Origin of the sequence: Enterobacter sp. PP-008-ECC_S150, from assembly GCF_045257065.1 — a bacterium.
Lineage (GTDB): Bacteria > Pseudomonadota > Gammaproteobacteria > Enterobacterales > Enterobacteriaceae > Enterobacter > Enterobacter chengduensis.
The window spans coordinates 1-57,049 of the sequence record NZ_JBJHHG010000026.1; the positions used below are offsets into that span (position 1 = coordinate 1).

The 57,049-nt window shown below is 56.0% G+C and carries 54 protein-coding genes and 1 pseudogene (1 of these 55 cut by a window edge); 35 read left to right on the forward strand and 20 right to left on the reverse strand.

The window, feature by feature from the left end; translation table 11 throughout:
- Positions 1-48: 48 nt before the first annotated feature.
- Both ACJBF3_RS22150 and ACJBF3_RS22155 read right to left on the reverse strand, forming a co-directional pair.
- The gene (locus ACJBF3_RS22150) at positions 49-972 is read right to left on the reverse strand and encodes a hypothetical protein (RefSeq protein WP_406545281.1); all 924 of its coding nucleotides are present in this window, start codon (positions 970-972) and stop codon (positions 49-51) included.
- 192 nt (positions 973-1,164) lie between these two features.
- The gene (locus ACJBF3_RS22155; protein WP_045326602.1) at positions 1,165-1,836 is read right to left on the reverse strand and encodes an SOS response-associated peptidase; all 672 of its coding nucleotides are present in this window, start codon (positions 1,834-1,836) and stop codon (positions 1,165-1,167) included.
- A gap of 423 nt (positions 1,837-2,259) precedes the next feature.
- Between ACJBF3_RS22155 and ACJBF3_RS22160 the strand changes: the two genes are divergently transcribed.
- From ACJBF3_RS22160 to ACJBF3_RS22180, 5 genes are all read left to right on the forward strand, one after another.
- The gene (locus tag ACJBF3_RS22160) at positions 2,260-2,919 is read left to right on the forward strand and encodes a DUF1345 domain-containing protein (protein ID WP_045326601.1); all 660 of its coding nucleotides are present in this window, start codon (positions 2,260-2,262) and stop codon (positions 2,917-2,919) included.
- Between the two features lie 98 nt (positions 2,920-3,017).
- Complete coding sequence (locus ACJBF3_RS22165; RefSeq protein ID WP_045326600.1) at positions 3,018-3,362, forward strand: DUF1294 domain-containing protein; 345 nt, start codon at positions 3,018-3,020, stop codon at positions 3,360-3,362.
- A 134-nt stretch (positions 3,363-3,496) separates the two neighbouring features.
- Positions 3,497-3,946, forward strand: a complete 450-nt coding sequence (locus tag ACJBF3_RS22170) for a hypothetical protein (RefSeq protein WP_045326599.1) — start codon at positions 3,497-3,499, stop codon at positions 3,944-3,946.
- A gap of 261 nt (positions 3,947-4,207) precedes the next feature.
- Entirely contained in the window at positions 4,208-5,239 is a 1,032-nt protein-coding gene (locus ACJBF3_RS22175; protein ID WP_045326598.1) for a methyltransferase, read from the forward strand.
- 67 nt (positions 5,240-5,306) lie between these two features.
- Positions 5,307-5,504 carry a hypothetical protein gene (locus ACJBF3_RS22180; protein ID WP_023312007.1) on the forward strand — a complete coding sequence of 66 codons (198 nt, stop codon included), beginning with the start codon at positions 5,307-5,309 and terminating at the stop codon, positions 5,502-5,504.
- Positions 5,505-5,932: 428 nt separating this feature from the next.
- Here the strand turns inward: ACJBF3_RS22180 and ompC are convergent, their stop codons facing one another.
- Complete coding sequence (gene ompC / locus ACJBF3_RS22185; RefSeq protein ID WP_045326597.1) at positions 5,933-7,042, reverse strand: porin OmpC; 1,110 nt, start codon at positions 7,040-7,042, stop codon at positions 5,933-5,935.
- A 389-nt stretch (positions 7,043-7,431) separates the two neighbouring features.
- Positions 7,432-10,956, reverse strand: a complete 3,525-nt coding sequence (nifJ, locus tag ACJBF3_RS22190; protein WP_045326595.1) for a pyruvate:ferredoxin (flavodoxin) oxidoreductase — start codon at positions 10,954-10,956, stop codon at positions 7,432-7,434.
- Between the two features lie 272 nt (positions 10,957-11,228).
- Between nifJ and ACJBF3_RS22195 the strand changes: the two genes are divergently transcribed.
- Positions 11,229-11,495 carry a DUF333 domain-containing protein gene (locus ACJBF3_RS22195; RefSeq protein WP_032658293.1) on the forward strand — a complete coding sequence of 89 codons (267 nt, stop codon included), beginning with the start codon at positions 11,229-11,231 and terminating at the stop codon, positions 11,493-11,495.
- Here ACJBF3_RS22195 and hslJ read toward each other — a convergent pair whose 3' ends face one another.
- From hslJ to ACJBF3_RS22225, 6 genes are all read right to left on the reverse strand, one after another.
- Entirely contained in the window at positions 11,496-11,933 is a 438-nt protein-coding gene (hslJ, locus tag ACJBF3_RS22200) for a heat shock protein HslJ (RefSeq protein WP_045326593.1), read from the reverse strand.
- 130 nt (positions 11,934-12,063) lie between these two features.
- Entirely contained in the window at positions 12,064-12,192 is a 129-nt protein-coding gene (locus ACJBF3_RS22205; RefSeq protein WP_045326591.1) for a DUF2474 domain-containing protein, read from the reverse strand.
- Positions 12,192-13,202, reverse strand: coding sequence for a cytochrome d ubiquinol oxidase subunit II (cydB, locus tag ACJBF3_RS22210; RefSeq protein ID WP_045326589.1), 1,011 nt, complete (start codon positions 13,200-13,202; stop codon positions 12,192-12,194). The genes ACJBF3_RS22205 and cydB overlap by 1 nt, the downstream gene beginning before the upstream one ends.
- Positions 13,202-14,602, reverse strand: a complete 1,401-nt coding sequence (locus ACJBF3_RS22215) for a cytochrome ubiquinol oxidase subunit I (RefSeq protein WP_063924085.1) — start codon at positions 14,600-14,602, stop codon at positions 13,202-13,204. Before ACJBF3_RS22215 ends, cydB begins: the two co-directional genes overlap by 1 nt.
- A 120-nt stretch (positions 14,603-14,722) precedes the next feature.
- Entirely contained in the window at positions 14,723-15,217 is a 495-nt protein-coding gene (locus tag ACJBF3_RS22220; RefSeq protein WP_223239924.1) for a YbjP/YqhG family protein, read from the reverse strand.
- The gene (locus ACJBF3_RS22225) at positions 15,214-15,585 is read right to left on the reverse strand and encodes a hypothetical protein (RefSeq protein WP_045326584.1); all 372 of its coding nucleotides are present in this window, start codon (positions 15,583-15,585) and stop codon (positions 15,214-15,216) included. Before ACJBF3_RS22225 ends, ACJBF3_RS22220 begins: the two co-directional genes overlap by 4 nt.
- 459 nt (positions 15,586-16,044) lie before the next feature.
- Between ACJBF3_RS22225 and ACJBF3_RS22230 the strand changes: the two genes are divergently transcribed.
- The 9 genes from ACJBF3_RS22230 (at position 16,045) to ACJBF3_RS22270 (ending at position 24,563) form a co-directional block, all read left to right on the forward strand.
- Positions 16,045-16,233 carry a hypothetical protein gene (locus ACJBF3_RS22230; protein WP_045326581.1) on the forward strand — a complete coding sequence of 63 codons (189 nt, stop codon included), beginning with the start codon at positions 16,045-16,047 and terminating at the stop codon, positions 16,231-16,233.
- A gap of 82 nt (positions 16,234-16,315) precedes the next feature.
- Positions 16,316-17,725 (forward strand): PLP-dependent aminotransferase family protein, encoded by a 1,410-nt coding sequence (locus tag ACJBF3_RS22235; RefSeq protein ID WP_045326579.1) that lies wholly within the window; start codon positions 16,316-16,318, stop codon positions 17,723-17,725.
- A gap of 271 nt (positions 17,726-17,996) precedes the next feature.
- Entirely contained in the window at positions 17,997-19,142 is a 1,146-nt protein-coding gene (gene ydcS / locus ACJBF3_RS22240) for a putative ABC transporter substrate-binding protein YdcS (RefSeq protein WP_045326577.1), read from the forward strand.
- Between the two features lie 17 nt (positions 19,143-19,159).
- The gene (locus ACJBF3_RS22245) at positions 19,160-20,173 is read left to right on the forward strand and encodes an ABC transporter ATP-binding protein (protein ID WP_047717694.1); all 1,014 of its coding nucleotides are present in this window, start codon (positions 19,160-19,162) and stop codon (positions 20,171-20,173) included.
- A 1-nt stretch (position 20,174) separates the two neighbouring features.
- On the forward strand, positions 20,175-21,119 hold the full coding sequence (locus tag ACJBF3_RS22250; RefSeq protein WP_045326571.1) for an ABC transporter permease: 945 nt from the start codon (positions 20,175-20,177) through the stop codon (positions 21,117-21,119).
- On the forward strand, positions 21,109-21,915 hold the full coding sequence (locus ACJBF3_RS22255) for an ABC transporter permease (protein ID WP_045326569.1): 807 nt from the start codon (positions 21,109-21,111) through the stop codon (positions 21,913-21,915). The genes ACJBF3_RS22250 and ACJBF3_RS22255 overlap by 11 nt, the downstream gene beginning before the upstream one ends.
- Positions 21,916-21,939: 24 nt before the next feature.
- Entirely contained in the window at positions 21,940-23,364 is a 1,425-nt protein-coding gene (gene patD, locus ACJBF3_RS22260; protein WP_045326566.1) for an aminobutyraldehyde dehydrogenase, read from the forward strand.
- Between the two features lie 183 nt (positions 23,365-23,547).
- Entirely contained in the window at positions 23,548-23,721 is a 174-nt protein-coding gene (locus ACJBF3_RS22265; protein WP_032640836.1) for a GhoT/OrtT family toxin, read from the forward strand.
- 86 nt (positions 23,722-23,807) lie between these two features.
- Positions 23,808-24,563: an alpha/beta fold hydrolase gene (locus tag ACJBF3_RS22270; RefSeq protein WP_045326564.1), complete on the forward strand. Its 756-nt coding sequence runs from the start codon at positions 23,808-23,810 to the stop codon at positions 24,561-24,563.
- A 71-nt stretch (positions 24,564-24,634) separates the two neighbouring features.
- On the opposite strand, the gene ACJBF3_RS22275 is transcribed toward ACJBF3_RS22270, so the two are convergent.
- From ACJBF3_RS22275 to ACJBF3_RS22285, 3 genes are read right to left on the reverse strand one after another with little or no spacing between them, the layout of a single operon-like run.
- Complete coding sequence (locus ACJBF3_RS22275; RefSeq protein ID WP_045326561.1) at positions 24,635-26,812, reverse strand: virulence factor SrfC family protein; 2,178 nt, start codon at positions 26,810-26,812, stop codon at positions 24,635-24,637.
- Positions 26,809-29,790 (reverse strand): virulence factor SrfB, encoded by a 2,982-nt coding sequence (locus tag ACJBF3_RS22280; protein ID WP_045326560.1) that lies wholly within the window; start codon positions 29,788-29,790, stop codon positions 26,809-26,811. Before ACJBF3_RS22280 ends, ACJBF3_RS22275 begins: the two co-directional genes overlap by 4 nt.
- 4 nt (positions 29,791-29,794) lie before the next feature.
- A complete protein-coding gene (locus ACJBF3_RS22285; protein WP_045326558.1) occupies positions 29,795-31,135 on the reverse strand; it encodes an SrfA family protein in 1,341 nt (446 codons plus the stop codon).
- 283 nt (positions 31,136-31,418) lie between these two features.
- Between ACJBF3_RS22285 and ACJBF3_RS22290 the strand changes: the two genes are divergently transcribed.
- The gene (locus tag ACJBF3_RS22290) at positions 31,419-33,017 is read left to right on the forward strand and encodes an ABC transporter substrate-binding protein (RefSeq protein WP_045326556.1); all 1,599 of its coding nucleotides are present in this window, start codon (positions 31,419-31,421) and stop codon (positions 33,015-33,017) included.
- A gap of 100 nt (positions 33,018-33,117) precedes the next feature.
- On the forward strand, positions 33,118-33,351 hold the full coding sequence (locus ACJBF3_RS22295) for a YdcY family protein (protein WP_045326554.1): 234 nt from the start codon (positions 33,118-33,120) through the stop codon (positions 33,349-33,351).
- A 3-nt stretch (positions 33,352-33,354) separates the two neighbouring features.
- Here ACJBF3_RS22295 and ACJBF3_RS22300 read toward each other — a convergent pair whose 3' ends face one another.
- Together ACJBF3_RS22300 and ACJBF3_RS22305 are read right to left on the reverse strand one after the other, a co-directional pair.
- Complete coding sequence (locus tag ACJBF3_RS22300; RefSeq protein WP_045326553.1) at positions 33,355-33,804, reverse strand: DMT family transporter; 450 nt, start codon at positions 33,802-33,804, stop codon at positions 33,355-33,357.
- A complete protein-coding gene (locus ACJBF3_RS22305; protein WP_045326551.1) occupies positions 33,801-34,319 on the reverse strand; it encodes a GNAT family N-acetyltransferase in 519 nt (172 codons plus the stop codon). Before ACJBF3_RS22305 ends, ACJBF3_RS22300 begins: the two co-directional genes overlap by 4 nt.
- 145 nt (positions 34,320-34,464) lie before the next feature.
- Here ACJBF3_RS22305 and ACJBF3_RS22310 point away from each other — a divergent pair, with 145 nt between their 5' ends.
- The 3 genes from ACJBF3_RS22310 to ACJBF3_RS22320 all read left to right on the forward strand — a co-directional run bounded on the left by ACJBF3_RS22310 (position 34,465) and on the right by ACJBF3_RS22320 (position 37,069).
- On the forward strand, positions 34,465-35,040 hold the full coding sequence (locus ACJBF3_RS22310; RefSeq protein ID WP_008501301.1) for a helix-turn-helix domain-containing protein: 576 nt from the start codon (positions 34,465-34,467) through the stop codon (positions 35,038-35,040).
- A 65-nt stretch (positions 35,041-35,105) separates the two neighbouring features.
- On the forward strand, positions 35,106-36,146 hold the full coding sequence (locus ACJBF3_RS22315) for an NADP-dependent oxidoreductase (protein ID WP_045326549.1): 1,041 nt from the start codon (positions 35,106-35,108) through the stop codon (positions 36,144-36,146).
- Positions 36,147-36,400: 254 nt separating this feature from the next.
- Positions 36,401-37,069, forward strand: coding sequence for a GntR family transcriptional regulator (locus tag ACJBF3_RS22320; RefSeq protein WP_045326548.1), 669 nt, complete (start codon positions 36,401-36,403; stop codon positions 37,067-37,069).
- Between the two features lie 119 nt (positions 37,070-37,188).
- On the opposite strand, the gene pqqU is transcribed toward ACJBF3_RS22320, so the two are convergent.
- Positions 37,189-39,303, reverse strand: a complete 2,115-nt coding sequence (gene pqqU / locus ACJBF3_RS22325) for a TonB-dependent receptor PqqU (protein ID WP_045326546.1) — start codon at positions 39,301-39,303, stop codon at positions 37,189-37,191.
- Between the two features lie 239 nt (positions 39,304-39,542).
- Here pqqU and ACJBF3_RS22330 point away from each other — a divergent pair, with 239 nt between their 5' ends.
- Complete coding sequence (locus tag ACJBF3_RS22330) at positions 39,543-40,604, forward strand: YncE family protein (RefSeq protein ID WP_045326544.1); 1,062 nt, start codon at positions 39,543-39,545, stop codon at positions 40,602-40,604.
- A gap of 94 nt (positions 40,605-40,698) precedes the next feature.
- Here ACJBF3_RS22330 and ansP read toward each other — a convergent pair whose 3' ends face one another.
- Positions 40,699-42,195 carry an L-asparagine permease gene (gene ansP, locus ACJBF3_RS22335; RefSeq protein WP_045326542.1) on the reverse strand — a complete coding sequence of 499 codons (1,497 nt, stop codon included), beginning with the start codon at positions 42,193-42,195 and terminating at the stop codon, positions 40,699-40,701.
- A 304-nt stretch (positions 42,196-42,499) separates the two neighbouring features.
- Complete coding sequence (locus tag ACJBF3_RS22340) at positions 42,500-43,414, reverse strand: LysR family transcriptional regulator (RefSeq protein WP_045326541.1); 915 nt, start codon at positions 43,412-43,414, stop codon at positions 42,500-42,502.
- Positions 43,415-43,522: 108 nt separating this feature from the next.
- Between ACJBF3_RS22340 and ACJBF3_RS22345 the strand changes: the two genes are divergently transcribed.
- Positions 43,523-43,921, forward strand: a complete 399-nt coding sequence (locus tag ACJBF3_RS22345) for a cupin domain-containing protein (RefSeq protein WP_045326539.1) — start codon at positions 43,523-43,525, stop codon at positions 43,919-43,921.
- On the opposite strand, the gene ACJBF3_RS22350 is transcribed toward ACJBF3_RS22345, so the two are convergent.
- Positions 43,918-44,181, reverse strand: coding sequence for a hypothetical protein (locus ACJBF3_RS22350; protein WP_223239925.1), 264 nt, complete (start codon positions 44,179-44,181; stop codon positions 43,918-43,920). The genes ACJBF3_RS22345 and ACJBF3_RS22350 overlap by 4 nt on opposite strands.
- 399 nt (positions 44,182-44,580) lie before the next feature.
- On the opposite strand from ACJBF3_RS22350, the gene ACJBF3_RS22355 reads away from it, so the two are divergent.
- From ACJBF3_RS22355 to ACJBF3_RS22410, 12 genes and pseudogenes are all read left to right on the forward strand, one after another.
- The gene (locus ACJBF3_RS22355; RefSeq protein WP_045326534.1) at positions 44,581-45,120 is read left to right on the forward strand and encodes a shikimate kinase; all 540 of its coding nucleotides are present in this window, start codon (positions 44,581-44,583) and stop codon (positions 45,118-45,120) included.
- 110 nt (positions 45,121-45,230) lie between these two features.
- The gene (locus ACJBF3_RS22360; RefSeq protein WP_045326532.1) at positions 45,231-46,232 is read left to right on the forward strand and encodes an LLM class flavin-dependent oxidoreductase; all 1,002 of its coding nucleotides are present in this window, start codon (positions 45,231-45,233) and stop codon (positions 46,230-46,232) included.
- Positions 46,229-47,350: an amidohydrolase gene (locus ACJBF3_RS22365; protein ID WP_045326529.1), complete on the forward strand. Its 1,122-nt coding sequence runs from the start codon at positions 46,229-46,231 to the stop codon at positions 47,348-47,350. The genes ACJBF3_RS22360 and ACJBF3_RS22365 overlap by 4 nt, the downstream gene beginning before the upstream one ends.
- A 16-nt stretch (positions 47,351-47,366) precedes the next feature.
- A pseudogene (locus ACJBF3_RS22370) lies at positions 47,367-49,630 on the forward strand (NtaA/DmoA family FMN-dependent monooxygenase).
- 9 nt (positions 49,631-49,639) lie between these two features.
- Positions 49,640-50,149: a GNAT family N-acetyltransferase gene (locus tag ACJBF3_RS22375; protein WP_045326525.1), complete on the forward strand. Its 510-nt coding sequence runs from the start codon at positions 49,640-49,642 to the stop codon at positions 50,147-50,149.
- A 9-nt stretch (positions 50,150-50,158) separates the two neighbouring features.
- Complete coding sequence (locus ACJBF3_RS22380) at positions 50,159-51,085, forward strand: amino acid ABC transporter permease (protein WP_045326524.1); 927 nt, start codon at positions 50,159-50,161, stop codon at positions 51,083-51,085.
- Positions 51,069-51,842 carry an amino acid ABC transporter ATP-binding protein gene (locus ACJBF3_RS22385; protein WP_045326522.1) on the forward strand — a complete coding sequence of 258 codons (774 nt, stop codon included), beginning with the start codon at positions 51,069-51,071 and terminating at the stop codon, positions 51,840-51,842. Before ACJBF3_RS22380 ends, ACJBF3_RS22385 begins: the two co-directional genes overlap by 17 nt.
- Positions 51,843-51,851: 9 nt before the next feature.
- On the forward strand, positions 51,852-52,739 hold the full coding sequence (locus tag ACJBF3_RS22390) for an ABC transporter substrate-binding protein (RefSeq protein ID WP_045326519.1): 888 nt from the start codon (positions 51,852-51,854) through the stop codon (positions 52,737-52,739).
- Positions 52,740-52,780: 41 nt separating this feature from the next.
- Complete coding sequence (locus ACJBF3_RS22395; protein WP_045326518.1) at positions 52,781-53,398, forward strand: glutathione S-transferase family protein; 618 nt, start codon at positions 52,781-52,783, stop codon at positions 53,396-53,398.
- Positions 53,399-53,435: 37 nt separating this feature from the next.
- A complete protein-coding gene (gene pptA / locus ACJBF3_RS22400; protein WP_045326516.1) occupies positions 53,436-53,666 on the forward strand; it encodes a tautomerase PptA in 231 nt (76 codons plus the stop codon).
- Positions 53,667-53,856: 190 nt separating this feature from the next.
- Positions 53,857-54,858, forward strand: a complete 1,002-nt coding sequence (locus ACJBF3_RS22405) for a Kdo(2)-lipid IV(A) acyltransferase (protein ID WP_047723370.1) — start codon at positions 53,857-53,859, stop codon at positions 54,856-54,858.
- Positions 54,859-55,026: 168 nt separating this feature from the next.
- On the forward strand, positions 55,027-55,668 hold the full coding sequence (locus tag ACJBF3_RS22410; RefSeq protein ID WP_045326512.1) for a helix-turn-helix domain-containing protein: 642 nt from the start codon (positions 55,027-55,029) through the stop codon (positions 55,666-55,668).
- Here the strand turns inward: ACJBF3_RS22410 and ACJBF3_RS22415 are convergent.
- The gene (locus tag ACJBF3_RS22415) at positions 55,661-55,960 is read right to left on the reverse strand and encodes a helix-turn-helix transcriptional regulator (RefSeq protein WP_045326510.1); all 300 of its coding nucleotides are present in this window, start codon (positions 55,958-55,960) and stop codon (positions 55,661-55,663) included. The two genes, ACJBF3_RS22410 and ACJBF3_RS22415, sit on opposite strands and share 8 nt — an antisense overlap.
- 160 nt (positions 55,961-56,120) lie before the next feature.
- On the opposite strand from ACJBF3_RS22415, the gene fusA reads away from it, so the two are divergent.
- Positions 56,121-57,049: the 5' end (the start) of an elongation factor G gene (fusA, locus tag ACJBF3_RS22420; RefSeq protein WP_045326508.1), read on the forward strand. Its footprint extends 1,174 nt past the window's final position; only the first 929 of its 2,103 coding nucleotides appear in the window; its start codon is at positions 56,121-56,123; the stop codon falls past the right edge of the window.

The window sequence follows — 57,049 nt, forward strand, 5'->3', positions numbered from 1 at the left end:
TCGATGTGTTTGCGGGAAAAAAATCGGCCCAGATCCGCGAAATTTTAATCAGCGAGTCAGCTTGGGAAGAAATGACCTGCTTATTCGCACCTTCCCTAATCGTTTTGCCAATTCATCATCATAATAAACATATTTTACTTTTCCTAAAGTCTCATTATTGAAATCCTTGTCATTTACTAGTGATTCGAAACTTTCATATCCAAATAGAGACGATATGATTGAGCTTAAAGCATTAAGGGAAAGATGAATTCCATCTTGACTTAGGCTGCTTTCAACTGCCTGCATGAGATGATATGCAGATGGAAACCTGTTGGTTGCAAGAGTGGCTCTTGCTTTAGCAGAGTCGCTTTCAAATTTTATCTTTTCCAACTCGGCTTGTTTAATTTTTTTGTCTAGATCTATTTTAGATATATACTCTTTATTTAATGCTTCTTGTGCTAACGCCTCCTGCTCCTTGGCCATTGATTTAGCTTCTAAAGTTTTTTGTTGTAATCTTGAGGTTCTTTCATTTAAATGCTCCAATACGACATTTCTTTTATTGATATCTTGCTGGACTAATTGTTCTAGAAATTGTTTGTTAGGGTTTGACTTTAATTTTTCTTTGTTCAGGTTTTTTTGATGATTAATTTTTATTAATTCAATGTCAACTGCTTGTTTATGAAGGCTTTCGTTAGCCCAATGCTGAAGGAAGTTAATAAAAAATGAGAACCAAGGAAAAATAAATAAGTAGAATGCCGCAATGCAGAATGGAATTGTAAATAGTTGATTCCATCCGAGTAAAGGTGTCTCGGAAATGTAGTTATAAAATAAATTTATTCGTTCTGAGGCTTTACCATTTCCCCAGAAAAGTAAAGATAGCTGTCTCCAGTTGCATATCAACCAAGCGCAGAAGAATGTCCCAATAAATGGATCATTTATTTTTGTCTTTGCATTGCCAGCTATTGATGTAAATATATCATCTAAGAATTTCATTGTTCCAAGCTATAGTGAGTATCTGTAGGGATTAATCTAACAGAAAAAGCAATAACATAACAATAAAACTATACATTCATTATTGCTAAGTGGAAATCAACATATGTTAACGAATGGTAGAGGTCAAACTCGTGCGGAATAATTGTTGACTTATTGATCGTTTTGCATTAAGGCAAGAGGTTGAAATCTGTATTAACTAATTATGTCAATCAATTCTTTTCCTTGCGATTTAACATTCCCTATATTACGTGACACCGCATGCCAAACAAAGTTCTCTGCCGGCACAGCGCCGTCGGCGGCTATCTCCTCAGCTTCTTTCCCGCCTATAACCTGTCGCATCCATTCGCGCGCCGCTTCTGGTGACAGAACAAGTGGCCGACGGTCGTGAATATCAACTAGGCCTTTATCAGCTGCAGACGTAACTATCAGGAAACCTTCCGCTTCATCGCCGCGCTCAAATGGAGTGCTGCCGATCGCTGCCATAAATATTGGCTGGCCGTCGGCACGGTGAATGAAGTAGGGCTGTTTCTTGTCGCCTTCCTTCTTCCATTCAAACCATCCATCCGCAAAACAGATTGCCCGGCCATGCTGCCAGAGAGGTTTAAACATTCGGCTGGTAGCCGCCGTCTCGACGCGCGCGTTAATTAGTGGACGTTTATCCCACCACCCGGGTCCATAGCCCCAGAACACCGGATCGAGGTGCAGCTGTTCGTCGCGTTCACTCAATAGCAGTACTTTGGTTCCTGGCGCCACGTTGTAACGACCAATCGGTTCTGGATCGTATGCAATGTCTCGATCACGTTCATCGGTCAGATAAGCCAGATATTCTTCACGCGTTTGAGCTTGTGCAAAACGTCCACACATAGAAACCTCGAAACAGATGTCAGACTTAAAGTATAGGGCATGGAGAAGAAGGGGGGCGCACTGGCTGAAGTTAGGGGCAAATTTAGGGGCAAAAATGCGAAATAGGGGCAAAAAAAGGGCACTAAAAATGTAGGTCTGGGTAGCTTTAGGGAGAAGTTATTATGCTATAACTAATTGAAAAATTGCAGAAAATAAATGATATCAATAAGTTGGAGAAATCAGCGTAGCTTATTCAGGTTGTATTGCTCTTTTTAATTAATTTCTTGATTCTGTTGCATTTGTACTACCTTCGGAGCCAATAGGGGCAAAATTCGTCTGCCGCGTATGGTACGGATTCCGGTGGCAAATGCCAGCACGTTTTACAGCGACGCTAAAAGTGGATCTATAGTTAAGCTATCCTCCCTTCGCTAATAAACGCATATCATGCTCTTTTCTTTCAGAACTTACTTTCACGGGCGCTTTCGTTTACTAATAGCGATTTTGGCCGGGTTCATCTGTTTTTTAGTGCTTCCTCCCGAACTGGGGTATCTGCAGCGGTTGCTGATTGGCTGGAACGTGCTGGCGTGGCTGTATCTGTTCTTTATGTGGTTTCGAATGTTACGGACGGATGTACAGGATATTCCGCATATTGCCAGAATTCAGGATGAGAGCGCGGGGCTGGTGCTGGGCATGGTGATTCTCGGCTGCCTGGCCAGCATCCTGGCTATTCTGATTGAGCTGACCTCTCTAAAGCACCTCACCGGAACACCGCGCGTGCTGCATCTGCTGCTGACGGGCGCCACGCTGGTGGTTTCCTGGGCCTTACTGCCCACCTCATTTGCCATGCATTACGCTCACCACCATTACCTGCATCGAAGTAAAGACGTCACCCCGATGATCTTTCCGGAAAAACCGGATGAGCCGGGCTACTGGGATTTCATCTATTTTTCCTTCACCATCGCCGTCGCGTCACAGACCGCCGATGTGGCGACCGGGACCACCGACATGCGGCAAATCGCGTTGCTTCAGTCAGTGATTTCATTTGTTTTCAATCTGGCGATCCTGGGTCTGTCGGTGAACGTCGGTGCCGGGCTGCTGAACTGAATTTAAATGTTCAGTTGTCAGTATTCGCTGCGTGATAGATTGGCAAGTTGCGTATAATGCGACGTCGAAAACCGCTAAACACTCTCGTGGCGAATACTATGACCCTTAATCGCTTTTGTTATTTATTCCCGATCGCGGCTGCAATCGGCAGCCTTTTTACCCCGAACCCTTTGGTGACGTGGGTTTTGCTGATCAATGTGCTGACGATAGTCATGTATGGCGCAGATAAAATGGCGGCGCGCAAAGGGATGCGTAGGGTCCCGGAAGCCACGCTGCTGCTGTTTGGCGCGTTGGGCGGCTGGCCTGGTGCCATCGCGGGCCAACAGCTCTTTCGCCATAAAACCCAAAAGCAGCCCTTTAAAACTTACTTTTTTTTAAGCATTGTCGTCAGCATCGCCGCAATGGCGGCGGTTTACCACTTCACGCCGGTTTCTTCTTTATGAGCGTATTGCCATCCGGTTAACGAAAGGCACCTATATCAGCCATAACTGCCAATAGTAGTAGGGCAATTCTTAAGGTGTTGCTGTTTTTTGCACAATCTGAATAATACGTGCAACAACACGGACGACAACATCCCATGAAAATAAAACCTATTACGCTGGCAGTGCTGGTTGTCTTTTCTGTACCCTCCTGGGCTGCTTTTCAGGAGCGGGAATATAATACCTGGTATATCAAAAATGCGGTTCTTTATGACATGACGCAGACCTCAGAAGGTTTTCCCGTCATGGTAAGCGTATCCCAGCCCGGAAGAAAATCCGCTAATCTGCTGGTGTCATATATTACTGAGGGCCGCTGTGGTGAGAATAACCCGTCGCTAAACGTGAATGGTAAAATCCTGCCTGCCCGATATGACTGCGTTCAGATAGGACAGAACAAAATTGAACACTTTTCAGTGGTGGATGCGGACAGCGTGAATGGTATGGTGACGCACCTGAAATCTGATTTTACGATTCTTCTGCAAAACGATATTAAAATTTGGGCGGCAAATATCAAAGTGCCGAAATATGGGTTGTCACCAAGATTCTAAATAGTAAATACCTGTCTTACGATAGGTATTTTTTTTTGCTATTTTGTAATCATTGATAAAATAATAATTTTTTCTTGTTATTAATCCATTTGTTGTGTAAGTGGCCCTGCTTATTTACGTATTTAAATAAACTGTATGCTAATCGGTACGACACCGCATAAATAAACCTTTCTTAATTTATGGATAAAGCTCACTGCCAGACATACGCTTTCTAGCGACCTTTTAGCTGTTTAACACACCTTTATGGATAAGGAGCAGTAAATGTCACAACGTAATAGTCTGGATTTACTAAGCCGTAAAGAAGGAATGTGTTTATTAGAGCAAAGCATGGGTTTTGTCTGGCATGCAGCACTCCGGGCTGTCGCGATATTAGGCGTTGCAGATCGCCTGGTTGAAGGAAGTAAATCCGTTAAGCAGCTGGCGAAGGAGCTTAATGTCGATGACAACGCTCTTCACCGCATCATGCGCTTATTATCATCGCGTGGGATCTTTAACGAAGTCTCCGAAGCGGAATACGGTCTTAGCCATTCTGCCCAATTCCTGCGTTCCGATCACGAATTTTCGCTGCGTGCGGCGGTGCTTATGTTAACAGACCAAACATTCTGGCAGCCAGCGGCAAAAATGGATGAAATAGTCCAGGGCAAACCTGTTTTTAATGAATTGTTTGGTAAGCCTTTTTACGACTACTGGCAGCATGACGATACGGTGAATGAAGTCAACATTTTTCATGCCGGTATGGCCTCTATGTCATCCGTAGAGAATGAAGTCATCGCAGATAGCTATTCGTTCCCTGAACACGCTGTCGTTGCGGACATCGCCGGTGGGCTGGGTAATTTATTGCTGGCCGTTTTACGTCGAAATCCGACCTTAACCGGTATCCTGTTTGATCAAAAAGACGTGCTTGCGCGCAATCGGCTGTCACGATTAAATGACGATAGTCGATGGAAGACCGTAGAGGGCAGCTTTTTTGCAGCCTGTCCAGCAGCGGATATTTATCTCCTCAAATATATTTTGATGGACTGGCCTGATGAGAAGGCGGTTCAGATACTTCAATGCTGCAGAAACGCGATGAAAGAAAACGCCCGGTTATTAATTTTTGAACCGCTTATCAAAAAGGAAAATAACGAGCAGGGCCGATTTGAAATTGACCTTTTTCTGTTAACGAGTTTTGACGGCGGGCGGGCAAGAACGGAGCCTGAGTATCAGGCCTTGTTTAAACACGCCAACCTGAAGCTGAACAAAATAATAGACACCCGTTCGTATCTGTCGATTTTAGAGGTCGTACCTGTTTGAATCTGTTCGTCATTCCGTTTTAGCGTATTCATGCTACGCTTTTTGTGTTGTACAAGGGAGCATGAATATGAAAAACAAAGACGAACAAACAGGACTGGTGGGGCTGGCGATTGGAGCAGCCGTTATTGGGCTGGTTTCAGCGCAAAAACCGATCCATCGCAATAGTATTGTCGATGAACTGGTCAGGCTCGGCAGGCAAAAAGGCGATGGAGTAGAAGACGAGGTTTTCGTAAAAGCGGCTGAGCTGGTGAGAAAAGGGGTATAGCGCATGGATAAAAGACGAGATGTGAAGTGCCATTGCGCCGCGGTGGCATTCACCGTTGAGCTCACGGGGGGCTTCAACCTGTGAAAAAACAGTGCGTCTAAGTGTTAATCCGCCACCGGCACTGCTGGTGGCTTTTTATTTTCCGGGAGTAAGGTTAACCGCCATCCAGGTGGTTCAACACAGCGCCGAGATGCCCGACAATATCAGCAAAATCAAAAATTAACGCCATCCAGATTAGCGCGAGAAGAGTAAGTACGGCAACGGATACACGACCAAACAACGCTGTTATCCTTAGTGATGTAAAGACTTTCAACTCATTTTAAACAGCTTTCTCTCAACTTACCCTCAACCATACGACTCCAGAACCCATTTTTTGTGACGAACCTCAAAAAATGGTGGAGCCCGCATCATCATGCGGGCTCTTACGATCAGAACTGGTAAACCAGTCCCAGTGCGACGACATCATCCGTACCGATGCCGTTGTTTTTGTAGAAGCTGTCATTTTCATCCAGCAGGTTGATTTTGTAATCAACGTAGGTGGACATGTTTTTATTGAAGTAGTAGGTCGCGCCTACGTCAGCGTACTTAACCAGATCCTGGTCGCTCTGGCCGTCACCCAGGTCCTTACCTTTAGACTGCAGGTAGGAAAGGGTCGGACGCAGGCCGAAGTCGAACTGATACTGTGCGGTCACCTCAACGTTCTGGGTTTTGTTCGCCACGGCGTCGGTGTGATTGCCGTACGGGGTCATATTGCGGGTTTCAGAATACATTGCCGCCAGATAGATATTGTTGGCGTCATATTTCAGGCCCGCAGTCCAGGCATCCGCTTTGTCACCGCCCGCAGTCGTATTCATCACCTGCTCGTTGGTGCGGTCAGAAGAGGTGTAGGCGGCACCCGCACTGATCCCCATGCCGAAGTCATAGGTGGTAGAGATGCCGAAACCATCGCCGTTCTCGTGACGCGTGTCGCGGCCGTTGTTAGTGCCTTCCTGATTGTTGCTGGCGTCTTCATTCTTGCCCTGATACTGCAGCGCAAAGTTCAGACCCTGCACCAGACCATAGAAGTCGGTGTTACGGTAGGTTGCCACGCCGTTGGCGCGACTGGTCATGAAGTTGTCGGCTTTGGTATAGGAATCTCCACCGAACTCAGGCAGCATATCGGTCCAGCCCTCCACGTCGTACAGCACGCCGTAGTTACGTCCGTAATCGAAGGAGCCGTAGTCGCCCACTTTCACGCCCGCGAAGGCCAGACGCGTCCAGGACTGGTTATCCGAACCTTCGGTATTATTGGCCTGAATGTTGTATTCCCACTGCGCGTAGCCGGTCATCATGTCGTTGATCTGGGTTTCGCCTTTGAAGCCCAGACGCATGTAGGTTTGATCCCCGTCAGCGCCTTTATCGTCGGAGAAATAGTGCAGACCATCTACTTTTCCGTACAGATCTAATTTATTGCCGTCTTTATTATAAATCTCTGCTGCATGCGTTGCGCCAGCCATTAACAGAGCCGGAATCATCAGGGCCAGTACTTTTCTTTGCATTGTGATATTCCTTTGCAGTTGTTTTTATTTAATTACCTGTTGAACTTTCAGAAAGAGAAAGTTGTCACATGCTAAATCACTCCCGTGTAAGAGCAATAAAATATTATTGTTACGAATTAAGTAAAATCTAAACTGAATAAATCAGCAGTAATGGTCATTGGTTTTATGAATGATTTAGGGGTAAGCATATTAAATTGAAATTATTAATCAGGCGTTAATTGCGATAGTCTTGATGGCGTTATATGCCTTTAAGATGATTCATCCATAATTAACGTGAATGCTATTAAGGAAACTAAATAGATTTTCATTGATTATTTGGATTTGCCCGGTGTGAATGCGCCGGGCTTTTTTTATGGCAAAAAAATGCCCGGACAAGTCGGGCAGATGAACTAGTCGCTGGTCGGTTTTTCGGCTTTACCCGCCATTTGTGCCAGGAAGTCATAGCGTTTTTGCAGGTCCGCAGCGGCATCTTTCCACAGCTGTTCGGCCACCTCCGGCTGCTGCGCGTTAAGGCGACGGAAGCGCTGTTCCTGCATTAACGTCTCGGCCAGGGCATCTGACGGCGGCCGCGAATCCAGCGCCAGCGGTAATTTACCCTCGTCTGCGCGACGCGGGTCGAACCGGTACAGCGGCCAGAAGCCGGTCGCGGTCAGCTGACGCATTTGATCGTGGCTGAGCGCCAGGTCGTAGCCATGCTCCTCGCAAGGGCTGTAGGCAATAATCAGCGATGGACCCGGGTACGTTTCCGCTTCCTGAATTGCTTTTACCGTCTGGTTAAGCTGGGCACCCAGCGAGATTTGCGCGACGTACACGTGGCCGTACATCATCATGCTCACGCCGAGATCTTTGCGTGCCTTGCGTTTACCGTGTTCCCCGAATTTTGTCACGGCGCCTAGCGGTGTGGCTTTTGACGCCTGGCCGCCGGTATTGGAATAACACTGCGTATCCAGAACCAGAATGTTGACGTTTTCGGTCAGGCTCAACACGTGATCCAGCCCGCCGAAGCCGATATCGTAAGCCCAGCCGTCACCGCCAATCAGCCAGATCGATTTTTCGACCAGGGCGTCAGCGTCGGTCAGCAGCTGTTCGGCTCCCGCTACGCCCTGAAGCGTGTGGCGCAGTTCAGCAACCTGCTCACGACGCACTTCCGGCGTCGCGTCTGCGTGAAGCGCGGCATTGAGTTCGGCAGGGAGCTGCCCGGCAAACTGTTCGAGCAGGCGCATCACGCGTGTGCGGTGCTGGTCAACGGTCAGGCGGAAGCCCAGGCCAAACTCGGCGTTGTCCTCGAACAGCGAGTTTGCCCACGCGGGACCGCGACCGTTGGCGTCAGTGGTGTACGGCGTGGAGGGCAGGTTACCGCCGTAGATAGATGAACAGCCGGTTGCGTTGGCAATCAACATCCGGTCACCGTACAGCTGGGTAAGCAGCTTGATATACGGCGTTTCACCGCAGCCGGAGCAGGCGCCAGAGTACTCAAACAGCGGCGTGATCAGCTGTGACGTGCGGATATCAATACGTTCCAGTTTGCTGCGGTCGATTTCCGGCAGATTCAGGAAGAAGTCATAATTGACCTTCTCCTCTTCAACGTGCTCCAGGCGCGACATCATATTGATGGCTTTAATGTCCGGGTTCTGCCTGTCTTTCGCCGGGCAGACCTCAACGCAGAGGTTACAGCCGGTGCAATCTTCCGGTGCGACCTGCAGAACGTATTTCTGCCCGCGCATATCGCGGGACTTCACGTCCAGAGAGTGCAGGCTGGACGGCGCGGATTCCATCTCCTCCGGCGACACCACTTTGGCGCGAATGGCCGAGTGCGGGCAGGCCGCGACGCAGTGGTTACACTGGGTGCACAGCTCCTCTTTCCAGACAGGAATCTCTTCGGCAATGTTGCGTTTTTCCCAACGGGTGGTGCCCATCGGCCACGTTCCATCCGGCGGCAGCGCCGAGACGGGCAGGGCGTCACCCAGGCCGGCCAGCATCGCCGCCGTTACCGTTTTCACGAAATCAGGCGCCGCATCGGACACGACCGGAGGGCGGTTCGGGCTGGCGGCATTCACCGGCTGCAGCGGCACCTCAAACAGCGATTCGCGCGCCAGCGCCAGAGCCTGCCAGTTCCGCTCGACCAGTTCCTGCCCCTTGCTGCTGTAGCTTTTGGCTATTGCGCCCTGCAGTTCCGCGAGCGCGCTGTCGCCCGGCAGGATATTCGTCAGATGGAAGAAGGCCATCTGCATCACGGTATTAATACGCGCAGCAAGGCCGCATTCGCGGGCAATTTTGGCGGCGTTGACGACATAGAACCGGGCTTTTTTCTGGTTCAGCACCGCCTGCACTTCCTGCGGCAGCCGTGACCAGACCTCATCCGCGCCGTACGGCGTATTCAGGAGGAAAATACCGCCGGGCTTCAGGCGCTCGGCCATCTGATATTTATCGATGAACTGCAGCTGGTGACAGCCAACAAAATCAGCCTGAGAAATAAGATACGCCGAGCGGATGGGCTGTTCGCTCACGCGCAGGTGGGAAACGGTCAGGCCGCCGGCTTTCTTGGAGTCATAAACGAAGTACCCCTGGGCGTACCACGGCGTAGAGTTACCGATGATTTTGATGTTGTTTTTGGTCGCGGAGACGCTGCCGTCGCTGCCCAGGCCGTAGAACAGCGCCTCAAGTTTGGCGGTCGAGGGCAGGGTGTTTTCCGGCAAGGCCAGGGACAGGTTGGTCACATCATCATAAATGCCGACGGTGAAGCGCGGCTTGGGCTTCGCTTCGCTGAGCTCGTTAAATACCGCCAGCACACAGTCCGGGCCAAACTCTTTGGAGGACAAACCGTAGCGCCCCCCGACGGTGCGCGGCAGCGTTTCGCGTTCGCCATTGTTAAAGGCTTCTGCCAGGGCGGTCATGACGTCCAGATAAAGCGGTTCCGCCTGCGCGCCGGGCTCTTTGGTACGATCGAGCACCGCCACCGCGCGCGCGCTTTCAGGCAGAACGGAAAGCAGATGTTTAGCCGAAAACGGGCGATAAAGACGCACTTTGAGCACGCCCACCTTTTCGCCGCGCGTCAGCAGCTCGTCAACCACCTCTTCACAGGTCCCAATGGCTGACCCCATCAGCACAATGACCCGATCCGCCTGCGGGTGGCCGTAGTATTCAAACGGTTTGTATTCACGGCCCGTTGCGGCGGCAAAGTCGTTCATCGCCTGTTCAACATGGTCGTACACCGCGTTGTACCACGGGTTCGTGGCCTCGCGAGACTGGAAATACGTATCCGGGTTCGCCGACGTTCCGCGAATAACCGGATGTTCCGGGTTAAGGGCGCGGGCGCGATGCGCGTCGATGTCCGCCTGCGGGAGCAGGTTCAGGATAGTCTCGTCAGCCAGCGGGACAATTTTATTGATTTCGTGAGAGGTGCGGAAACCATCAAAGAAGTGAATAAACGGCACGCGGCTTTTGAGCGTGGCGATATGCGAAATTAAGGCAAAGTCCTGGGCTTCCTGGACGCTGCTGGCGCACAGCATCGCGCAGCCGGTCTGGCGCACGGCCATCACGTCAGAGTGATCGCCAAAAATTGAGAGCGCATGGGTGGCAACGGTACGCGCAGCGACGTGCAGAACGAAGGGGGTCAGCTGACCGGCGAGCTTGTACAGCGTCGGGATCATTAACAACAATCCCTGAGAGGAGGTAAACGACGTGGAAAGCGCACCGGTCTGCAGCGCACCGTGTACCGTGGCGATCGCACCGGCCTCGGACTGCATTTCAACGACTCTTGGGACATCGCCCCAGACGTTTTTTAACCCGTTACCCGCCCAGGCGTCCGCCTGCTCAGCCATGGTTGAACTTGGCGTAATTGGGTAGATGGCGATAACTTCACTGGTGCGGAAGGCGACTGAGGCAACTGCACCATTACCGTCAATAGTTTGCATAGGACAACACCCTTACATTGCGCAAAAAAATAGGGGTCTGTTTTACGGCGACAAACCCTGAATATTATCTGTGTATTCTAGCAAACGGGGGATTTTACGATTTTCGCTTTTGTGTCCTCGGTATTCTCGCCATCAATGAGTAGATCAAACTTTTGGCGAAAAAATTGCGAGAAATTGTTTCTGAAGCGCATAAATACGCACTTCCGCTCTCGACGACACGGGATGTGATGCCTATTATGCATAGGTTTCGCATTAATCATGGGGGAGAGAGCATGCGCTCAGCATTTTTGGTAGGGTGTGCCGCATTATTGCTGTCGGCATGTAGCAGTGAACCAGTCCAGCAGGCTACGGCCGCTCACGTCGCGCCGGGAATGAAGGCGGCGATGTCCAGTTCAGGTCAGGCCAACTGCGCGATGATTGGCGGCTCGCTGTCCGTCGCCCGCCAGCTAGATGGTTCTGCTATTGGGATGTGCGCCTTGCCAAACGGCAAACGCTGCAGTGAACAGTCGCTTGCCGTGGGAAGCTGCGGTAACTATTGATTATTCTGCACGCTTAAACATCAGCGTTTTATCGGCTGTCGCCAGCGTCAACTGGTCTTCAGTCAGGTCGACCTGCGCCCCTTTGCGCAGCATGTCGCCGATGGCCTTATCCAGCTCGTTCAGCTGCGGTTCCGTGCAGAGCTTGCGCGTCATGGCCAGCGTTTTGACCTTAAGCTCGCCCTCGGACAATTTCCCCTGTCCGTTAAAGCGGTTACACATCTGGCCAGAAACGCTGATGTTGTTCACCAGGCTGATATCAGGCAGCGCGCTAAAACTGATTTCAGGTTGCGCTGTTCCGTTCTTCACGGCCTTACCGTTCACATTTTCCAGCACAAAGCGGTGGCTTTTAAGTTGCTCCGGCTGTACGGAGGCTTTACCCGGATTAACGCACCCGGTAAGGACAAGACTAATAACGCTTAACGCGATGAGCTTTTTCATTTTTCTTCTCAAACTATAAATACTGTGAATCTTTTTCCAGTGTAACGATACTCTGCCGGGCGTTAATGGGGTTTATCTGAAAGTGCGAGGGGGGAAGTACCGGGCAACGCAGCGGTTGCCCGGAATGACGTTAGTGCGATTTAAATCCTGCCGCCGTCATCAGCATGCGGAAGAGCATGCTGACCGCAGCCAGCGCCAGCACGCTGCCGCCCCAGATAATGGCCAGCCACAGCAATCTTTTCCAGACCGATTGTTGCATCAGTGATAACCCTCCCCATGCTTAACTTTGCCGCGAAATACGTAGTAGCTCCAGAAGGTGTAGACCAGAATAACGGGAATGATCAACAGTGCGCCCACCAGCATAAAGCCCTGGCTTTGCGTCGGTGCGGCGGCCTGCCACAGGGTGATCGACGGCGGAATAATATGCGGCCAGATGCTGATCCCAAGCCCGCTAAAGCCGAGGAAGATCAGCCCCAGCGTCAGGATAAACGGTCGGCTATGGCTGTCGGGATTATTCAGGCAGCGCCACTGGTACAGGCTAAACATCACCACCAGCGCCGGGACGGGCAGCAGATAAAACAGGTTTGGCAGCGTAAACCAGCGCGCAGCGATGGCCGGTTGCGCCAGCGGCGTCCAGAGGCTGATCGCCGCAACAAACGCCAGCAGCACGATTAAAAGCGTTTTCGACATTTCTCGCATCCGCTGTTGCAGCGCGTTTTCGCTTTTCATCACCAGCCAGGTCGAGCCTAACAGCGCATAGGCCACCACCAGACCCGCGCCGCAAAACAGGTTAAACGCGGTGAACCAGTCAAAGGGGCCGCCGCTGTAGGACCGTCCGGTAACGGCAAAGCCGTTGATGACGGCACCTACCGTCACGCCCTGTGTAAACGTCGCCAGAATCGAACCGCCTATAAACGCTTTATCCCAGAAGGGACGGTGCGCCGGGGTGGCCTTAAAGCGAAACTCAAACGCCACGCCGCGGAAAATAAGTCCGATCAGCATTAACGTCAGCGGAATGGTCAGGGCATCAACGATCACCGCATAGGCCAGCGGGAATGCCCCGAACAGGGCGGCACCGCCCAGCACCAGCCAGGTTTCATTACCGTCCCAAACCGGCGCGACGCTGTTGACCATCACGTCGCGATCGTCGGCGTTCTGCATGGCCGGGAACAGAATGCCGATCCCCAGATCAAAACCGTCCATCACGATATACATCAGCGTGGCAAAGACGATAATGACGAACCAGATAATGGAGAGATCGATACCCATTATGGCTGCTCCTTATGTTCAGTTGTAACGGCAGAAAGCGGGCGGGCCGGACGTCCGTCGGACTCGGTGGCGAAAGACTCATGCGGCTGCGGGCCTTTCCGAATCAGGCGCACCATATAGCTGTAACCCACGCCGAATACCGAGGTATAGACGACGAAGAAGGCCAGCAGGCTGACGCTCATGTGCAGGTCACCGTGGGCGGAAACCGCATCTTTTGTTCGCTGAAGTCCATACACCACCCACGGCTGGCGGCCCACTTCGGTGGTGATCCACCCGGCCAGAATCGCAATCAGCCCGGATGGCCCCATCAGCAGCGCAAACCTCAGGAAAGGGCGCGACGAATACAGGCATTTTTTATAGCGTAGCCAGAGTGCCGCCACCCCAAGCAGCAGCATCAGCATGCCCAGGCCCGCCATAATGCGGAACGACCAGAAGACGATGGTGGCGTTGGGCCGGTCTTCCTTTGGAAACTCTTTCAGCGCAGGGACCTGTTTATCCAGACTATGGGTCAGGATAAGACTGCCGAGCGCGGGGATCTCCAGCCCAAAGCGGGTGCGCTCCTGTTCCATATCCGGCCAGCCAAACAGCAGCAGCGGGGTAGGTTCACCCGGCGGATTTTCCCAGTGGCCTTCAATGGCGGCAATCTTGGCGGGCTGGTGCTTTAAGGTGTTCAACCCGTGCATATCACCGACCATGGCCTGAATGGGGGCGACAATCAGCGTCATCCACAGCGCCATCGAAAACATCGCCCGGATGGCGGGGGTATTATTCCCGCGCAGCAGATGCCATGCCGCGGATGCGCCCACAAACAGGGCGCTGCTGAGGAAGGCGGCTATCGACATATGCAGCAAGCGGTAAGGGAAGGAGGGGTTAAACACCACGGCAAACCAGTCCACCGGGACGACCTGACCGTTGACGATCTCATAGCCCTGCGGAGTCTGCATCCAGCTGTTCGAAGAGAGTATCCAGAAGGTGGAGATAATGGTGCCCAGCGCCACCATGCAGGTTGAGAAGAAGTGCAGGCCCGGCCCGACTTTGTTCCAGCCGAAAAGCATCACGCCAAGGAACCCGGCTTCGAGGAAGAAGGCGGTAAGCACTTCATAGGTCAGCAGCGGGCCGGTAATGCTGCCCGCAAACTGCGAAAAGCCGCTCCAGTTGGTGCCAAACTGGTAGGCCATTACCAGCCCGGAGACCACGCCCATGCCAAAGTTGACGGCAAAAATCTTCGACCAGAAATGGTACAGGGAGCGCCAGACCGGATTTTTTGTTTTCAGCCACAGCCCTTCGAGCACGGCAAGATAGCTTGCCAGGCCGATGGTGATGGCCGGGAAAATAATGTGAAAGGATACGGTAAAGGCAAACTGTATCCGTGCAAGGTGAAAAGCATCCAAACCAAACATGCAAAACTCCGCGATGTAATTATGTCGATGCTATTCTAAGCCGCGTCAGGTGTGGGTTGCAGAAACAGACCCGGCCTATTTTGCTATAACAGTTTGCCAGTGTATTATTTATAGATGTGCTTAAAGTCCGCTTTCCGCTAATGACTTTGCTCGAGTAAGTGCTCCAGCATTAAATATAGGGTGCTCGTAGCGATCGGTTACGTCACTCACGCGGTAAATTTTCCACTTTCCGTCTTCACGACGCATATAGACTTCAAGATTAAGAAACCCGCCGTTCTCAATACCAATCCTGACAGGAAGAACTTCGCCATTAATGAACTGATGCGCCACACCAACCTCAAGCCGCTTCACCCAGGAGGGATCATAATCCTGAATATAAGCGAAATAATCTGACCCCAGGATTTCCTGTTCAGGAATCGACTCTATCTCGTTAAGTCGGGATAGTGTATCTGCCGCAACGTACTCTCTAAGCTGAGGGTATTCACCATCACTTTCCGCAAAAAACGTCAGATATGTGGAATAAAATTCTTCCGCCCGTTCGGCAGCATTCTGCTGAGGTATGCACGTACAAGCTGATAATAATAACGGCAAAGTAATTATAATCCCCCTCATCATCTACTCATCCTGTAAATCTTATAGGTTGGTTGTGCGCGGCGGTAACCCGGCCCGGGGTACATACTGAGCTGGGTAAAATCTGAGATCCACCGGGTGCCGTCGAACATTGTCATATGGCCGCTTGAATTTCCCCCAGGATAGGGCTGAATTACAGCGACATCTCCGCTAAGCAACGTCGAACCGGGAGGAACCTCCCTAAAACCTGCACGCAAAAGTTTTGGTCCATAATCCTTCGCATCATGTGTGCGTTCAAGCGTAATGCCGCCAGCGATTATGGCACGACGTGTAAACTTCGCGCATTCGTTATGAGAGTGTCCAAGCGCATGCGAGCGGAGGTAAGAAACAGCCGCGTCTTTATTCCAACTCATTGATAATTCCTTTCTGTAAGGTAAGGGCGCAATTACTACTTGAGCAAGACAAGTAGCAGAGTGTTCATTAGCCTGTTGTTAATACTCTGTGGTTGGTGAGATGAGTAGGCAAAAAATGTTATATATTACATTTATATTTCATGTGGTTATGTATGTATGGTCGAGGATTTTAAACATCAATATTTACAAAGCTGGACGAGCATCAGGGAATAAAAACATTCTTTTTATGAATTTTCCGCATAAAACCGCTTGCTTTATCGTCAGCGCCGTGCGTTAATGGTCTTCTGGTTTTGAGTCCAAATAAATATCTGACGTAGTTTTATAAAGCAGTTCTCATCACGTTGTGCCTCTCCGCAGCCTCTCTTGGGTCTTTATCTACTTTCCGATTCATTTTGTTTAAAACCATCATTGCCCAATCGGCCCATTAGTAATTTACGTTTTACGTGTCAGGAGAATCCTATGACTTCTTATATCCGTTTTCGCTGCCCATGCTGTCATGGTTCGCAGTACCGTACCTCAGTCTTCGATGTGTCTGAGAAAAATCCACTCGGCGCGAAATGCATCTTTTGCAAATCGTCGATGATTACGCTCGATCACCTGGCCGCCGCGCGTCAGGCGCAAAGCCACGTTACCGAGTACCGTAAGTAATTCACCTTCCAAACTATAACAGTTAGCTAAATCTTCTCTTTTTCTCCTGCTGATATACACTGTCGGTCATAAGGAGAATCTGATGAAAAAATACCAGCGTCTGGCGCAACAAATTATCTCGCAGATTGAGCTTGGCGTATGGCTGCCGGGCGATAAGCTGCCTTCCCTGCGAGAGCAGGTGGCAAGCAGCGGCATGAGTTTTATGACCGTTGGCCACGCGTATCAGATGCTGGAAAGCCAGGGGCGCATTGTCGCCAGACCGCAGTCGGGCTATTACGTTGCCTCGCGCCCGACCGCACAACAGCCCGCGCCACCTGCCCAGGTGATGCGTGACGAAGCGGTGGATATTAACACCTACATCTTCGACGTCTTACAGGCCAGCCGCGACCCGTCCGTTGTCCCTTTTGCTTCCGCGTTTCCCGATCCGCGACTTTTCCCGCTGCAGCAGCTCAACCGCTCGCTGGCGAACGTCAGCAAAACCGCGACGGCGATGAGCGTAATTGAGAATCTGCCGCCGGGGAACGTCGATCTCCGCCACGCCATTGCCCGTCGCTACGCGCAGCAGGGGATGAACATCTCCCCGGAAGAGATCGTCATCACCGCAGGCGCGCTCGAAGCGCTCAATCTCAGCCTGCAGGCGGTCACCGAGCCGGGTGACTGGGTGATTGTCGAAAACCCCTGCTTCTACGGCGCGCTGCAGGCGCTGGAGCGTCTCAAGCTCAAAGCGTTGTCAATTGCGACGGATGTCCGCGAGGGGATCGATCTCAATGCCCTCGAACAGGCGCTGAATGAGTACCCGGTTAAAGCCTGCTGGATCATGACCAACAGCCAGAACCCGCTTGGCTTCACGCTGAGCGCGGAGAAAAAAGCGCGGCTCGTCGCGCTGTTAACGCAGCACAATGTCCCCCTGATTGAAGACGACGTCTACAGCGAGCTCTATTTTGGCCGCGAAAAGCCGCTCCCGGCGAAAGCCTGGGATCGTCAGGACATGACGCTGCACTGCTCGTCCTTTTCAAAATGTCTGGTGGCCGGTTTTCGCATCGGCTGGGTGGCGGCAGGAAAACACGCGCGACGGATCCAGCAGCTGCAGCTGATGAGCACGCTCTCCACCAGCTCTCCCGTACAGCTTGCGCTGGTGGACTACCTGGCGACGAAGCGCTACGACGCCCATCTGCGCCGCCTGCGGCGTACGCTCTCCGAGCGAAAGCAGCAGGCCTGGCAGTCACTTCTTCGCCATATGCCTGCCGGGGTCAAAATCCACCATAACGACAGCGGCTATTTTTTATGGCTGGAGCTTCCGGCTCAGCTGGATGCGGGGCTGTTGAGCGAAAAAGCCTTAACGCACCACATCAGCATTGCCCCCGGGAAGATGTTTTCCACCTCTGACGCGTGGACGCCGTTCTTCCGGTTTAATACCTCATGGGCCTGGGGAGAGCGAGAGGAGCAGGCGGTGATTCAGTTAGGTAAATTAATTAGCACGATGCTGGAATAAACCTTTCCCCGTTATTTAAATAATCAATTCTTATCCTGATGACGACGCTGCGAATATTTTGCGGTGCCCGGTCATAGGAAATCCGCATACCGTCTCTCGCGGCTAACTCCTTGTCTATAATCCAGTTAACGGGGAATGCGCCCTCTGTCACACCTTGATGAAATTTCCTGAAGCCGTACGGTGGGGCGCATTTGCGCGGTCTACGTTTAATAAGGGAGATATTTTTAGGGCACGGCTGCCGCTAAATTTCATTGCGACAGGAGTAATTCTTATGAGCAAAAAATTTGCCCGCAGCAGCCTGTGCGCGCTCGGCATGACTATCATGACAGCGCACGCCGCAGAACCACCAAAGGCCATTGGCGACGGGGAAGGTCGGCTGGATATTATCGCCTGGCCGGGATACATCGAACGCGGACAGACGGATAAAAACTATGACTGGGTAACCCAGTTTGAAAAAGAGACCGGGTGTGCGGTCAACGTCAAAACGGCGGCCACGTCGGATGAAATGGTCAGCCTGATGGCGAAAGGGGGATATGACCTGGTCACCGCCTCAGGTGACGCCTCCCTGCGCCTGATCATGGGCAAACGCGTTCAGCCCATTAACCCCGACCTAATTCCGAACTGGAAAACTCTCGACGCGCGCATCGTAAAAGGGGAATGGTTTAACGTCGGCGGGAAGGTCTACGGCACGCCGTATCAGTGGGGGCCAAACCTGCTGATGTACAACACCAAAACCTTCCCGACGCCGCCGGACAGCTGGAGCGTGGTCTTTACCAAACAGGATCTGCCGGACGGGAAAACCAACCAGGGACGCGTGCAGGCGTACGACGGCCCGATTTATATTGCCGACGCCGCGCTGTTCGTCAAAGCTACGCAGCCGCAGCTGGGCATCAAAGACCCGTACCAGCTCACCGAAGCTCAGTATGCCGCGGTGCTCAAGGTGCTTCGCGACCAGCATGCGCTGATCCACCGCTACTGGCATGACACTACCGTCCAGATGAGCGACTTCAAAAATGAAGGCGTGGTGGCCTCCAGCGCCTGGCCGTATCAGGCAAATGCGCTGAAAGGGGAAAACCAGCCCATCGCCACCGTCTTCCCGAAAGAGGGGGTAACCGGCTGGGCGGACACCACCATGCTCCACGCGCAGGCAAAACACCCGATGTGCGCCTACAAATGGATGAACTGGTCGCTGACGCCGAAAGTACAGGGCGATCTGGCGGCATGGTTTGGCTCCCTGCCCGTGGTGCCGGAAGGGTGCAAGGCCAGCACGCTGTTAGGTGATAAAGGCTGCGAAACAAACGGTTATAACGAGTTCGACAAAATCATGTTCTGGAAAACCCCCATCGCCGAAGGCGGCAAATTTGTCCCTTACAGCCGCTGGACGCAGGATTACATCGCCATCATGGGCGGTCGTTAATTGCCCGGGAGCAGAACATGACGTACGCGGTCGAGTTTAACAATGTTTCCCGTCTTTACGGCGACGTAAGGGCGGTGGATGGGGTCACCATTGCGATTCGTGACGGAGAGTTTTTCTCCATGCTGGGGCCTTCGGGCTCCGGCAAAACCACCTGCCTGCGTCTGATAGCCGGTTTTGAGCAGCTTTCTGGCGGTACGATTTCTATCTTCGGCAAGGAGGCGAGCGAACTGCCGCCGTGGGAGCGGGATGTGAACACCGTCTTTCAGGACTACGCGCTGTTCCCGCATATGTCTATCCTCGACAACGTTGCCTACGGGCTGATGGTTAAAGGCGTCGACAAGAAAAAACGCCACGCGCAGGCCCGCGATGCCCTGGAAAAAGTGGGCCTGAGCTTTGCCGTTTCCCGCAAGCCGTCGCAGCTTTCCGGCGGCCAGCGCCAGCGCGTCGCCATTGCCCGCGCGCTGGTCAATGAACCGCGCGTCCTGCTGCTGGACGAACCCCTGGGCGCGCTCGATCTTAAGCTGCGCGAACAGATGCAGTTCGAGCTGAAGAAGCTTCAGCAGGAGCTCGGCATCACCTTTATTTTCGTTACCCACGATCAGGGCGAAGCCCTTTCCATGTCGGACCGGGTGGCGGTATTCAATAACGGCCGCATCGAGCAGGTGGATACCCCGCGCAATCTCTACATGCGTCCGCGCACGCCGTTTGTCGCCGGTTTTGTCGGCACGTCCAACGTCTTTGATGCCGGCCTCGCGCAGAAACTGTGCGGCATGGACGGCAGCTATTCCCTGCGCCCGGAGCATATTCGCCTTAATGAACTCGGTGACGTTCAGGTTCAGGGCATCGTGCAGGCCGTTCAGTATCAGGGGGCGGCCACGCGCCTTGAGCTGAGGCTTGCCGATGGTGCCAAACTGCTGGTGAGCCAGGCCAACCTCAGTGAATCCTCGCCGCTGAGCGGCATTGCGCCGGGGCAGGCCGTTATGGCGTCGTGGTCACGCGAGGCGATGATCCGCCTGCACGAGGAGAGGTGAAATGGCTACAAGCGTTGCGCATCCTCCCGCCTCACGCAGTCGCCTGAGCCGCATGACCGCGCTGTTCTGGCGTAAGCCGTCGCTCGGCCTGTTCCTGCTCCTGCTTGCGCCGCTGATGTGGTTTGGCATCGTCTATTTAGGATCGCTGCTGACCCTGCTGTGGCAGGGATTCTACACCTTTGACGATTTCACCATGGCGGTCACGCCGGATCTGACCCTTGCGAACATTCAGGCGCTTTTCAATCCTGCAAACTACGACATCATTTTGCGCACGCTAACGATGGCGATTGCGGTAACCATTGCCAGCGCCATCCTCGCCTTCCCGATGGCCTGGTACATGGCGCGCTACACCCGGGGCAAGTGGAAAGCGTTTTTCTATATCGCCGTGATGCTGCCCATGTGGGCGAGCTACATTGTTAAAGCCTACGCCTGGACGCTGCTGCTGGCGAAGGACGGCGTGGCGCAGTGGTTTCTCAGCCATTTGGGGCTGGAGCCGATCCTGACCTCGCTCCTGACGCTCCCGGCAATCGGCGGCAACACCTTGTCCACCTCCGGGCTGGGACGGTTTCTGGTCTTCGTCTATATCTGGCTGCCGTTTATGATCCTGCCCGTGCAGGCGGCGCTGGAACGCCTGCCGGCCTCGCTGCTGCAGGCTTCGGCCGACCTCGGCGCGCGTCCGCGTCAGACCTTTCGCTATGTGGTTCTGCCGCTGGCGATCCCGGGGATTGCGGCGGGCTCAATATTCACCTTTTCCCTGACGCTGGGGGATTTCATCGTTCCACAGCTGGTGGGGCCGCCGGGCTACTTCATCGGGAACATGGTCTATTCCCAGCAGGGTGCGATTGGCAACATGCCCATGGCGGCCGCCTTCACGCTAGTGCCCATCGTGCTGATTTCGCTTTATCTGGCGTTCGTGAAACGTCTGGGAGCCTTCGATGCACTCTGAACGCGCACCGCTGTTCCTGAAAGTGGCAGCGTGGGGAGGCGTCATCTTTCTGCACTTCCCGCTGCTGATAATCGCAATTTATGCCTTTAACACCGAAGACGCGGCTTTCAGCTTCCCGCCGCAGGGGCTGACGCTGAAGTGGTTTAGCGTGGCGGCGGGGCGCGGCGACATTATTGAATCCGTGACGTTGTCACTTCAAATTGCCGCGCTTTCAACCGCGATTGCCCTCGTGCTTGGCACGCTTGCTGCAGCGGCGCTATGGCGAAGCGAGTTTTTTGGCAAGAATGCGATCTCGCTGCTGCTGCTGTTACCGATTGCGCTACCGGGGATCATCACCGGCCTGGCGCTGCTGACGGCGTTCAAAACGATCGACCTTGAGCCGGGGTTTTTCACCATCGTCGTCGGTCACGCCACCTTTTGCGTGGTGGTGGTGTTTAACAACGTGATTGCCCGGTTCCGACGCACCTCCTGGAGCCTGGTGGAAGCGTCGATGGATCTTGGGGCCGACGGATGGCAGACCTTCCGCTACGTGGTGTTGCCCAATCTGGGATCCGCGCTGCTGGCCGGGGGGATGCTGGCGTTTGCCCTGTCGTTTGACGAGATAATCGTCACAACGTTTACGGCGGGACATGAGCGCACGTTACCGCTGTGGCTGCTCAACCAGCTCGGCCGTCCGCGCGACGTGCCGGTCACCAACGTGGTGGCACTGCTGGTGATGCTGGTGACAACGATCCCCATTCTGGGAGCCTGGTGGCTAACCCGCGACGGCGAGAGCATCGCCGGCAGCGGGAAATAACGGTGAATTCAACAGGAAAATGCTATGCAAACACAACTGCTGATAGAGGGAAAACTGGTAGCCGGAGAGGGAGAAAAACAGCCGGTTTATAACCCGGCCACCGGAGAGCGCCTGCTGGAGATTGCTGAGGCGTCAGCGGCGCAGGTCGACGCGGCGGTGCTGGCGGCCGACCGTGCTTTTGAGGCGTGGGGCCAAACCACGCCGAAGACGCGCGCCGAGTGCCTGCTGAAGCTGGCGGATGCGATTGAAGCCAACGGCGAGGAATTTGCCCGGCTTGAATCCCTCAACTGCGGCAAGCCGCTGCACTGCGCGCTGGGGGATGAAATTCCGGCGGTGGTCGACGTCTTCCGTTTCTTTGCCGGGGCTGCCCGCTGCCTGAACGGGCTGGCCGCCGGGGAGTACCTTGATGGCCACACGTCGATGATCCGCCGCGATCCGGTGGGGGTGGTTGCCTCTATTGCCCCCTGGAACTACCCGCTGATGATGGCCGCCTGGAAACTGGCGCCCGCGCTGGCGGCAGGGAACTGCGTGGTGATTAAGCCCTCAGAGATCACGCCGCTGACCGCGCTGAAGCTGGGAGAGCTGGCAAAAGATATCTTCCCGGCAGGCGTCCTGAACGTCCTGTTTGGTCGCGGGAAAACGGTCGGCGACCCGCTCACCGGGCATGAAAAAGTGCGTATGGTCTCGCTGACCGGTTCGATTGCGACCGGGGAGCATATCATCGGCCATACGGCGTCCTCTATTAAACGCACCCACATGGAGCTGGGCGGAAAAGCACCGGTGATCGTTTTTGATGATGCGGACCTGGATGCGGTTGTCGAAGGGGTGCGGACGTTTGGTTTCTACAATGCCGGACAGGACTGTACGGCGGCCTGCCGCATTTATGCCCAGAAGGGAATTTATGCAGCGCTGGTGGAAAAGCTGGGCGCAGCGGTAGCCAGCCTCAACATGGGCGCGCCGGAAGATGCCGCGACCGAACTGGGGCCGCTCAGCTCGGCGGCCCATCTTTCGCGCGTCTGCCAGGCCGTCGATGAGGCGAAAGCGCTCGCTCATATCCGCGTGGTCACGGGCGGAAGCAAAGGAGAGGGGGCGGGCTACTACTTCCAGCCCACCCTGCTGGCGGGGGCAAAACAGGACGACGCCATCGTTCAGCGCGAAGTGTTCGGCCCGGTAGTGAGCGTCACAGAGTTTGACGACGAGGCGCAGGTGCTGGCCTGGGCGAACGATTCGCAATATGGACTCGCGTCATCGGTCTGGACTCAGGACGTGGGCCGCGCCCATCGCCTTAGCGCACGCCTGCAGTATGGCTGCACCTGGGTGAATACCCATTTTATGCTGGTGAGCGAAATGCCGCACGGCGGCATGAAGTTATCCGGCTACGGCAAAGATATGTCGGTCTACGGGCTTGAGGACTATACGGTCGTGCGGCACGTCATGATCAAACACTAAGCCCGTCATGCCTGGCCGCACGCGCGGCCAGGCGTTCGCCACGCCCACGATGGGTGTTACGCAAGATACTCAATTGTTATTAGCCATAATTTTTAAGTGGTTATTCTGTAACGAAAAAACTTGATCTGTATCAACATATGACGCATATTGCGTGCGGTTATTTTTTCGGCTCTGGTGTACAGAATGACGTTGTATCAAAAGATGTTGGTTTTTTACGCAATCATGGCTGCCATCTGCGCATTAATTACCTGGTTCCTCTCTAAAGACCGCAAACGTATCCGCCTGCTCAGCGCTTTTCTGGTGGGGTCAACCTGGCCAATGAGCTTTCCCGTTGCGCTGCTGGTCTCGCTTTTCTGAAGCACGCTTCCATTTTTAAAAGATGAATATGGCATTCCCGACACGATAACTGTATAAATAAACAGTGCATCGTAAAAGGAGTGCTTATGAATAGTTTTTACTCGCAGCAGGCCGGTTGTACCGTGCGCTGGCATGATCTGCCCGGCACCGGCGATCCCGTGGTGTTCATTCACGGGCTGGGCTGCGCCTCTTCCTATGAATATCCCCGCGTCGTTCATGACCCGCTGTTTGGCGCGCGCAGAGCGATTCTCATTGATTTGCCCGGCAGCGGCTACAGCGACAAGCCTGAGCACTACAGCTATAAAACCACCGACCAGGCGCGCGTTGTGGCGGAGCTGATTAACCACCTTGAGCTGGATGCCTTCTGGTTATACGGCCACAGCATGGGCGGCAGCATTGCTATCGAAACGGCGGGGCTGCTGGCAGCGCGCGTGAAGGGGCTGATGGTGTCAGAGCCCAATTTTCATGCGGGCGGGGGAATGTTCAGCCGGTCCATTGCAGCGCAAACCGAGCAACAGTTTGTGATGCAGGGCTATGACGCCATGCTCGGTACAGAAAAAACGGCGTGGGCGGGGTGCCTGCAGAGCAATGCCCCGTATGCCGTCTGGCGCGGTGCATCGAGCCTGGTGGCGGGCGTTGAGCCCGAATGGGAAGCGCAGTTCCTGTCACTTGCTTGCCCGGTTACGCTGATTTTCGGCGAACTCTCTCTGCCGGATGACGATGTGGAAAATCTCCAGCAGAAGGGCGTTGAGGTAAAAATTATCCCTGCGGCGGGGCATTCCATGTCGTGGGAAAACCCCTCTGCGCTGGCGCAGACGCTATCCGGGTGTATGACAATGTAATGATTGTGCGGTTTATGATTGCTGTGAAAAGTAGGCCGGGTAAGCGCAGCGCCACCCGGCAAGAAAGGCGGCTACTTTATTAAATCCCGCAGTGCCTGACGTGCGCCAGGCTGAATATCATGCGGATGCTGGTAATCAACGTTCTCTATTGCACGGCTATAGAGCGCAACCAGCCAGTCGTAAACGTACGCGGTGGCCGCATGCACAGGCTGTTCCCCCAGGCGCGTCAAACGCGGCTCGCCGCTGCTGACCACCGGCGTGACGAAGATGGCCTGGCCCTTGCGAATGCGGCTTGCCGGACGTGCCGTTACGGGAGTCTGGTCATAACCCAGCCAGCCAATGAAATTGCCTATCACGGCATGCAGCTGTGCAGCGCTGCTTTTGTCCGCTTCGACAATACGCTGCAGCTGCTGAGGCAGATTAAGCCGGTAGCTGGTGACCACCAGCACGTCCGCGATTTGCTGTAACACCGCAGGATCCAGCCCGAGACGGGCGGCCGTGGCCTCGTTGCGGCTCCACTGACGCAGATGATTTATCCAGACCCTGTGCGCCAGACGCGCTTTGTCTTTTGTCTGGAACAGGCCGGTGCTTTCCTGCGCACTCTCGGCAAACAGGTCAATAGTGTCCGTAAACAGCCCGTTCACCTGCTCCTCGCGCGGCTGCTGAACCGCGAGCAGCGTTTCAAAGGCTTTCAGCGGCGGCAGAAGGCCCTCAAGCAGCTCGCCGTGGCGGGCGGCGCTGCTTTGCAGCGTGCGCACCATGTTTTCGGCTTGAGCGCGTCTTGTCCCGGGCTCCTGAACCAGCGGCGCCAGATAGCTATGCATCAGCGACGTAAGCTCCTGGCGCAGCAGGGCTTTCAGCGTGCTGAGACGCTTCTGTCGCTGCGCGGGTAGCGTGGCCTGAGACAGCCACTCGATGACGCGCTGCATGCTGTGGCTGTCCAGCGCCTGCAGCGTGCCCCAGCGTAGCCCCGGCTTTCCGAGCAGGTGCTGTACGGCCTCATCAAGATTCTGTCGGGTGGTAAAGCGGGCGTCGTGAGGGGTAATCGCCCACACCAGCCCCGGCAGGGCCGATTCTTCAGCAGGCTGCGTCTCCTTCACCCAGTTCATCAGCACTTTTGCTTTTTTGGCGGTCTGTTCGTGCTGCGCCGTCGCATTGCAAATCACCAGCACATCCGGCTGGAGCTGCTGACGGTAATGCTCAAGCAGCCACTGGGATTTCGCCTGACGCAGCGGGTCGGCACGGTTATCTTCAAACACCGGAATATCAATAATGTCGACGCGGTCCAGCGCGCCGTTCTCAACCGGCAGCACCAGCTCGCGGGTCAGGAAGGCCAGCACATCGACCGGGAGGCTGATGGCGTTAAGCATCTCGCTGCCGTTCAGCGGATGAAGCAGCGTCTCCTGCGCGTCCTGAAGATCTAACGTGCCGTCGTGCGTCAGGAACCCTTCACCCGGCAGCCCAAAGCTGTCCACCAGCAGGCTAAGCGGGGCAGCAAGCTCGCTGGCATGGCTGGTCTGGTGCAGCACGTGGGCCAGTTTCAACCACTGCTGGGTCAGCTCCTGCTGCTCCCCCCACAGCAGCGACCAGACGCTGGCCCGCGTGCTGAGATCGAGTGATGGCACCAGCTGGGCAAACGCGTGCCAAAGGGCATCATCAATTTGCTGCTTAGCGGCCGGGACGGTGCTCTGCCAGAAGCGGGCAATGGCACCCACCTCCTGCGCCGTGATGCCGGGCACGCCCTGCGGCTGGCGCAGCCCGCGCCATTTCTCCAGACGTGCCTCAATGACCGCCTTATCCACCGCGCGCATTTGAGGATGCAGCGTCGTGCGGGCAATAAACAGCTGTACCAGCTCGGCCTCGGAGACCAGACGCAGACGCAGCGGGAACGCATCATCAGCCACTTCCGGGTTTTCCCGGGTGAAGCGGACGGCCATGTTGGTCAGGGCATGTCCCGGATTGATATGCGAAAAATAGTCAAAGGTCCGCTGTCCGGGAGTCACGTTCAGGCGTCCATTACCGCTGCCGCACAGCGATAACAGCAGGTGTGCTTTCGCGCTCTGCGAATGTCCGTAAAGCCCAATGCTGCTCTGGCGGGTCGTGGCGCGCTCAATGGCCTGCTCCCGCGCCTGCAGCGCGTTGATGCGTGCGAGCAGGGCGTCGGCATCGTTATCCAGCACAGGGGCGTTCAGGCGCGTCTCATTAATCCACCCGATTAAGGCCTGAGTGGTGGTCGTCGTCGCTGTCATTTCAGATATACGCTCCCGCTGTCGATCCAGTAGTGGCTGCCGCTGTGTCGGCGGTCGGCCAGGGTGTTCAGTTTGAAGGTTAATGCGTCAGGCGCAACCGGAGTGCCGTCCTGCAGCCAGGCGTCGCTCAGCTCGAAGGCCTCCGGACCTTCCTGCTTGCTGCCGCCGCAGAGCTTGAGCCGCACGTTCAGCACGCCGTCACCGGCAATCGCTTTCGCCAGTTCAGCCGAGTTAATGCTGAGCGTGTAGAGCGGCGTGGCGGGCCACCGCGCGTTCGCCAGCTGGCGGAAGCCGAGGGTGACGTTGCCGCGCAGCGGGAAGTGCAGACGCGCGTCGAGCTTCGCGCCCGGTTTATCGAGATCGATATCCTGATACCAGACGTTTTCCTCGCGCAGGGTGTTGACGGTGTTATCCAGCACGCCGAGATAGCGCACGGTGGAATACGCGCCAATGTCCGCGGCCTTAAAGTTGAAGCGCGGCAGACGGAGGTCGAGCGCCAGGCTGCAGAGCATGGCCCCCACGGCGGCGGTCGATTTCGGGTTGCCGATGCGCCCCTGCTGGCTAAACGGATACCATTCGTGTACCTGGTATTTATCCAGCCAGACGATGCGGTTGACCGGCACCGGCTGCAGGTGGCGAATGAGCGCCTGGACGCCAGGCAGGCAGCCGGGACGACCGGTGATCAGCAGAATGTCGCAGCCGTAATGGGAGATCGCCTCGCACACCGCGTGGAGCGGGGAGGCCAGGGTAAACTGCCCGGCCAGCATCGCATCCTGCATTTCGCGGAAATTGACGTGCAGCGGCACCGCGAACAGATCAAACGCGTCGGAACCCGCGGGCAGGGCATGATCGATCGCCTGCTGCAGGTAATTCATCACGTTGCGGGTCGGCTTTTGCGCCAGGAGATCGCCAAAGGTGGCATGCAGACCGGCCAGCGGATCGTCAACGTCGCTGGATTCCCACGCGGCAAGAATGGCATGGCCAATCGGCATAAAGAGCTGAAGCGCCGTCTGCTGGCGGAGTACGGCCTGGGTATCAATGCGTCCGGAGTCGCCGAACAGCGAGGCCATCAGCAGCGAGGCGTCAGCGATACCGGATTTCTGCAGCTGCGTTTGCAGGGCAGGCAACACGTAGCGCTGAATCACGTCCAGCAGCGTATCGTCGCCCGCGACCTTAAAACCTTCGCGGAACAGCAGCTGCGGGGTAATTTTGACGTTATTGCCGGAGCCGTCGTCCAGCTGATAATGGGTGATCGCCATATCCGTTGTGCCACCGCCGATGTCGATGGACGCGACGCGCAGCGCGCGGCCCGGCGGGCTACCCGGCTCAGGGGCACGGTCCGGGCGGGCCAGGGAGGCAAAGAAGGCTTCCGTCTGACCGCCAAAGCGGGAGATGGCTTCGTTGTACAGCCAGACCAGCTGACCGCAGCTGGCTTCATCCCACTCCATCTGGATTTCAGGCACCGGCACCACGCTTTTATCCTGCTGTTTGCGGGTGACAAAATCCTCATCCTGCGGGTGCCAGCCCATCGCTTTCCAGACGATGGCGATGGCTTCAAACATCCGGCGACGGAAGATCTCGCGCTCCTGCTTTGGCATCGCCGAAGGCAGGGTCAGGATCAGGGTGCGCAGCTGGCGCGGCGAGGCAGGGAAGCCCAGACGCAGGCGCGTGGCGACGCTGTTGATCTGGCCCAGCGCCTGGGCCAGCAGCTCGCACAGCATGTGCGTCATCAGGGTGCTGCGGCTGTACTGCGGCGAGAAGACCGGCAGGCGCTCGTCCTGCGGCAGCGTGAACAGCGGCTCGCCGTCATCGTTCATCAGGTTCATCAGCGGGAACGCCGTAGCAAGCGGCTCGCGCTGGGTCTTGCCGTTCATCTGGCTAAAGCGCCAGTCCTGCACCACCGGCGTTTCATCCCACAGGTAGCGACGCGGGCTCGAGATACCGCTGTTGCCCTCGGTTCCAAGACGCTGCATCGCCAGCTTGCGGGCTTCATCGCCAACGCGAACAATCGACGGCCAGACAAAGGCATCTTCACGACCGCTTTCAACCGAGAAGTGCTGTTTGCCAAAACGCGCTTCCGAAAACTCCAGGCGGCTAGTGAACAGCGGCTCGTTCAGGAACTGCGGCTCGCTGAGCGAGCGTACCTGCAGCTCGGCGGTCTGGCGCAGCCCATCGTTGGCATCCCCGTGGTCTTCAATAATGACGCCGCAGGTGTGGGTATTGCCCACGTCGAGGATCAGGTCGACCGGAATGGCTGGCGTGCTGAGCGTATGGGTGACAAATTTCACTTCCGGCACGGTGAGCTGTTCACCGAGCATGGTCATCAGGTTGAGCCAGTGGGCCTGATATTCAAAGCCGCGCATCGCCTGCTGGAGATCGCGTTCTGAGCGGTTTTCAACGCCGTCGGCATACTGGCTAAACGCCTCGCGCAGCCAGCCGTCAATCCAGGTCTGATCGAGGAAGCTTTCTACTTCGCTGTCTCGCCAGGCCAGCGCGAAACGGGTCCCGTTCAGAATGTCGTTTTCTACCGGCGAGAGCGCGGACGTGGCATGTTCGGCAATCTGGCTGTCAAGGGCGAGCGTGACGCGGTGCGTGTTGCCTGCCGTATCGGGAGTAGCAAGCCTGCGCACCTGAACGCGGGCCCAGTTATCCGGCCCCTCGACAAAGGTGCGCGGCGGGTTGAAGCGCAGGAACGGAACCGGAAGCCAGACGCCGTCCAGTACCGCCAGAGACTGATGCAGCGGGATAGTGGTTTCCGGCTTGACCACTTCAGGCTGCCCGCCGTTCATGGCCGGCAGGGTATAGCGACCGTTGACCAGGTCGAAATCGAGGCGCAAAAGCGGGCCGTTCGCGGTTTTACGTACGAAGCGCCCGTTGCTGGCAGAGTCCTGCGGCGTCAGACCGAAATCGAGGAACTGCACGCCGCTGTTGGCAATGAGCGTGACGCTTTGTTTATAGTCGCAAAGATTTACCAGCATAGGATCAGGCACCTGCTTTCTTGAACGTCAGTGGGACGACGGTGTTGGCATCATAACGGGCGCGACATTCTGCGATATCGCTGGTGCCTGCTTTACAGGCAATTTCCGGCATCGGGTAGCGGGAACCGTCGGTGCAGCGGGCGGTGCCGCGACTTTTAATCATCAGCTCGCCATTGCTGTGCAGGCCGGAGAACACGTCCGCGCGGCAGACAACGTTGTCGCCGTGGACAACGCGGGCAAAGCCTTTATTGTTCTGGATTTGATAGCGCATTGACGGCGGTTTGCCGGTGACCGGGTCTTTCACGTCGAGAACCGCACGCCAGGTGCCGTTCAGGAAGCGCGTCGATCCCGCTTTTACCTGATTCGCCTCCATCACCATGGCGTCTTTCGGGATGGCGACAATCACTACCGGAGCGGGCTGCGGCGCAGGAGCAGGTTCTTTTTCTTTGCTCGCCAGCACCTCTGCCTGATGCAGCGGTAACGTCATCGCCAGCGGCTCAACCGCTTTGATCGGCTTAGGCGCAATCTCCACGGGTTCCGGCGCGGCGGCTTGCGCGGGCGCAGCGGAAGGGGCCTGTTTTGGCCACAGCAGCGGGGCGGCGACGGCGGCGACGATCGCGACGGCAACCGGCAGCGTCCATAAGGGAACGCGGCGCTTTTTCGCGACGATCGGCGGTGCCGGTTCCTGAACGGGTTGCGCAACAGCCGGGACGGGCTCGGGCGCATACAGATCGTCCGGGGTAATGCGCACCACCGTGGAAGGGGCGATCAGCGGCTCGTCTGCGTGTTCAAAGGTGACGATCGGTTCGGGTTCAGGCTCGGGTTCCGGATCCTCAATTACAACGGGGGCAGGTTCAGGGATCAGGGATTCACGCAGGCAGTCAAGAACATCGTCGCGCGCGTTCTCGTTCAGGTTTACAAACCCCCAGAAGCAGATGACCGGCTTTCCGTCCACCAGGAAGAGGAAGTTTTCCCCCGGGAACTGAAATGCCTTCGACAGCAGAGAGCCAAAAAGCTGCTGCGCGGTTTTGGGCGACTGGAGGCATTTCTTGCTGAGCGACTCGACGCTGGCGAGCGTGTTTTCGAGATAGCGCAGGGCGCGGTAACGATCGTCTTCATCGGCCGCTTTCCAGCTGGTTACGCTTCCTTCAACCGGGGAATACCAGTCCACGCGGTCGCCGCTGTCGTTGATCTGAGGGATCGCCAGACAGTCGACGATGGTCTGCTGTTTGCGCAACCGGAGCGCTTCCCGGATTTGTAACGCTGATTCAAAAACGGCTTGTCCGCCGCCGCCAACGGCCTGAAAGTCATCCAGGTTACCGCTGCGTAAAAGAGTTTTTGCCACGATTTGATCCCATATACTTCTTCACACCGTTACTTTAACGAAACGGGGAAGCAACCAAACGGCAGAAGAGACGCTAAAAGGGCCGATTTCTTGCGGCATAGAAAGTGACGGTTGTGCTTGACGAATAATGGCCCTTAAGGCAAATCACCTTTTCGGGCGCTGGCTGTAAAACCAGCAAAAAACGCGGCTTTAGAATAACCTGATAGTGTTTCGTTATTTGCCAGGTCATAACGGCTGTGCTGTTATTACTGTCTTATATAATAAAACTGTCAGGGTTATAACCATGTCTACAGGGAAAACACTGCTCGCCCTTGCGCTGAGCGCGCTGTTACCAGCCGGTGCCGCATGGGCGGCAAATAACGACACGCTTATTTACTGTTCAGAAGCGTCTCCCGAGTCCTTCAACCCGCAAATCGCCAGTTCTGGCCCCTCTTTTGTGGCCAGCTCCCAGGTACTGTACAACCGCCTGATCAATTTCGACCCGGTGAAAAACACCCCGGTTCCATCGCTGGCAGAGTCCTGGACGATCTCACCGGACGGTAAGACCTATACCTTTACCCTGCGCAAAGGGGTGAAGTTCAACAGCAACAAATACTTCAAGCCGACGCGCGATTTTAACGCCGATGACGTTATTTTCTCTGTGATGCGTCAGAAAGACCCTAAACACCCGTACCACAACGTGTCGCAGGGCAATTACGAATACTTTAACGACGTCGGGCTCGATAAGCTGATCCAGGACGTTAAAAAGGTTGATGATTACCACGTCCAGTTCACCCTCAGCGAACCCAACGCCGCGTTTCTGGCCGACTGGGGGATGGATTTCGCCTCCATTCTCTCCGCCGAATACGCCGACGCGATGCTGAAAAAAGGCACGCCTGAGAACGTAGACACCTGGCCGATTGGTACCGGGCCTTACGTGCTGCAGCAGTACAAGGTGGATTCGCTGATCCGCTATGTTGCCAACCCGAACTACTGGGAAGGTGACGTGCCGACGAAACATCTCATCTTCTCTATCACGCCAAACGTGGAAACCCGTCTGGCGAAGCTACAGACCAACGAGTGCCAGATTATTCCTGCGCCGTCTCCGGTTCAGTTCGATGCCATCAAGAACAACAAAGACCTGACGCTGCACTCGGTCGACGCGCTGAACGTCGGCTATCTGGCGTTTAACACCGAGAAAAAACCGTTTGATAACGTGCTGGTGCGTCAGGCCCTGAACTACGCGACCGATAAGAAGGCTATCGTCAATGCGGTCTTTATGGGGTCGGGTACGGTGGCAAAATCGCCGATCCCGCCAAATATGCTGGGCTTCAATAAAGACCTGAAGGATTACGGCTACGATCCTGAAAAAGCGAAAGCGCTGCTGAAGCAGGCGGGCCTGGAGAAAGGGGCGGAAGTCACGCTGTGGTCAATGCCGGTTCAGCGTCCGTATAACCCGAACTCGCGCCGTATCGCGGAGATGATTCAGAGCGACTGGGCTAAAGTCGGCGTGAAGGCCAAAATTGTCTCCTACGAGTGGGGCGAATACCTTTCCGGAATGCGCAAAGGCGAACATGACGCCGCGCTGTTTGGCTGGATGTCCGATAACGGCGACCCGGACAACTTTGCCGATGTGCTGCTGGGCTGCAACAGTATTAAAACCGGATCAAACGCCGCGCGCTGGTGCGATAAGGGGTATGATGCCCTGGTGCAAAAAGCGAAGCTGACCAGCAACCCGGCCGAACGCGCGAAGCTTTACGGCCAGGCGCAGGAGATCTTCTACCAGCAGGCGCCGTGGATCGCGCTGGCTAACGGCAAAACGTTCTACGCGACCCGCAGCAACGTCACCGGGTACAGCGTTAGCCTGATGGGCAGCGATTTCTCAAAAGCGAAGCTGAACTAAGCCTTCTTAGCCGGGTGGCGGCTACGCCTTACCGGGCCTACATTTGGCACCTGTAGGCCCGGTAAGCGAAGCGCCACCGGGCAATTCACAAGGAGTGACAATGTCACATTTAAACGATGTCACCGCCCGCGTCGATGCCGCCATCGAAGAGAGCGTAATAAGCCACATGAATGAACTGCTGATCGAATTAAGCGATGATGCAGAGCTTAGCCGGGATGATCGTTATACCCAGCAGCAGCGCCTGCGTACCGCGATTTCGCACCACGGCAAGCAGCATAAAGAGGAGATGGACGCCCGTCAGGAACAGCTGACCAAAGGCGGCACTATCCTGTAGCAATTAAAACTGGCGTCTCGCCACCAGCCAGGCCCCGACGACCAGCATCACCGCGCCGCACGCCGGGCCAATCAGGGCGCGTAACGGAACGCCATGGCTTCTCAGCACGTCCAGCACCAGCCCGCCAATCAGCTGGCTTGCGACCAGCACGGCGATGGTCGTCGCCGCGCCAACGTTCTGATACCCGCTAATACTGGCAAACACGAAAAACGACCCCAGCAGCCCCGGGATCAGCGTCCACCAGCGGGCCGTCGCGGCCAGCTCGCTGAATCCGACAAGGCCCTGTTTGAGCAGCAGAATGCTGACAAACAGCACGATGCCAACCAGTGAGTTCAGCAGCATCGCGATAAGAATGGTGGAGGAGGACTGGGTAATACGCACCATTAAGGTGTTTTGCACCACCAGGCCGATGCCCGCCGCCACCAGAAAAGCCAGCGTCAGTGACTGATTCATGGGATAGCGTCCGGATCGCTGCGCTCGTCCAGCTGCAGCTGCATAAAGGTTAGGTCCAGCCAGCGGCCAAACTTGGTCCCCACCTGCGGCATTTGCCCGGTCGTCACAAAGCCGAGGGTTTGATGGAGATGAATAGAGGCATGATTCTGCGCCTCAATGCCGGCCACCATCACGTGCTTACCGATGGTGCGGGCCTCGTGGATCAGCGCCTTCATTAACAGGCGGCCAATGCCTTTGCCCTGATGATCCGGATGCACGTAGACCGAATGCTCCACCGTATGACGAAAACCGTCGAAGGCGCGCCAGTCGCCGAAAGAGGCGTAACCGGTCACCGCGCCGTCTTCTTCACTCACCAGAACCGGGTAACCCGCAAGCGTGCGCGCCTCAAACCAGGCGATGCGGTTATCGGTATCGACGGTTGTATCGTTCCAGATCGCGGCAGTATGCAGCACCGCGTGGTTGTAGATTTCGCCTATCGCAGCGCAGTCTTCTTTGCAGGCATGACGAACGATCATGATTAACCTCTGTGTTGTTCACTATAGTATTACGTTATCGCTACGATATTACACAAGCGTCTCACCCGATCGCTACGGCATAAACTATATTTTTTTGTTATCAAAAGCCCATTGAAATGCCGTTCATACACTATAGTATGACGTCATGAACACCATAACAGACACGATGAATCAACGGATTAGCGCAAGAATTCGCCTCGAGCGCGAGTCTCGCGGATGGTCCCTGAGCGAGCTTGCTGACCGGGCAGGCGTCTCCCGCGCCATGATCCACAAGATAGAGCGCGGAGACAGTAGCCCTACGGCCACCTTGCTTGCCCGCCTGTCCGGCGCGTTTGGCATCAGCATGTCCACGCTGATTGCCCGGGCCGAAATGCAGGAAGGCAAGCTGTTGCGCCTTGCCAACCAGCCCGTCTGGCGCGACCCGCAGACGCACTACCTCCGCCGCCATGTTTCTCCTCGTACCGATCTGCCCATCGACCTTGTTCAGGTTGAACTGCCTGCGGGCAGCGATGTCCCTATGCCTGCCTCTTCTTACGCGCTGGCACGTCAGCTTATCTGGCTCCAGTCCGGTGAGCTGGTGTTTCAGGAGGGCGATACGCGTCACGAAATGCATGCCGGAGACTGTCTTGAGCTGGGGCCGCCAAATGACTGTCGGTTCATCAACGAAACGAATGAAACCTGTATCTATCTGGTTGTACGGCTCAACCAGTCTGGCTCGTAATGCTAATGCGATAACGGCGAACGTGCGCCAGGCTGTAATGACATTTGTACCAGAAGGAGAACCTGATGAGTCACTCTGTTTCGCAAAACCGCCGCTGGGTACTGGCCTCCCGTCCTCAGGGCGCGCCGGTCGCGGAAAATTTTCGTCTGGAAACGCAGTCCGTTCCGGCGCCTCGTGAAGGGCAGCTCTTGCTGAGGACCGTCTGGCTGTCGCTGGACCCTTACATGCGCGGGCGCATGAGCGATGCGCCGTCCTATTCCCCGCCGGTTGAGATTGGTGCGGTGATGGTGGGCGGTACGGTCAGCCGCGTTGAGCAGTCAAACCATCCCGACTTCAAAGCCGGTGAATGGGTACTGGGCTACAGCGGCTGGCAGGAGTATGAACTTTCCGACGGCAGCGGCCTGGTCAAGCTGGGCGATAATCCCTCGCATCCTTCCTGGTCGCTGGGGATTCTGGGTATGCCGGGCTTTACCGCCTATATGGGATTGCTGGATATCGGGCAGCCGAAAGCGGGTGAAACGCTGGTGGTGGCCGCGGCGACCGGCCCGGTGGGCGCGACAGTAGGGCAGATCGGCAAAATCAAAGGTTGCCGGGTGGTCGGCGTAGCCGGTGGCGCAGAGAAATGCCGCCATGCCGTGGAGGTCCTCGGGTTTGACCAGTGTCTGGATCACCACGCGGCCGATTTTGCCGAGCAGCTAAAACGCGCCTGCCCGAAAGGCATTGATGTCTATTATGAAAACGTCGGCGGGAAAGTGTTTGACGCCGTGCTGCCCTTGCTGAATACCTCCGCGCGGGTGCCGGTGTGCGGCCTGGTGAGCGGCTACAATGCGACGGGCTTGCCCGAGGGGCCGGACCGCCTGCCGCTCCTGATGGCGACTATCCTGAAAAAGCGCATTCGTATGCAGGGCTTTATCATCGGCCAGGACTACGGGCACCGCATTAAGGAGTTCCAGGAAGAGATGGGACGCTGGGTGCAGGAGGGCAAAATTCACTATCGCGAACAGGTGACGGACGGGCTGGAGAATGCCCCCGATGCGCTGATTGGCCTGCTTGAAGGGCGTAACTTCGGCAAAGTCGTGATTCGCGTCGCGGCTGACAATAAATAAAAAGCATTATGGCGGGGGTTTCCCGCCATATTTATTTGTGAAGATACGATATATTGTCTTTAATTAACGGACATGGTTTTTCGCGTCCGGATCCCGAATGGGCGCGAAACCGAAAAAAAAACAAACTTTGCTTTTTTTTGCTGTTTTTACGTACTTCCCACCACCAGGCATGACGATACAGGATATATCGGAACAGCGTCGTTTATTTAACTGACGCTTAAAATAGCATTAAGTTTTAGCTACAGGAATTGAACATGCTTGATTTGGATCACTTAGAAAAAGCCCAAAGGGTTAGCCTTACCATGCAAGTTGAACACAGTTTGAAAGGCGCGTTAATAACGGGCTCCCTCAAACCTGGGGCGCGACTGATTACCAAAGAGATCGCCGATAAATTAGGGACCAGTATTACTCCGGTTCGGGAGGCGCTTTTACGGCTGGTGTCATCGGGGGCATTACACGCCACGCCCGCGCAGGCCTTTCTGGTTCCGGAGGTGACGCTGGAGCGTTATAACGAGATTAACGCGATCAGAAAACAGCTTGAGCCGATGGCGGTCGCCGCCGCATGCCAGAATATGTCGGAGAGCAAGCTGGAGACATTGCGCAACATGTCAGAGGCATTTCATGAGGCTATGCGCAACGGAAACGTTCAGCAGGCGCTTCACGCGAATCGCGTCTTCCGTTTTACGCTCTATCAGTATGCGGAAATGCCGACGCTCAATGCGTTAATTGAACAGCTCTGGGTGCGCATCGGGCCCTGTATGAACTATCTGCATCAGGAGCTTAACGACATCAAAGCGTCGACATATCACTATGAAGAACTCCTTTCCGCCCTTGAGCGACGAGATGTCGTTGCCTGCCAGAAGGCGATTGATAAGGTGATTGATGAAGCGAATGTGCTTTTACAGCGACAATATTTTAACTGAGAGATTATTTAACAGAGCGACTATATACCGCAGCTAATTATTTATCTGGTGAATAACTCCTGAGGGCAATAAGCCATCAGGAGGGTTATTTCATTAATATAATAAACGCTTCTCTTAGCTTACTCGAAGCGATAAGAGACCGACAGCCCGACCCCGTAGTTACGACCTGGTGCAGGTTCGTAATAACGGCCATTGGATTCGTTGACAATTACCGAGCCAACATATTCTTTGTCAAACAGGTTATCGACGCGGCCAAAGACGTCCATGCCCCAGTTGCCATAGTTAAATTTATACCCGGTATTCAGCCCGACCACCGTATACGACGGCGCTTTCGCCGTGTTCTCGTCGTCGGCCATGATGTCGCTCATGTATCGCACGTCAGAACCCGCGTACCAGCCTTCCTCCGGCTGCCAGCCAAACGAGGCGTAACCCATGTTGCGAGCGATACCCGGCATACGGTTACCGTTACAGTCTGCATCGCCACAGACGTTGGTGCGGTAGGTAGCGTCGAGGTATGTCCAGGCCAGCTTCAGCTTCCAGTTTTCGGCAAACTGCTGGTCGAGGGCGAGCTCTGCCCCCTGACGACGGGTTTTACCGGCGTTTTTATAGCTGGTACGTCCGCCCGCGCTGGCATCCACCACGATCTCATCATCCGTATCGGTACGGAACAGCGCAGCCGTCAGCAGGCCATTGCCGATGCGGGTTTTGCTGCCCACTTCGTACGTGTTGTTCGTGGACGGCTTCAGGCCAATGTTCAGACCGCCCTGGCTATCGGCGCGATAGGAGAGTTCGTTGATGGTTGGTGTTTCAAAGCCACGTCCTGCGGCCGCATAGAGGTTCCATGCGTCCGTCACCGCATACTTCACGGAGCCCGCCGGGAGCCATTTGTGGTAGCTGGCGTCACCGCTGTCATCACCGTTGCCCGGCGTAACGTAGTGGTCGTTGGAATCAAACCAGACCGAGCTGTAGCGAACACCGGCATCAACAGAGAGTTTCTGCGTCAGCTGCCAGCTCGTTTGCAAGTAAGGATCGACGTTCCACATCAGGTTGCGTTCGTCCCGGCGCTTATCACCCTTCACGCCGTAGTCCGGCACGCCGTTGTTCATCACGAAGTTTTCGTAGCCTCGGCGATCCTCGCTCAGGTTTTCGTAGTTCAGACCGGTGGTAAAGGTCACCGGCACCAGCAGTTCGCCACGGTGCGTCCAGCGGGTATCAATGCCCTGGTAATGACGCTGCATATCAATCACCCCGCCGGAGTGGGAGGCTTTCAGCTGCGGCTGATACGGAATCGACTGGTACTGCGTCATTTCACGCTCGCCGGCGTACATCATTACGCTGAGGTCGTCCTGGGTGCTGAGCTGGCGATCGTAGCGCAAACCGGCCTGGGTCTGCTTGATGGTTTTACGGGTGTTGTACTGATCGCCGCGCGGAGACTGGCGCGGGTTATTCTGCCATTCCTGATAGCTCAGCCCGCCCGGATCGTTGGCCTTCATGTCCACGCTGTTGAAAATCAGCGTCAGCTTGCTGACGTCATCAATACGCACGCCCAGCTTCGCATTGGCCAGATTCTTCCGCGCGCCGCTGTGGTCGCGGTAGCCCGTGGTGGTGAAGCGGGTAGTGGAAACGGTGTAATCCACATCGCCCGCGTGGGTGCCGTCACCCATCGCCCCGGTGGCCTTCATGCCGTAGCGCCAGGTACCGTAGCTGCCGTAATAGCTGCTGGCTTCAATGGTCGGCGGCTGCTGCCCGGTCTGGGTATTAATGTTAATCACGCCGCCAGAGGCGTTGCCGTAAAGGGCAGAGAAGGGGCCGCGCAGCACTTCAACGCTCTCGACGCTGGAGAGATCGATGTTAGAGGTCTGGCCCTGTCCGTCCGGCATGGTGGCTGGGATGCCGTCGACATACATACGGATCCCGCGCACGCCAAAGGTTGAGCGGGCGCCAAACCCACGCATCGAAAGCTGGAGGTCCTGGGCATAGTTCTGACGGTTCTGAATTTGCAGCCCGGGTACGCTGCCAAGTGATTCTGATAGATTGATGCGGGGCGCGGCCTGGCGCATGTCATCGCCATTGACGACGCTGACCGCGGCCGGGGTATCCAGTTCCGATACGGTTTGCGGCGTAGCGCTGACGATCATGGTCTGTTCCTCCGCGCTCATTGCGGCCAGCGGCGCGAAAATAACGGGAACCAGCAGCAGCGGGAGAGAAGCCTTACGGGCAGAAATGATTTTCATGAATAAAACCGGTTGTGATGTAAACGAACCAAATGGAACATGTCCATACATGTTAAAGGTTTTGTAAATGTTTTGAAAACTATAACCGCACATTGCGTTAATGAAAGGCGAGAAGGGAAAGAAAAACTCCACTTTCTACTGATTAATGATTACTATTCTCACTATCAAAAGACAATGCCATGACGTTGTCTGCCGGAAGTGATGTCAGCCCAGACCCTCTTTTCAGAAAAGGAATTGTTATGTTTTTACGTCATCTGCGCTCGCCGCGCCTGAGTCTGTCTCTGCTGTCTGCCACCTTACTGCTTGCCGGAACGTTCCAGGCGCATGCCGCCGAAGAGGTGCTGCGTAAAGCGGTGGGCAAAGGGGCGTATGAAATGGCGGTCAGCCAGCAGGAGAATGCGCTGTGGGTGGCGACGTCGCAAAGCCGTAAAACCGACAAGGGCGGCATTGTTTACCGTCTTGATCCGGTCACGCTGGACGTGACGCAGGCCATTCATAGCGATCTCAAACCCTTTGGCGCCACCCTTAACAACGCGACCCAAACGCTGTGGTTCGGTAATACCATCAACGGCGCGGTAACCGCTATTGATGCCAAAACGGGCGACGTCAAAGGGCGACTGGTGCTGGATGGTCATCAACGCAGCGACACCGTCAAGCCGCTGCAGCCGCGCCAGCTGGTGGCGGATGACGCGAGCAACACGATTTACATCACCGGTGTCGGTAAAGAGAGCGTGATCTGGGTAGTGGATGGCGCCACGCTGAAGCTGAAAGAGACCATTACCCACACCGGTACCTACAGCACCGGCCTGGCGCTGGATGCGCATGCCAAACGCCTCTACACCACGAATGCGGACGGTGAGCTGGTAACGATTGATACGGCCAGCAATAAAATTATCGCCCGTAAAAAGGTGCAGGATGACGGAAAAGAGCACTTCTACCTGAACCTGAGCCTCGACGCTGCCGGTCAGCGCGCGTTCCTGACCGATTCAAAACAGCCGGAAGTGCTGGTAGTGAGCCTGAAAGACGGCAGCGTGATCGAAAAAATCGCCGCGCCGGAATCACTGGCGGTCCTGTTTAACCCGGCCCGCAATGAAGCCTACGTGACGCACCGTGAAGCCGGTAAGGTGAGCGTGATCGACGGGAAAACGTACAAGGTGACCAAAACGTTCGATACGCCGGTCTACCCGAACAGCCTGGCGCTGTCTGCCGACGGCAAAACGCTGTACGTGACGGTGAAACAAAAATCTACCCGCCAGCAGGAAGCCACTCAGCCTGACGACGTGATTCGTATTGCGCTGTAAGGTGGGAATTGCCCGGTGGCGCTGCGCTTGCCGGGCCTACAAAAATGAAGAGATGCAGGCCGGGTGAGGCAAAGCCGCCACCCGGCCTTTTTGATTAACGCGAGGTCTCTTCTACCAAAGACGCGTCGTGTTTTTCATCTTCAGGATGAACCGGCGCGGTGCTGTGGATTTCGTGAACGCGCTTACGCACGCCAAACCAGCCGGCAATCAGCAGTACGGCCAGCAGCGGAATGGTCGCGATGGTGTAAGTACCGTTCGGGTAGTCGAACGCCATCAGCACCAGCACGCTGAACAGGAAGAGCAGGGTGAGCCAGGAGGTCACCGGCGCGCCGGGCAGCTTAAAGCTGACGTCAGCGGCTTTGCCTTCTTTAATGGCTTTGCGCAGGCGCATCTGGCAAACCACGATGAAGGCCCAGGAAGCGATGATGCCGAGCGCGGCAACGTTCAGAACGATTTCAAACACCTGTGACGGCACGAGGTAGTTGAGGAACACCCCGAAGACGTACACCACCAGCGTGGCCAGAATACCGGCGTACGGTACGTGCTGCTTGCTCATCTTCGACATGAACTTCGGCGCAGAGCCGCCCATCGACATCGAGCGCAGAATACGACCGGTAGAGTAAAGGCCGGAGTTGAGGCTGGAGAGCGCCGCCGTCAGGACCACGATGTTCATGATGCTGCCAACGTAAGGCACGCCCAGCTTAGAGAAGAAGGTCACAAACGGACTCTGGCCCGCCTGATAGGCGTTCCACGGCAGCAGCAGAACCAGCAGCACCACGGAACCGACGTAGAACAGACCGATACGCCAGATCACGCTGTTGATGGCTTTTGGCACCATGGTCTGCGGATCTTTACATTCACCCGCGGCGGTACCCACCAGCTCGATAGAGGCAAAGGCGAATACGACGCCCTGTACCAGCACCAGCGCAGGCAGCAGGCCGTGCGGGAAGAATCCGCCGTTATCGGTTATCAGATGGAAGCCGGTGGCATTGCCGTCCAGCGGCTTGCCGCTGCCGAGGAAGACGGTACCCACGACCAGGAACACCACGATGGCCAGCACTTTTACCAGCGCAAACCAGAACTCCATCTCCGCGAACCACTTCACGCCAATCATGTTCATGGTGCCGACAATCGCCAGCGCGCCAAGCGCAAAGACCCACTGCGGCACGTCACCGAACGCGCCCCAGTAGTGCATGTACAGCGCCACGGCGGTGATATCGACGATACCGGTCATCGCCCAGTTAACGAAGTACATCCAGCCCGCCACGTAAGCGGCCTTTTCACCGAGGAATTCACGGGCGTAAGAGACGAAGCTGCCGCTGGAAGGGCGATGCAGTACCAGTTCGCCCAGCGCACGAAGAATGAAGAAAGAGAAGATCCCGCACACCAGATAGACCAGGGCGAGAGCCGGGCCCGCCATCTGCAGGCGTGCACCCGCACCTAAAAACAGACCCGTTCCGATAGCGCCGCCGATGGCGATCATTTGAACCTGACGGTTGCCCATCGCCTTGTGGTAGCCCTCTTCGTGGGAGTTCAACCAGCGACGTTTAGCAGCATGATGATCGGCTGCGCTTTTATTGCTTGTTTTCATTGAGTTACCTGTTTGCCTGTCTGAACCATTATCGTGATAGTCCTGCCTGGCAGAGCGCAATACAAACGATTGCTTCTGCGCAAACACATGTCGCCTTCCCAGTCATTCTGCGTATGGATAAGGCGAAACATGGCGAGGCATCCTACCTGCAATTCATAAGCGACGCAAAATATAACCGTGCCGAAAGTGATGCACGTCGAAGGAAATCGTGTGGTCAGAGCAGACGGGGATCACAACACGCTGAATCGTGATGATTTTTTAGACAAAACAATGGCGAGGCTGATGATTTAATCATCAGATTCCCTTAATTATTACCAGATGGTATAAATTTCTGCTGCTGCAGGGCATCGAGAAGTAACCTGAACGCAGTAGTGTGCTGCCGACGGCTCGGATAATAGAGGTGATATCCCTGGAAAGTGGGGCACCACGGTTTTAGGACGCTAACCAGCCGTCCTTCACTCTGCGCCTCCAGAATCGATGCCTCCGGCACGTATGCCAGGCCGAGGCCATTCTCCGCAGCGTCGATGCGCTGCGACAGGTTGTTCAGCGTAAGCTGCCCCTCAACCCGCACGCGAAGCTCGCGCCCGTCGCGTTCAAATTCCCAGTGATACAATCCCCCGCGCGTGGGCAGGCGCATGTTGATGCAGCGGTGGTTGGCAAGCTGTTCCGGCGTCTGAGGCACGCCAAAGCGTGCAAGATAATCCGGGGATCCGACCACCGCCATGCGCATATCCGGCGCGATGCGTACCGCAATCATATCTTTCGCCACCTGCTCACCCAGGCGCACGCCCGCGTCAAAACGGCCATCCACGATGTCCGTCAGGCCGTTGTCGATCGTCACTTCAACGTTAATGTCTGGATACTGCGCCATAAACGCCCTGAGTACCGGCCAGAGCACGGCGTCCATCGCATGCTCGCCGGCGACGAGGCGAATCGCGCCTGCCGGTTTGTCGCCCGCGCTGCGAAGCGCCGTAAGCGCCTGCTCGATCTCCAGCAAATGCGGGCTTAAGCGCGTAAAGAGCTGCTCTCCTGCCTGAGTGGGAACAACGCTGCGGGTTGTGCGGGTTAACAGGCGAACGTCCAGCCGCGCTTCAAGCTTGCGCATGGCATGGCTCAGCGCCGACTGCGAAACGCCCAGCTGCGCCGCCGCGCGCGTAAAGCTGCGCTCGCGGGCAACCACCATAAATGAAAGCAGGTCATTGACGTTTTCTTTTAGCATCGCGATTCTTTTTATGAATTTCAGTCATGTGTTCTATCTGATTATGTACTCTAATGCGCCGGGCTGCTTTGCGCTACTGTTAAGGCAACAGTAAAAGAGGAGCATAAGATGAAAATTATCCGCAGCGGTTCATTACCTTCAGCAAAGGGGCCGGAAGCCTGGTTTACCGGCACCGTCCGCATAGATGCGCCATTTCAGGCAAGCGAACCCGCCAGCGTCGGCGGAGCAACCGTCACCTTCGAGCCCGGCGCGCGCACCGCATGGCATACGCATCCCTTGGGCCAAACGTTGATTGTGACGCAGGGTCGCGGCTGGTTACAGGAGTGGGGCAAAACGGCGGAAATATTGAATCAGGGCGATATCGCCTGGATCCCACCCGGCGTAAAACACTGGCACGGCGCAAGCGCGCAAACGGCGATGACGCATATTGCCATCGCCGAATCCGTTAACGGCAGCCCGGTAACATGGCTGGAAAAAGTCACCGACGAACAGTACCCGAACGGCTAACCGCTAAAAACGGCAATCGCCTGTGCAAGTTTATCCGGGAATAAATACACCGTCAGGCAGGAGAGTAATCCCGTCGCCGTAATACCCAGGTAGATTCGTTTATCGGTGCTGAGACATTTAAAGAGCGAGAAAAACGAAAATAGTCCGCTCCGCACCAGTAATCCTTTATAAAAGCGGTAATGTTTCAACGGGTTATTACGCACTTTTTCATACAGTTTTTCACTAGCCGCGATCTCGTCCCGGGCGGGTATATTTCGCACGGAAATATACCCCGTCCTGGTCTCGCCCTGCTGCAACGGGAGTGTTACGCCTCATGAGTCACTCCATGATGATGTGCAAGAATAAAAAAACGTCCGGTAAATGCGCCGGTAAGATTAATGTGATTATTTTTTATAACTGTTTGATGCTTATTCTCTCTGAAATGATGACTGCCTGAAATACCCGGCGTTAATTATTTTTAATCCCTGCGCGTTATTAAATGTAATAAAAATGAAAATATTTTCAGGGCCGTTTTTCGGCGGCGCTGCAAATAAATGACATAAGCCAAATTGAAAGGGGGAGATCGTCTCCCGGTAAAAATTGCCGAGCCGAAATAGCGTTTCGTTAACAGGATGAAAACGCTATGATTTAGTCAGTTTCGTTAACACAGTGGGGCAAAGGTGAAAATTAACGTCATCGGAACCAGCGGAAGCGGGAAAAGCACGCTGGCAAAGCAGATTGCAGCCGAACTGGCCATTCCCTATATCGAGATGGACAAACTCTACTGGCAAGCTAACTGGCAGGGAACGCCGGACGATGTGTTTCAGGCAAAGCTGGAGCGGGCGCTACAGGCGTCGCCTGACTGGGTGCTGGACGGTAACTACAACCGCACGCGGCCTGTCAAATGGCGCGATGTAGATGTGGTGATCTGGGTGGATTACGGGTTTGCCCGTACACTCTGGCAGGCGGTCACCCGAGCAGTTAAGCGCGCCTGGCATAAGCACGAGCTCTGGCCGGATACGGGGAACAGGGAGAGTTTCCGGCGCGCGTTCTTTAGCAGAGGATCCATTATCATCTGGACGATAAAGACCTGGCGAAACAACCGCACGCGTTATGCAGCCGATCTGCAAAACCCGCAATACAGACATATTCGCTTTGTGCGTATTACCCGCCGCGAGCAGGTGCAGACGCTGATTGCCTCCTTAAAGTCTTATTCTTAGCATGGTTTTATATATCTGATTTCCGGCAAACCAAATGTAAATTAATTGTTTCTCAGTGGTGAAATGCGCCTTTAATAATGTCGACATGTTAAGTCAAACGAGAACGCAACATGTCATGGCGAATCAGCATTCTGGATAAAAGCCCCATCGCTGAAAACGAAACGGCTGCCGATGCACTGGCGCGTACCCTTACGCTGGCGCAGCAGGCAGAAAATCTGGGCTATCATCGCTTCTGGATTGCCGAACACCACAACACCCCACACCTTGCCAGCCCTTCACCAGAGCTGCTGATTGCCTGGATCCTCGGGCAAACCACGCGGATTCGCGTTGGATCCGGCGGCGTGATGCTCCAGCACTATAGCCCTTATAAAGTCGCCGAGAATTTCAACGTGCTGGCCGCGCTGGCGCCCGGTCGCGTGGATCTCGGCGTCGGGAAAGCCCCCGGCGGCCTGCCGCTCTCAACCCGCGCGCTGCAGCAGGGGCTGAATCAAGAGGAAAAGGGCAGCTTCGCTGAACAGCTGGCCCAGCTCGATCGCTGGATCGGTCCTGAACATCTCTCAACTGAGGATGCCGTCCGCGCCACGCCGCTGCCGCCTTCGCCAGCAGAGCGTTTTCTGCTGGGCGCGAGCACCGACAGCGCGCTGCTGGCCGCCAGGCTCGGCTGGCACTTTGTTTTTGCCGCGCACCTGAACGGTGACCCGGACCTGCTGCGCGAGGTGGTATCAACCTGGCGCAAGAGCAGCGAACGGGACGTGATTGTGGCGGTACAGGCGATTGTCGCACCGACGCAGGCCGAAGCGGAAGCCCTCGCGCAGAAGGTTGAAGTGTGGGGCGTTGAGCTGGCAAACGGCCAGCGCGTAACCGTCGCCAGCGAAGAACAGGCCTACGCGTTTGCGCGCCAGGCAGGGAGCGAGCCGGTGCGCATTGCGCGCCGCGCCCAGTCGCTGCTGGCGGGTACGGCAGAGTCGGTACTGGGACAGCTCAACGCGCTGCATCAGCAGTGGGGCATTGACGAATTTATCATCGACACGCCGGTAGCGGAGGGGGCAACGCGCGTCGCGTCGCTGCGTCTGCTTGCCGAGGCGCGTCTTCACAAGGAGGTTACGGTATGAGTTTTGGCGAACAGTTGATTGCCTGGCGCCGCGAGCTGCACCAGAACCCGGAGCTTTCCGGTCAGGAAGTAGAGACCACCACACGCCTGCGCCAGTGGCTGACCAATGCCGGTATTACCCCTCAGCCGTACGATCTGTCTACCGGACTGGTAGCGGAAATCGGTACGGGCGAAAGGCTGATTGCGCTGCGGGCCGATATTGATGCCCTGCCGATAGAGGAGCGCAGCGGCGTGCCGTTTAGCTCGCAGCGTGCAGGCGTGATGCACGCCTGCGGACACGATATCCACACCAGCGTGATCCTCGGCGCCGCGCTAAAGCTGAAAGAGCGGGAGGCCTCGCTTAATGGTCGGGTGCGGATCCTGTTTCAGCCTGCCGAAGAGAACTTTGGCGGCGCGAAGAGCATGGTGCGGGCCGGTGCCCTGCGTGACGTTAGCGCCATCTTCGGTATGCATAACGAACCCGGCCTGCCGGTCGGCGAGTTCGCCACCCGCGGCGGGCCGTTCTATGCCAACGTCGACCGCTTTGTGATCCGCATTACCGGCAAAGGGGCGCACGCCGCACGTCCGCACGAAGGCAACGACGCCATCGTGCTGGCGAGCCAGCTGGTGACGGCGCTGCAAAGCGTCGCCAGCCGCAACGTCAATACGCTGGATTCGGTGGTGCTGAGCGTGACGCGTATTGCAGGCGGTAACACCTGGAACGTGCTGCCGGAAAGCGTCGAGCTGGAAGGCACCCTGCGCACCCATCGCACGGAGGTGCAGCAAAACGTGAAGGCCCGCGTGGGCGAAATCGCAGCCGGGTTTGCCAGCGCCTTTAGCGCGCAGATCGATATCACCTGGTATGCGGGGCCTACCGCGCTGGTAAATGACGAGCGCTGGGCCGATTTCGCCACCTCGGTCGCCCGGGAAGCCGGGTATGAAACCCGTCACGCCGAGCTGCACATGGGCGGGGAAGATTTTGCGGTCTATCTCCAGCAGATCCCGGGGGCGTTTGTCAGCATCGGCAGCAACAGCCCGTATGGTTTACATCATCCGGCCTTCAACCCGGATGAAGCCTTAATTGAGCCCGCTGCCCGCTATTTTGCACAGCTTGCGGAAAAAGCCCTGCAACACGTTTAATTCTGGAGAGGTGAATATGTCTGCACATCGTCAACTGCGGCTGGGGACCATTTTGCATGGTGCATCCGGGAATATGTCCGCCTGGCGTCACCCTGAGGCCGTCGCCGATGCCAGCATCAACTTTGATTTCGTCAAAGCGACGGCGTTAAAGGCGGAAGAGGGCAAACTCGATTTCCTGTTCGTGGCCGACGGTCTTTATATTAACGAGAAATCGATCCCGCATTTTTTAAATCGCTTTGAGCCGCTAACGGTGCTGTCCGCGCTGGCCAGCATCACCTCGCGCCTGGGGCTGGTGGGAACCTTATCCACCTCCTACAGCGAGCCCTTCACCACGGCGCGCCAGTTTGCCAGCCTGGACCACCTGAGCAACGGACGCGCGGGCTGGAACGTGGTGACATCTCCGCTGGAAGGATCGGCGAAGAACTTTTCCCGCGAAAAACACCCGGAGCACGCGCTGCGCTACCGCATTGCGGATGAGTACCTCGACGTGGTGAAAGGGCTGTGGGACTCCTGGGAAGGCGACGCGTTTATCCGCAACAAGGAGAGCGGCCAGTTTTTTGACCCGGCCAAACTGCACGCGCTGAACCACCACGGTGATTTCTTCCAGGTCGCCGGGCCGCTGAATATTGGCCGCACGCCGCAGGGTCGCCCGATTGTCTTTCAGGCCGGCGCGTCGGATGACGGGAAAAAACTGGCGGCGAAACATGCCGACGCCATTTTCACCCACCACGAGACGCTCGACGAGGCAAAAGCCTTTTACCGGGACGTAAAACAGCAGCTGGAAACAAACGGTCGCCGCGCGTCGGATCTCCATATCTTTCAGGGCGTCAGCGTGATTGTGGGTAAAGACGCCGACGACGTGGAAAACCAGTATCAAACCACGGCGGCGCTGGTGTCGATTAACGATGCTCTCAACTACCTTGGGCGTTATTTTGAACATCACGATTTCAGCCAGTATCCGCTCGACGAGCCGTTCCCCGATATCGGCGACTTAGGCAAAAACAGCTTCCGCAGCACCACCGATGAGATCAAACGCAACGCCCGCGAGCGCAGCTTAACCCTGCGCCAGGTGGCGCTGGAAGCCGCTTCGCCGCGCCCGCGCTTTTCCGGTACGCCGGAAGAGGTCGCGGACGGCCTGCAGGCCTGGTTTGAAGGCTATGCCGCAGACGGCTTCATCATTCAGGGCGGTACGCCGGACACCTTCCCGCGCTTTGTTGACCAGGTGGTACCCATTCTTCAGGCCCGCGGCCTGTTCCGTACCGACTATCCGGGCACCACGCTGCGCGAAAGCCTTGGCTTAGACCAACCGAAAAACCAGTACACACAACAATAAAAGAGAACACCGCTATGCAGAAATCATCGCTTATTCTGGCGCTTGCGCTGGCCATTACCCCTGCCGTCTGGGCAGCGAATGTGAATATTAACGGCACCGGCGTGAGCATCGAGGCCAATAAAACGCCGATCAACACCGCCAAAAACGGCGATGCGGTCGCGCAGTTACCGAAGGATTATCGCTTTGCCGTGCCGGGGAAATTTACCGTGGCGGTGGCCGCGCTGAACTCGCCGCCGCTGACGGTCTTCTCGGACGACAACAAAACGCTGCTGGGAAGTGAAGTGGACGTCGCACGCCTGGTGGCGGACAGCCTCGGGCTGGAGCTGAACGTGGTGCCCACCTCCTGGGAAGACTGGCCGCTGGGCGTGGCGTCCGGAAAATACGATGCGGCCATCAGCAACATCACCGTCACCAAAGAGCGTAAAGAGAAGTTTGACTTTGCCACCTACCGAAAAGATTCCCTCGGGTTCTACGTGAAATCAACCAGCCCGATCAAGTCGCTTGAGAAGGCTGAGGACATCGCCGGGCTGCGGATTATCGTCGGCTCCGGCACTAACCAGGAGGCCATTCTGCTGGCCTGGAACGCCGAGAACCTGAAGAAGGGGCTGAAGCCCTTTACCCCGATCTACACCAAAGACGATGCGGCCCAAACCCTGGCGCTGCAGTCCGGACGCGCGGATGCCTACTTCGGTCCGAACGTGATTGGTGCCTGGAAAGCGGCGCTGAACGGGAAAACCAAGCTGGTGGGCAGCGTAGACGGCGGCTGGCCGAAGGCGGCGCACATTGCGGTGACGCTGAAAAAAGGCAGCGGCCTGGTTGAGCCGGTGCAAACCGCGCTGAACGGCGTCATCAAAAACGGTGATTACGACAAAGTGCTGAACCGCTGGGGGGAAGGAGTGGAGCGCATTCCTCAGTCAGAAGTGAACCCGGCTGGCCTGGGTGATTAAGGAGGCGTGATGAGCGAACGATTTCGTGATGTTTCACCGGAAGATGCCGAACTTCAGCCCATTATCGAGGGGCTGTTCGGTGAATATGCCGCCCGTTACGGGGACTACTTCTCCAAAGATGCTGAGGTAGAACTCACCGAGTGGTATTTAGCGCCGCAGGGGCTGTTTATCGTCCTGGAGCGGGACGGAAAAATTATCGCCACCGGCGCGTACAAGCCTTTCGACGAACGCACCGCGGAAATCAAACGTATCTGGACGGACAAAACCCTGCGTCAGCAGGGGCTTGCCGGACGCGTGGTGCAGGAGCTGGAGCGCAGGGCGGTGCTGGCAGGGTATAGCCACATCTACCTGACAACCGGTTTTCGCCAGCCGGAAGCGGTCAGGCTCTATCTCAGCCAGGGCTATCAGCCGCAGTTCGATCTCAATCGGGATCCGGAAGAGTACAGCCAGCCACCGTTTGACGGTCGGCTGCGCTTCACTAAAACGCTGGTACGCGAAGCGTTCAGTAAAACCGCATGAGGAACGACGATGAGCAACGTTGAAACCATTAAGGTGGTCCCGGCGCGTTATCCGCTGCGGGCCGTCGGCGCCGCGGTGGCGCTGTTTGTCCTGGCTGTCGTGATTCAGTCCGTGGCCTTTAATCCGCGCTGGGAGTGGGCGGTGTTTGCCCGCTGGTTCTTTGACCCGGTGATCCTCGAAGGTGTTGGGCAGACCCTGCTGCTGACACTGATCGGTACTGCGCTCAGCGTGGTGATTGGCGGCATGCTGGCCCTGGCGAGGCTCTCATCATCCTGGCTGCTGAGCAGCCTGGCGTGGGCGTACATCTGGCTGTTTCGGTCGCTGCCGCTGATCGTGGTGCTGATTATCCTCTACAACTTCTCCTATCTCTACGACACCCTCTCGCTCGGGGTGCCGTTCACCGGCATCACCTGGGGCCGCTTTGAAACCATCAACGTGCTCGGGCAGTTCTCTACCGCCGTGGTGGGGCTCACCCTGGTGCAGAGCGCCTATACCGCCGAAATCATTCGCGGCGGATTCCTCGGGGTCGATCACGGACAGTATGAGGCCGCCGCCGCGCTCGGCCTGCCGGCCTGGCGCCGCACGGTGCGCATCATTTTACCGCAGGCGCTACGTACCATACTGCCTTCCGGTTTCAATGAAATCATCAGCCTCGCCAAGGGCACGGCGATGGTGTACGTCCTGGCGATGCCGGAGCTGTTCTATACCATCCAGATGATTTACAACCGCACGCAGGAGGTGATCCCGCTGCTGATGGTGGGCGCGGCCTGGTATCTGGTCATCACCACCGTCTTATCCGCTATTCAATATGGCGTTGAACGCGCGCTTGCCCGCAGCGAACGCCGATCCGCCGTTAATCAGAACCGGGCCACCCGTCGCACCCGTTCTGTCGCGACCACGCCAGCACAGGAGCCTATCCATGCAAGCCTCTCCTGAAGGACATATCTCAATAACCGGCGTCAGCAAGTATTTTGGCCGACACAAGGCGCTCGACAACGTTTCGCTTGAGATCCCGCCGGGATCCGTGACGGTGATCCTCGGCCCGTCCGGGTCGGGCAAATCGACGCTGCTGCGCACTATCAACCATCTGGAGCGTGTGGACGAAGGCTTCATTCAGATCGACGGGGATTACATTGGCTACCGTCGTCAGGGCGACAGGCTCTTCGAGCTGAAGGAGAAAGAGATCCTCAAGCAGCGCGTCAACGTGGGCTATGTGTTTCAGAACTTCAATCTCTTTCCGCACCTCACGGTGCTGGAAAACCTGATTGAGGCGCCCATCGCGCATAAAAAGCTCAGCAAAAAAGAGGCGGTCGAAAGGGCGTACAGCCTGCTGGATGTGGTCGGGCTGCGGGATAAAGCCGATGCCTGGTCTCGCCATCTCTCCGGTGGGCAGCAGCAGCGCATTGCCATAGCCCGCGCGCTGGCGCTGCGTCCTCGCGTGATGCTGTTTGATGAACCCACCTCGGCGCTGGATCCGGAGCTGGTGGGGGAAGTGCTGGACGTCATCAAAAAACTGGCCAGGTCCGGCACCACGCTGGTGGTGGTCACTCACGAGATCGGCTTTGCCCGGGAGGTAGCGGATCAGGTGGTATTTATGGTCGACGGGAAAATCGTGGAGCAGGGCAGCAGCGACGCGGTGTTGAACCGTCCGTCGCACGCGCGAACGCGCCAGTTCCTGTCAAAAGTGCTGTAAGGAGCGCAGATGAAATATGGACTTCTGGCAGGACTGCTTTTTACCACCGCGAGCCATGCCAGCATCGATCTCAACGCCAACGAGCAGCCGCTACCGGTGACGGTGGATCGCCAGGCCGTGGCGAAGATCCCCGCCAGTTACAAATTTGTTGAGCCCGGAACGCTGACGGTCGCCATCTCGATGCTTAACTCCCCGCCGCTGGCGCTGCTGGCCAGCGATAACCGCACGCGGATTGGCAGCGACCCGGATATCGCCCGCCTGCTGGCGGGCAGTCTGGGGCTGAAGCTAAAGCTGGTGCCGACGGCGTGGGAAGACTGGCCGCTGGGGATCGCCTCCGGGCGCTACGACGTGGCGCTGGTGAACATTGCGGTGACCGAACAGCGAAAAGAGAAGTTTGATTTTGCGACCTACCGCGTCGATTCGCTGGCGTTTTCGGTGAAATCCTCCAGCGAGATCCAGTCAATCACGAGCGCGGAAGATCTGGCCGGGAAAAAGGTGATCGTCGGCTCGGGGACCAATCAGGAGCGCATCCTGCTGGGCTGGAACGAAGAGAACAAAAAGGCGGGGCGGGCACCTGCGCTGCCTGTATATCTTCACGATGATGCTTCGGGCAATCTCTATATCCAGTCCGGCAGGGCTGACGTGTTCTTTGGTCCTCAGTCGGTTTCAGCCTACAAGGCGGCGCTCACCGGCACGACCCGCGTGGTTGGCTTAGGGCCGAAAAAAGCCTTTGTCGCGACCACCACAAAAAAAGGCAACGAGCTGGTCTACGCCCTGCAGGCCGCGCTTAACGGTGCGATTAAGCGCGGAGAGTACCAGAAGGTGCTGGCGCGCTGGGGTGAACAGGGGGAAGGGGTGGAACAGTCGGAGGTCAACCCGCCTGGGATAACCTACTAATGGTGCTCTACACTTAGGGTTTTCATCCCGCAGGGGGCAACATGATTAAACTCTATGGCGTACCCGGCTGGGGCTCGGCGATCGGTGAAGTGATGCTGACCCTGGCCGATATCCCTTATCAATTCATCAACGTGGACGGGTTTGACCAGCCCGGTCCGCAGCGTCAGCTGCTGCAAAAGCTTAACCCACTGTGTCAGGTCCCCACGCTGGAGCTGGAAAATGGCGCCATCATGACCGAAACGGCGGCAATCGCCCTGATGGTGCTCGACAGATGTCCCGATCTCGCTCCGCCCGTGGGGCAGGGTGAACGCCAGCAGTTTCAGCGTTTGCTGATCTGGTTTGTAGCCAACGTCTATCCCACGTTTACCTATGCGGACTATCCCGAACGCTGGGTGCCGGATGCGCCGGAACAGCTGCAGAAAAACTGCATCGAATACCGGAAATCGCTCTATCTATGGTTCGAAAGTCAGCTCAGGGCGGCCCCGTTTGCGCTGGGGGATAGGCTGACGCTGCTGGATGTATATATTGCGGTAGCGCGCACCTGGGGGCCGCGCCATGACTGGTTTGCGACACATACGCCGAGGTTTACGGCTATTGCGGACACCGTCTGCCAGCTGCCGGAACTGCACAAGGTGTTAAAGGCCAACGGTATTATCTGATAACGTTGAACTCTTATTCACAAACGGAAGCCTGCACATGCCACACGTCGATATTAAATGTTTTCCCCGTGATTTGAACGACGAACAAAAAACGGCCCTGGCGGCGGATATTGCCGAGGTCATTATTCGCCATCTCAACAGTAAAGACAGCTCAATATCCGTTGCGCTGAATCAGGTGGATCCTGAGGAATGGAAGGCGCAGGTCTGGGACACCGAAATAGGACCGAAGCTGGACGAGTTAATTAAAAAACCAGGCTATTCAATGTAAGCGCGTATGCCGGGGCGATCGCCTCTCCCCGGTTTTTCCCTTCTTGTTTTCCCGCTTTTCGCAAAAATCGATAAAAAAATATTTTATTTTATCCGCTACACTTTACGTTTATGGCTATATTTCATACCTCTTTAGGAAAGATGTTCAACAGAATCAGTTAAGGACAGATACGTTAAAGGATAATTTTCTGATGACAAAATTACCCCGTTTTTCACCCGCCTTTCTTCACCCGCGTTACTGGCTCAGCTGGGTCGGCATTGCCGCGCTGTGGCTGATTATGCTCCTGCCTTATCCGCTGCTGTTCCGTATCGGCCACGGGCTTGGACGGCTGGCGATGCGCCTGCTTCCCCGCCGCGTCGCGATTGCCCGCCGCAACCTCGAGCTGTGCTTTCCCGAAATGGATGCCAACGAGCGTGAGGCGTTGCTGCAGCGTAATTTTGAATCGGTAGGAATGGGAGTGATCGAAACCGGAATGGCATGGTTCTGGCCTGCATGGCGGGTGCGGAAATGCTTTACCGTGACGGGTTATGAGCACATGGAAAAGGCGCGGGCGAAAGGCAATGGCGTGGTGCTCGTTGGTATGCACTTTCTCACCCTTGAGCTGGGCGCACGGATCTTTGGCATGCTGAACCCCGGCATTGGGGTGTATCGTCCTAACAATAACGCGCTGTTGGACTGGCTGCAGACGCGCGGGCGCCTGCGCTCCAATAAAACCATGCTCGATCGTCATGATTTAAAGGGCATGATCCGCTCGCTGAAGCAGAATGAGATTTTGTGGTACGCCCCGGACCATGACTATGGCAAAACCCATAGCGTCTTTGTGCCGTTTTTTGCGGTGCCAAATGCGGCCACGACCGCGGGAAGCTATATGCTGGTCAAAAGCGCTAAGCCTGCCGTGATCCCCTTTGTGCCGCGCCGCAGGGCGGATGGCACCGGCTACGAGCTGATTATTCTGGAGGATATCAGCGAGGCGCTGCAGGGAGGAGATAAAGAAACCGTTGCGACGCAGATGAACAGGGCGATTGAGCAAGCGGTACGGATGGCGCCAGAACAGTATATGTGGCTGCACCGGCGCTTCAAAACGCGTCCTGAAGGCGTACCTGACCGATATGCCCGTCCGAAACAGGCGGCAACACGGGATGACATTCTCTCCGCCGGCGATTTATCTGACCGCTCAGGCATACAGCACTAAACCTCAGTTTCGCCGCGCCGCTGATGGGCTGGCTGATGGCGCACCGATCGGAAACGTAAGGATACTGAATCGCAACGACATTTTCAGGATGTCGCTGCGGTTCAGTGCTTTATAAAACTCACCGCGCTGTATAGAATTGCCGCATCCACAGCGACGGGATACCACACGATGACCGCGAGAGTTGATTATCAGATTGAAAAATACCTCCTTACCGAAGCCGCCGAACCGGCGCGCCTGACGCGCCAGTGGGCAGAGGTCATGGAGGAGTGTCGTGAGCAACAATCCGGCGCAGAGGAGCGGCTGCGTCTCGCGTTGCTTAATGTGGATTATGTCACCAGCTTCGAGCTGCCCTTCAGGCTGCTCCTCACCCGTGCGCCGCAGCTGATTGACGTTGTCAGAAAAGCGCTGCCGCTCAGCCAGAAAAACGTTCTGTTTAACGGCAAGCGCTTTGGCTGCGTTTATAGCCTTAAACAGGATCTGGCCGGAATACCTGACGAGTTTACCTACCAGCTGAAAACGCGTATCCAGCGCAGTGACGCAACGGGATGTAATGAAGTCCCTTACAGGCAAATTGCCCAGCAGGTAAAAGCGCCAAAGGAACGCCTCAGGCTGGCTCTGGAAAGCGGGCTGTCCGTGACGGCACTCGACGGGCTTTTCTGGTTTGGCATTCAGCGCATCGCGGCGGATGTGCAAAGGTTACGTAAAACAGGGATGCGGATTGTGACCTCCAACGCCGAGGTGTTCGATACGCTGACCAAAACAACCCGGCAAATCCCTGTCTATCGCCTGGAAGGAATGGACATTACTTAACCTGCAGCAGGATCGCCATCAGCCCTGGAAAACGGGCATCCAGATCGTCTCTTCGCAATGAAATCATGTTTTCGCGTCCCTGCGGGCGCTGCCAGATGACCCCGCTGTCGCGCAGTACGCGCCAGTGATGGGTCATGGTGGACTTCACCACATCTTCCGGACGCAGCGCGTTGCAGCTCAGTTCCTCGCCATCGGCGAGCCGGCGAACGATCGACAGCCGGAGCGGGTTGCCGAGTGCAAATAGCACATTTTCCAGCAGTATTTGTTCAGTTTCAGGGTGGTTTGGGATCATCGTTTTTCTGCGTATGTCGTCGGATTGAGCTATATCAACAATAGGTCAATACTCAAAAAATAGTTCGATAATACTCGTACAATAGGACTATTATAGCAAACGAACGAATGCACGACCATCCTGGTCGTCACAGACAAGTCATAAGACTTAAGGAAATATCATGCCCCGACCCATCCCTCTCGAACGTTATCGCAACATCGGTATCTCCGCGCATATCGATGCCGGTAAAACCACCACCACTGAGCGCATCCTTTTTTATACCGGGATGAGCCACAAGCTGGGTGAAGTACACGATGGCGCGGCAACCACTGACTGGATGGCGCAGGAGCAAGAGCGCGGGATCACGATTACCTCCGCGGCGGTGAGCTGCTTCTGGCCAGGTATGGACAGAGGGTTTGAACCGCACCGGATCAACATCATCGACACCCCGGGGCACGTGGACTTCACCATTGAGGTTGAACGTTCCATGCGCGTTCTCGACGGTGCCGTAATGGTATATGACTCCGTGGGCGGCGTGCAGCCGCAGTCGGAGACCGTCTGGCGTCAGGCCAATAAATACCACGTTCCGCGGCTAGCCTTCGTCAACAAAATGGACCGTCCGGGTGCCGATTTCTTCCGCGTGGTGCGGATGATGCAGGAGCGCCTGAAGGCCAACCCGGTGCCGATTGTCATCCCGGTTGGCGCGGAAGAACACTTCACCGGCGTGGTGGATCTGATCAAGATGCGCACCATTTTGTGGGACGACGCGACTCAGGGCATGGTGTTTACCTATGCGCCCGTGCCGGATGATTTAGTGAGCACCGCCCGGGAATGGCGGGAAAAAATGGTCTCTGCGGCGGCGGAAGCCAGCGACGATCTGATGGATAAGTACCTGGAAACCGGCGACCTGACGGAAGCGGAAATTATCAAAGGGCTGCGTATTCGCACCATTTCTGGCGAAATCCAGCCGATGCTGTGCGGCAGCGCGTTCAAAAACAAGGGCGTGCAGCGCATGCTGGATGCGGTGATTGAGCTCATGCCGTCGCCGCTGGACGTGCCGGCCATTGACGGTGTGGATGAAAAAGGGCAGCACGCGGAGCGTCACCCGAG

Coding starts and splice junctions, on each gene's coding strand:
- ACJBF3_RS22150 (WP_406545281.1), bottom strand. CDS start 972: ATGAAATTCTTAGATGATATATTTACATCAATAGCTGGCAATGCAAAG.
- ACJBF3_RS22155 (WP_045326602.1), bottom strand. CDS start 1,836: ATGTGTGGACGTTTTGCACAAGCTCAAACGCGTGAAGAATATCTGGCT.
- ACJBF3_RS22160 (WP_045326601.1), top strand. CDS start 2,260: ATGCTCTTTTCTTTCAGAACTTACTTTCACGGGCGCTTTCGTTTACTA.
- ACJBF3_RS22165 (WP_045326600.1), top strand. CDS start 3,018: ATGACCCTTAATCGCTTTTGTTATTTATTCCCGATCGCGGCTGCAATC.
- ACJBF3_RS22170 (WP_045326599.1), top strand. CDS start 3,497: ATGAAAATAAAACCTATTACGCTGGCAGTGCTGGTTGTCTTTTCTGTA.
- ACJBF3_RS22175 (WP_045326598.1), top strand. CDS start 4,208: ATGTCACAACGTAATAGTCTGGATTTACTAAGCCGTAAAGAAGGAATG.
- ACJBF3_RS22180 (WP_023312007.1), top strand. CDS start 5,307: ATGAAAAACAAAGACGAACAAACAGGACTGGTGGGGCTGGCGATTGGA.
- ompC (WP_045326597.1), bottom strand. CDS start 7,042: ATGCAAAGAAAAGTACTGGCCCTGATGATTCCGGCTCTGTTAATGGCT.
- nifJ (WP_045326595.1), bottom strand. CDS start 10,956: ATGCAAACTATTGACGGTAATGGTGCAGTTGCCTCAGTCGCCTTCCGC.
- ACJBF3_RS22195 (WP_032658293.1), top strand. CDS start 11,229: ATGCGCTCAGCATTTTTGGTAGGGTGTGCCGCATTATTGCTGTCGGCA.
- hslJ (WP_045326593.1), bottom strand. CDS start 11,933: ATGAAAAAGCTCATCGCGTTAAGCGTTATTAGTCTTGTCCTTACCGGG.
- ACJBF3_RS22205 (WP_045326591.1), bottom strand. CDS start 12,192: ATGCAACAATCGGTCTGGAAAAGATTGCTGTGGCTGGCCATTATCTGG.
- cydB (WP_045326589.1), bottom strand. CDS start 13,202: ATGGGTATCGATCTCTCCATTATCTGGTTCGTCATTATCGTCTTTGCC.
- ACJBF3_RS22215 (WP_063924085.1), bottom strand. CDS start 14,602: ATGTTTGGTTTGGATGCTTTTCACCTTGCACGGATACAGTTTGCCTTT.
- ACJBF3_RS22220 (WP_223239924.1), bottom strand. CDS start 15,217: ATGATGAGGGGGATTATAATTACTTTGCCGTTATTATTATCAGCTTGT.
- ACJBF3_RS22225 (WP_045326584.1), bottom strand. CDS start 15,585: ATGAGTTGGAATAAAGACGCGGCTGTTTCTTACCTCCGCTCGCATGCG.
- ACJBF3_RS22230 (WP_045326581.1), top strand. CDS start 16,045: ATGACTTCTTATATCCGTTTTCGCTGCCCATGCTGTCATGGTTCGCAG.
- ACJBF3_RS22235 (WP_045326579.1), top strand. CDS start 16,316: ATGAAAAAATACCAGCGTCTGGCGCAACAAATTATCTCGCAGATTGAG.
- ydcS (WP_045326577.1), top strand. CDS start 17,997: ATGAGCAAAAAATTTGCCCGCAGCAGCCTGTGCGCGCTCGGCATGACT.
- ACJBF3_RS22245 (WP_047717694.1), top strand. CDS start 19,160: ATGACGTACGCGGTCGAGTTTAACAATGTTTCCCGTCTTTACGGCGAC.
- ACJBF3_RS22250 (WP_045326571.1), top strand. CDS start 20,175: ATGGCTACAAGCGTTGCGCATCCTCCCGCCTCACGCAGTCGCCTGAGC.
- ACJBF3_RS22255 (WP_045326569.1), top strand. CDS start 21,109: ATGCACTCTGAACGCGCACCGCTGTTCCTGAAAGTGGCAGCGTGGGGA.
- patD (WP_045326566.1), top strand. CDS start 21,940: ATGCAAACACAACTGCTGATAGAGGGAAAACTGGTAGCCGGAGAGGGA.
- ACJBF3_RS22265 (WP_032640836.1), top strand. CDS start 23,548: ATGACGTTGTATCAAAAGATGTTGGTTTTTTACGCAATCATGGCTGCC.
- ACJBF3_RS22270 (WP_045326564.1), top strand. CDS start 23,808: ATGAATAGTTTTTACTCGCAGCAGGCCGGTTGTACCGTGCGCTGGCAT.
- ACJBF3_RS22275 (WP_045326561.1), bottom strand. CDS start 26,812: ATGACAGCGACGACGACCACCACTCAGGCCTTAATCGGGTGGATTAAT.
- ACJBF3_RS22280 (WP_045326560.1), bottom strand. CDS start 29,790: ATGCTGGTAAATCTTTGCGACTATAAACAAAGCGTCACGCTCATTGCC.
- ACJBF3_RS22290 (WP_045326556.1), top strand. CDS start 31,419: ATGTCTACAGGGAAAACACTGCTCGCCCTTGCGCTGAGCGCGCTGTTA.
- ACJBF3_RS22295 (WP_045326554.1), top strand. CDS start 33,118: ATGTCACATTTAAACGATGTCACCGCCCGCGTCGATGCCGCCATCGAA.
- ACJBF3_RS22300 (WP_045326553.1), bottom strand. CDS start 33,804: ATGAATCAGTCACTGACGCTGGCTTTTCTGGTGGCGGCGGGCATCGGC.
- ACJBF3_RS22305 (WP_045326551.1), bottom strand. CDS start 34,319: ATGATCGTTCGTCATGCCTGCAAAGAAGACTGCGCTGCGATAGGCGAA.
- ACJBF3_RS22310 (WP_008501301.1), top strand. CDS start 34,465: ATGAACACCATAACAGACACGATGAATCAACGGATTAGCGCAAGAATT.
- ACJBF3_RS22315 (WP_045326549.1), top strand. CDS start 35,106: ATGAGTCACTCTGTTTCGCAAAACCGCCGCTGGGTACTGGCCTCCCGT.
- ACJBF3_RS22320 (WP_045326548.1), top strand. CDS start 36,401: ATGCTTGATTTGGATCACTTAGAAAAAGCCCAAAGGGTTAGCCTTACC.
- pqqU (WP_045326546.1), bottom strand. CDS start 39,303: ATGAAAATCATTTCTGCCCGTAAGGCTTCTCTCCCGCTGCTGCTGGTT.
- ACJBF3_RS22330 (WP_045326544.1), top strand. CDS start 39,543: ATGTTTTTACGTCATCTGCGCTCGCCGCGCCTGAGTCTGTCTCTGCTG.
- ansP (WP_045326542.1), bottom strand. CDS start 42,195: ATGAAAACAAGCAATAAAAGCGCAGCCGATCATCATGCTGCTAAACGT.
- ACJBF3_RS22340 (WP_045326541.1), bottom strand. CDS start 43,414: ATGCTAAAAGAAAACGTCAATGACCTGCTTTCATTTATGGTGGTTGCC.
- ACJBF3_RS22345 (WP_045326539.1), top strand. CDS start 43,523: ATGAAAATTATCCGCAGCGGTTCATTACCTTCAGCAAAGGGGCCGGAA.
- ACJBF3_RS22360 (WP_045326532.1), top strand. CDS start 45,231: ATGTCATGGCGAATCAGCATTCTGGATAAAAGCCCCATCGCTGAAAAC.
- ACJBF3_RS22365 (WP_045326529.1), top strand. CDS start 46,229: ATGAGTTTTGGCGAACAGTTGATTGCCTGGCGCCGCGAGCTGCACCAG.
- ACJBF3_RS22375 (WP_045326525.1), top strand. CDS start 49,640: ATGAGCGAACGATTTCGTGATGTTTCACCGGAAGATGCCGAACTTCAG.
- ACJBF3_RS22380 (WP_045326524.1), top strand. CDS start 50,159: ATGAGCAACGTTGAAACCATTAAGGTGGTCCCGGCGCGTTATCCGCTG.
- ACJBF3_RS22385 (WP_045326522.1), top strand. CDS start 51,069: ATGCAAGCCTCTCCTGAAGGACATATCTCAATAACCGGCGTCAGCAAG.
- ACJBF3_RS22390 (WP_045326519.1), top strand. CDS start 51,852: ATGAAATATGGACTTCTGGCAGGACTGCTTTTTACCACCGCGAGCCAT.
- ACJBF3_RS22395 (WP_045326518.1), top strand. CDS start 52,781: ATGATTAAACTCTATGGCGTACCCGGCTGGGGCTCGGCGATCGGTGAA.
- pptA (WP_045326516.1), top strand. CDS start 53,436: ATGCCACACGTCGATATTAAATGTTTTCCCCGTGATTTGAACGACGAA.
- ACJBF3_RS22405 (WP_047723370.1), top strand. CDS start 53,857: ATGACAAAATTACCCCGTTTTTCACCCGCCTTTCTTCACCCGCGTTAC.
- ACJBF3_RS22410 (WP_045326512.1), top strand. CDS start 55,027: ATGACCGCGAGAGTTGATTATCAGATTGAAAAATACCTCCTTACCGAA.
- ACJBF3_RS22415 (WP_045326510.1), bottom strand. CDS start 55,960: ATGATCCCAAACCACCCTGAAACTGAACAAATACTGCTGGAAAATGTG.